The organism is Microbispora sp. NPDC004025 (assembly GCF_053604425.1).
In genome coordinates this window covers 1-57,671 of sequence record NZ_JBSGHN010000002.1, presented here as the reverse complement: position 1 = coordinate 57,671, position 57,671 = coordinate 1, and the positions used below count along the sequence as shown (strand labels likewise).

Here is a 57,671-nt window from a genome sequence, read left to right as displayed (position 1 = left end):
CATGCCCGCCTACGGCTCGTGCGCCGGCATGATCATGCTGGCCGACCGCATCCGGGGCGGCATCGAGGGCCAGGAGACGCTGGGCGGCATCGACATGGTGGTCCGCCGCAACGCCTTCGGCCGCCAGGTCGACTCGTTCGAGGCCGATCTCGACTTCGCCGGGCGCGGGGCGATGAGGGCCGTGTTCATCCGCGCGCCCTGGGTCGAGTCCGTGGGGCCCGACGTGGAGGTGCTGGGCCGCACCGAAGCTGGGGATAGGATCGTCGCGGTCCGTCAGGGACCGCTGCTCGCGACGTCCTTCCATCCGGAGCTGACCGGCGACGCGCGGGTGCACTCGTATTTTGTCGAGATGGTGAGGGAGCTCTAGGCGATGTCCGGCCACTCCAAATGGGCGACGACGAAGCACAAGAAGGCGGCGCTGGACTCCAAGCGCGGCAAGCTTTTCGCCAAGCTCATCAAGAACATCGAGGTCGCGGCCAGGACCGGCGGGCCCGACCCGGACGGCAACCCCACGCTGTTCGACGCCATCACCAAGGCCAGGAAGAACTCGGTCCCGATCGACAACATCGAGCGGGCCCGCAAGCGCGGCGGCGGCCTCGAGGCCGGCGGCGCCGACTGGCAGACGATCATGTACGAGGGCTACGCCCCGGGCGGCGTCGCGGTCCTCATCGAGTGCCTCACCGACAACCGCAACCGCGCGGCGTCCGAGGTGCGCGTGGCGCTGACCCGCAACGGCGGCTCGCTCGCCGACCCCGGCTCGGTGTCGTACATGTTCAACCGCAAGGGCGTCGTGATCGTCCCCAAGGGGTCGCTGACCGAGGACGACGTGCTCATGGCCGTCCTCGACGCGGGGGCCGAGGAGGTCAACGACCTCGGTGAGAACTTCGAGGTGGTCTGCGAGGCCTCCGACCTCATCCCGGTGCGCAAGGCGCTGCAGGACGCGGGGATCGACTACGAGTCGGCCGAGATGAGCTTCGTCCCCACGCTCAACGTCCCCCTCGACGAGGACGGCGCCCGCAAGGTCTTCAAGCTCATCGACGCGCTCGAGGACAGCGACGACGTGCAGAACGTCTGGGCGAACTTCGACGTGAGCGACGAGGTCATGGAGAAGGTCGAGGCCTGACGCCGAATCCGGGCAGAAGGGTGGAAAACCGGTGGCAGCGGCCACCGGCGCCCGCATAGCCTGACCTGCTGTGGAAATCCGTCATCTCACGAGCGACGACCTGGACGCGGTCCTCGACTCCCGCAGGCGCGCCTTCGGCCCGTTGTCCGGCGACGGCGCGGAGACGTGGCGCAAGCTCGTCTCCCCGATGCTGCCCGAGGGCCGTTACCTCGGCGCCTTCGACGGCACCCGCCTCGTCGGCACGGCCAGGATCAACCCGTACGTCCAGTGGTGGCACGGCCGCCCGCAGTCGATGGGCGGTGTGGCGGGCGTGACGGTGGCGCCGGAGGACCGCGGCAGGGGAGTGGGCCGGACGCTCATGGACGCGGTGCTCGAGCGCTGCGCGCAGCTCGGCCACGCGGTCTCCGCGCTGTACCCGGCCACCACGCCGCTGTACCGGAGCGCGGGCTACGAGCACGCCGGCGTGCTCCAGCGGATCACCCTGCCCGCGGAGGCGCTGCGTACGGTGGGCGACCCCGGCGGCGCGGTCAAGCTGCGCCGGATGGGCCCGGCCGACGCGGCCGAGCTCGTCGCCTTGATCGGCAGAGTGCACGCCGCCACGCGCGCGAGCGGGCCGCTGTCCTTCGACGAGCGGACCTGGCGCCTGTGGCTCGAGGACGACGACGACTTCTGCTACCTGGCCGAGGACGGGTTCGTCGTCTACCGGTGGAACGACGGGGACATCGAGGTCGACAACCTGCTCGCGGGGTCGGAGGCGACGGCCCGGGCCCTGTGGTCGATGGTCGGCAGCGCCTCGTCCGTCGCGAAGTCGGTGACCGCCTGCGCCGACCCGGCCGACCCGGTGCTCTGGATGCTGCGGGAGCGGTCGAAGGACGAGGTCACCCAGACCCGGTGGATGTTCCGGCTGATCGACCTGGCCGCCGCCGTCGGAGGGCGCGGCTTCCCCGCCGGGGTGTCCGTCGAGATCCCCGTCGAGGTGACCGACTCCCGGCGCCCCGGCGACGCGGGCGCGTGGCTGCTGCGGGTGGACGGCGGTTCCGGCTCCGCGACGCGCCTGGACGCCGTGCCCGGGGAGAGCACCCGGCTCACGATCGGCGGCATGTCCGCGCTGTTCGCCGGCGTGTCCACGGCCACGCTCCGCCGCGCCGGCCTGCTGACCGGCGGCTCTCCCGAGGCCGACGACGCACTGGACGCGGCCTTCGGCTGCGCCGCGTACATGATCGACTACTTCTGACGCACCCGCGCCGCCGCTGATCGCGATAGAGTGACCGGCCGAACAGGTGTTCGGCGCAGTGGCGGTGAGGTGCGGTGGCTGCGCCGGCCGGGATCAGGGAGGCGTGCCGGTGCGGTTGCCCCAGATGCGGGTGATGGGCGTGGACCCGGGGCTGACGCGGTGCGGTCTCGGCGCCGTGGAGGGCCGTCCGGGCGCGCCGCTGAGCCTGCTGTCGGTGGGGGTGGTCCGCACCCCGGCCGACGACGACATCGGGTCCCGGCTGGTCGTCATCGAAGCGGAGATCGAGCGCTGGCTCGACGAGATCAAGCCGGACGCGGTCGCCGTCGAGCGGGTCTTCGCCCAGCACAACGTCCGCACGGTCATGGGGACGGCCCAGGCGTCGGCCGTCGCGATCGTCTGCGCGGCCCGGCGGGGGCTGCCGGTCGCGCTGCACACGCCGAGCGAGGTCAAGGCCGCCATCACGGGCAACGGCAACGCCGACAAGAAGCAGGTCGGCACCATGGTCACCCGGCTGCTGCGGCTCGACGCCATGCCCAAGCCGGCGGACGCCGCCGACGCGCTCGCCCTGGCCATCTGCCACGTCTGGCGCGGCGGCGTTCAGCACCGCCTGGCCGACGCCCTGGCCAGGGCCCGTCACGGCGGTGCGAAGCCCGCGGGCTCTGGTAGGACTGGGACGCCCGGCGAAGTCGCGGCCGGGCGTTCGGACCGGGGAGGGAGCACGCGGTGATCGCATCCGTTGCGGGACAGGTGGCGGCCATCGGGGCCGACAGCGCCGTGGTCGAGGTGGGCGGCGTCGGGATGCTCGTCCACTGCACCCCCGGGACCCTGGCCGGGCTGCGCGTCGGCGAGCCCGCCCGGTTGTCCACCTCGCTCGTCGTCCGCGAGGACTCCCTCACGTTGTACGGCTTCGCCTCCGACGACGAGCGCACCGTCTTCGAACTGCTCCAGACGGCCAGCGGGGTCGGGCCGCGCCTGGCCCTGGCCATGCTCGCGGTCCACGCGCCCAACGCCCTGCGCGTCGCGGTGGCGAGCGCCGACATCAAGGCCCTGACGATGGTGCCGGGCATCGGCCAGAAGGGCGCGCAGCGCATCGTGCTCGAACTCAAGGACAAGCTCGGCACCCCGGCCGGGGCCGTCGACGCCGCGCTGAACGGCTCGGCCGCTCCGCCGGCCTGGCGCGACCAGGTCCACTCCGGGCTGGTGGGGCTGGGCTACTCGTCCCGCGACGCCGACGAGGCGGTGGCGGCGGTGACCGCGGAGGCCGAGGCGGAGGTCGCGGCCGGCCGCGCCCCGCAGGTGGCCGTGCTGCTGAAGTCCGCCCTGCGCGCGCTGAGCGTGCGGTGACCGTGTGACGGGCTGATGGTTCGATGAAATTTTCACCGGGAAGCGGACTCCCGGCAGGCCGAGCGGATGGTGTCGAGTGAGCTTCGAGCGGGATCTCGTGTCGCCCGAACCGGAGGGTGACGAGCGGGCGATCGAGGCCGCGCTGCGTCCCCGGCGTCTTGAGGAGTTCATCGGGCAGGGCCGGGTGCGCGAGCAGCTCTCGCTGGTGCTGGAGAGCGCCCTGCGCCGCAACCGCCCGCCCGACCACGTCCTGATGAGCGGGGGGCCCGGGCTCGGCAAGACGACGCTCGCCATGATCATCGCCTCCGAGCTGGGCGCGCCGCTGCGGATGACCTCGGGGCCGGCGCTGGAGCGCGCGGGCGATCTCGCCGCGATCCTGTCCACGCTGACCGAGGGCGAGGTCCTGTTCATCGACGAGATCCACCGCATGGCCCGCCCGGCGGAGGAGATGCTCTACCTGGCCATGGAGGACTTCCGGGTCGACATCGTGGTCGGCAAGGGCCCCGGCGCCACCTCGATCCCTCTCGACATCGCCCCGTTCACGCTGGTCGGGGCCACCACGCGGGCGGGGCTGCTGCCCGCGCCGCTGCGTGACAGGTTCGGCTTCACCGCGCACATGGACTTCTACGAGGTGGCCGAGCTCGAGCAGGTCCTGCGGCGCTCGGCCCGCCTGCTGTCGGTCGATCTGCCGGATGAAGGTGCCCACGAGATCGCCCGCCGGTCACGCGGCACGCCCCGGATCGCCAACCGCCTGCTGCGGCGGGTGCGCGACTTCTCCGAGGTGCGCGCCGAAGGCGTGATCACCAGGGACGTCGCGGCGGCGGCGCTCAACCTGTACGAGGTCGACGCCGAGGGGCTGGACCGCCTCGACCGGGCCGTGCTCGACGCGCTGCTGCGCAAGTTCGGCGGCGGCCCGGTGGGCCTGTCGACGCTCGCGGTGGCCGTGGGGGAGGAGCCGGAGACCGTCGAGGTCGTGGCCGAGCCCTTCCTGGTGCGGCAGGGGCTGCTGGCCCGCACCCCGCGGGGCCGCGTCGCCACCGCCGCGGCCTGGGCGCACCTCGGCATGACTCCGCCCCCCGACGCCGTGGGCGCGGTCGCCGCGCCCACGCTCTTCGACGACAAGTGAGCGCCCCTCCACCGGCGCCGGCTCGGACTCGGCGGCTGGAAGCGGAAAGCGGGGCAAAGAGGTAACAGACCGATTGCGAAGCCCATGAAACGGGAACTTTCCTGCCCGCCGGGCCGTGGGTTCGTTGCCGGGCTTCTGCAGGCTCGCATACACTGCGTGGCTTGACTGGCCGTTCTTGCGACACGAGAAGCGTCGCGGTGGCCCGCGTGTGAAGCGCACAAGACCTCCGGCGCCAGGCCGGTTCATCACGTTACGGAAGGGTGGCCCCCGTGGGTAACAACCCGCTTGGGACGTTCCTGCCACTGATCTTGCTGGTAGTGGTGTTCTACTTCCTCCTGATCCGCCCTCAGCGCAAGCGGCAGCAGGAGCAGATCCAGATGCAGAACTCCCTCACCCCGGGCGTCCGGGTCATGACCACGACAGGCCTGTTCGCGACGGTCGTCGCCCTCGAGGACGACGACGTCGTGCTGGAGCTGGCCCCCGGTGTCGAGACCCGCTGGGTCAAGGCGGCGATCGGCCGGGTGCTCACTCCCGTCGACGAGGTGACGAGCGGGGAGACCGAGGGGACCGTGACGGAAGGTTCCGACACGGGGAACGGTGACGACACGAGCACCAAGCAGTCCTGAGTAGGCTGATCACAACTTTTCGACGAAAGAACTGACCTCCAGTGGCCCCACCGACAAGTAGCCAGAGCAAGCCTGGACGCACACTCCTGCTGCTCTTTGTGCTCATCCTCGTCATGGGCGCGACGGTCGCCCTCCAGAAGGCGTTCGTCCCCAAGTTCGGCCTCGACCTCGCGGGCGGCACCACGGTGACGCTCTCGCCGGTCACGGCGAACGGGAAGGCGCCGTCGCAGGAGAGCCTCGACCGAGCCGTGACGATCATCCGGCAGCGCGTCAACGGCACCGGCATCTCCGACGCCCAGGTCGCGAAGGCGAACGCCAACATCGTGATCCAGATCCCGGGCGCGGGCCGGGACGAGGCGTTGCGACTGGTGTCGACCACCGCCGAACTGCGCATGCGGCAGGTTCTCGCGGTGGCCGCCGCCACGAACCAGCCGGCCGAGGTGCCCACGGCGGCCCCCACGCCGAGCTCGTCGGCGGCGGCGACGCCCGCGGCCACTGCGAGTGAGTCGACGCCTGCCAGGCAGAGCGCGGCTCCCAGCGGGAACGCCTCTCCGGCGGGCCGTGTCCTGTCGAAGGCGCTGACCGCGCCGTCCCCGGAGCCGACGAGCACCTCGACGAGGGACACGACCCACCGCAGGGCCGGCGCGGGAGCCGCCAGGGCCAAGGCCTCGCCCTCGCCCTCGGCCGCTGCGAGCCCGCCGACGGCCGCTCCGGATGACGCCGGCGACCCACTGGCCGGTCAGGACACCAGCGGCATCGAGCCGGCGCTGCTCGACGAGTTCCGTAAGATCGACTGCACCGCGAAGAACCGCGGCCAGGGCGCCCTCGACGACCCGAACAAGCAGATCGTCGCCTGCAGCGACGACGGTACGGCCCGGTACATCCTGGACAAGGCCGCGGTGCAGGGCACCGAGATCAGCGGCGCGCAGGCGGGCACCGACCCCACCACCGGTGAGTGGATCATCCAGGTCGACTTCAAGTCGAAGGGCGCGACGCTGTTCGCCGACATCACCCGGCGCATCACCAGCCTGCCCGCCCCGCGCAACCAGCTCGCCAACGTGCTGGACGGCGTCGTCATCGTCGCTCCGACGATCGAGGAGGCCATCCCCGGCGGCAGCGCCCGCATCTCCGGCAGCTTCACGCAGAAGACCGCGACCGAACTGGCCGACCAGCTCAAGTACGGCGCGCTGCCGCTGAAGTTCCAGCAGAGCTCGGTCGTCTCGGTCTCCTCGACCCTCGGCCAGGACCAGCTCAGGGGCGGTCTCATCGCCGGCGCGCTCGGCCTGATCGTCGTCGTGTTCTACCTGCTGCTCTACTACCGCGGCCTGGGGCTCATCGGCATGGCCAGCCTGGGCGTGGCCACCGTGTTCACGTACCTGACGGTGGACGTGCTGAGTCACAACGCCGGCTTCCGGCTCTCGCTGCCGCACATCATCGGTCTGGTGGTCTCGATCGGCATCACCGCGGACTCGTTCATCGTCTACTTCGAACGGATCCGCGACGAGATCAAGGAGGGCCGCCGCACGCTGCGTTCGGCGGTGGAGGTGGCCTGGCGGCGCGCCCGGCGGACCATCCTGGTCGCCGACGCCGTCATGTTCATCGCCGCGGTGGTGCTCTACTTCCTCGCGGTCGGCGACGTGGCCGGCTTCGCGTTCGCGATGGGCCTGACCACGCTCATCGACATCGTGGTGGTGTTCCTGTTCACCAAGCCGCTGATGTCCCTCGTGGCGCGGTTGCGGTTCTTCTCGAAGGGCCACAAGCTGTCCGGACTCGACGCGGAGCGCATGGGCCGCACCAGCCCCGCCGAGCAGACCCTGCAGGAGGCGTGATGCCGGGAGTGATCAGCCGCCTCTACCGCGGCGACATCAACATCGACTTCGTCGGCAAGCGCAAGGTCTGGTACGGCCTGTCGGTGTTCCTGCTGGCCGTCTCCATCCTGGGCCTGGTGCTCAACGGGCTGAACCTGGGCGTGGAGTTCCGCGGCGGCTCGGTCTTCGACTTCACGCGCACGCCCGGCTCCAGCATCGAGCAGGTCCGCGAGACCGTCGCGGACGCCGGAGTCCACCAGGTCATCGTGCAGCAGGCCGGCCCGAACTGGCGGGTCACCACCGAGAGCCTCAAGGGCGAGGAGGTGACCAAGGTCCAGCAGACGGTGGCCCAGAAGTACGGCATCACGGAGGACGAGGTCAGCTCGCAGGTCATCGGCGCGACCTGGGGTGGCGAGGTCTCCCAGAAGGCCTGGATCGGCCTCGCTGTCTTCATGATCGCGATCATGCTGTACCTGTCGGTGGCCTTCGAGTGGCGGATGGCCCTCGCGGCGATCGTCGCCCTCATCCACGACCTCGTGATCACCGCTGGCGTCTACGCCTGGTCGGGCTTCGAGGTCACCCCGGCGACCATGCTCGGCTTCCTCACGATCCTCGGCTACTCCTTGTACGACGCGGTCGTGGTCTTCGACATGATCAAGGAGGTCACGGGCAAGCTCGGCACGAGCGCGAAGATGACCTACACACAGGCCGCCAACAACGCGCTCAGCCACACGCTGATCCGTTCGCTGAACACCTCGCTGGTGGCGATCCTGCCGGTGGCGGCGATCCTGTTCATCGGCACCACGCTGCTCGGCGCCGGCACGCTGAAGGACCTGTCGCTGGCCCTGTTCGTCGGCATGGTCGTCGGCACGTACTCGTCCCTGTGCGTGGCGACGCCGATCCTGGTCACGCTCAAGGAGCGGGAGCCCAAGTGGCAGGCGCTGGCCCAGCGGGTGCACGCCAAGGAGGCCTCCGCCGCCAAGGCCGCCCGTACGGCGAAGGAGCCCGTCTCCGCGGGCTCGCAGAACGTCACCGTGCAGACCACGGACAAGCGCAAGAAGAGCTGACCGCGTTCGCCGCAGACGCCCCCGGAACCCGCGAGGTCCCGGGGGCGTCTTCGCGTTCTCCGAGCCCGCCGGGGGCCCGCTAGGGTGAGCGTCGTGACTGACTGGACGGCTCTCATCAGGGATGTCCCCGACTACCCCAAGCCGGGCATCCTCTTCAAGGACATCACTCCGCTCCTGGCGGACCACGGCGCCTTCACCCAGGTCGTGGGCGAACTCGGGGACGGCCTGGAGTTCGACAAGGTGGTCGGCATCGAGGCACGGGGCTTCATCCTGGCCGCGCCGGTGGCCTACCGCAGCGGCGCGGGGTTCGTCCCAGTGCGCAAAAAGGGCAAATTGCCCTCCGACACGTACGAGGCCTCCTATGATCTCGAGTACGGCTCCGCGACGATCGAGGTGCACGCCGACGCCTTCGACCCCGGCGACCGGGTCCTGATCGTGGACGACGTCCTCGCCACGGGCGGCACGGCCAGGGCGGCCGTGGAGCTGGTCAGGAGGACGGGCGCGGAGGTCGTGGCCGTCTCCTTCCTGATGGAGCTGTCCTTCCTCTCCGGCCGCGACCGCCTGCCGGGCCTGGACGTCCGGACCCTGCTCACCGTCTGAGCGGAGCCGCCGCTCGGGGGGCGGGTGGCCGAGAGTGCTGTGGCAGCACGGATACACTGTGGAATCTGGACTCGACGTGAGGAGTCTGTGTGCCCCGTGATGTGGTCGTGCCCGGCAGCGCGCGGGTCGATCGCGGAGTGATCTCCCGCGACGCCCCCGAGCCCGTCGCCGATGTGCCCCCTGACGCGGCGCGCGACCCGGCGGAGAGCCCGGAGGACAGGCCGGCTACGGCCACGCGACGAAGGCTCGCCCGGTTCGGGGGGCAGTGGGGTGCTATGAATCCGGTGTTGGAACCGCTCTTCAAGACGGTCCGTGCCACCCATCCCAAGGCCGACCTGCGGCTGATCGAGCGGGCGTACGACGTCGCCGCCTACCATCACCGCGATCAGAAGCGCAAGAGCGGCGACCCCTACATCACCCACCCGCTCGCGGTGGCGACGATCCTGGCGGAGCTGGGCACCGACGACGAGACGCTGTGCGCCGCCCTGCTGCACGACACCGTCGAGGACACCGCCTACAGCCTCGACGAGTTACGAGCCGACTTCGGCGACAACATCGCGTTGCTCGTCGACGGCGTGACCAAGCTCGACAAGGTGAAGTTCGGCGACGCGGCGCAGGCCGAGACCGTGCGCAAGATGGTCGTGGCGATGTCGCGCGACATCCGCGTACTGGTGATCAAGCTGGCCGACCGGCTGCACAACATGCGGACCATGCGCTACATGCCCGAGCACAAGCGCCAGCAGAAGTCCCGGGAGACCTTGGAGATCTTCGCGCCGCTGGCGCACCGGCTCGGCATGAACACCATCAAGTGGGAGCTGGAGGACCTCGCGTTCGCCATGCTCTACCCCAAGCGGTACGACGAGATCGCCCGGATGGTGTCGGAGCGCGCGCCCCGCCGCGACCTGTTCCTGCACGAGGTCATCGAGAAGGTCTCCGCCGACCTGCGCGAGGCGAAGATCAAGGCGACCGTGCGCGGCCGGCCCAAGCACTACTACTCGATCTACCAGAAGATGATCGCCAAGGGCGTGGCCTTCGACGACATCTACGACCTGGTGGGCATCCGCGTCCTGGTCGACACGGTCCGCGACTGCTACGCCGCGCTCGGAACGATCCACGCCCAGTGGAAGCCGGTGCCGGGGCGGTTCAAGGACTACATCGCCATGCCCAAGTTCAACATGTACCAGTCGCTCCACACGACGGTCATGGGCCCCGAGGGCAAGGCCATCGAGCTGCAGATCCGCACGCGGGCCATGCACAACCGCGCCGAGTACGGCGTGGCCGCGCACTGGAAGTACAAAGAGGAGATGACCGGGGCGGGTCCCGGCAAGGTCAAGCAGGTCAACGACATGGCCTGGCTCCGCCAGCTGCTGGACTGGCAGAAGGAGACCTCCGACCCCGGGGAGTTCCTGGAGTCGCTGCGCTTCGACCTGTCGGTGTCGGAGGTGTTCGTCTTCACCCCGCGCGGCCAGGTGATCGCCCTGCCCGAGGGCGCCACCCCGGTCGACTTCGCGTACGCCGTGCACACCGAGGTCGGCCACCGATGTATCGGCGCGCGGGTGAACGGCAGGCTGGTGCCGCTGGAGTCCCGCCTGGGCAACGGCGACACCGTCGAGATCTTCACGTCGAAGTCCCCGGACGCGGGCCCGTCGAGAGACTGGCTCAAGTTCGTGAAGAGCGGCCGGGCCCGCAACAAGATCCGCCAGTGGTTCACCAAGGAGCGCCGCGAGACCGCCATCGAGGCGGGCAAGGAGGCGATCGGGCGGGCCATGCGCAAGCAGGGCCTGCCGCTGCAGCGGCTGATGTCCGGCGAGGCGCTGCTGGCCCTGGCCAGGGACCTGCGCTACGCGGACGTGTCCGCGCTGTACGCGGCCGTCGGCGAGGGGCACATCACGGCCCAGGCGGTGGTGGACAAGCTCGTACAGGCCCTGGGCGGCGTCGAGGGGGCCGAGGAGGACATCGCCGAGGCCCAGGTCCCGACGCGGCTCAAGGGCCGTCTGAGGGCCAACTCGAACGCCGGTGTCATGGTCGCGGGCGACCCCGACGTGTGGGTCCGTCTGTCGCGTTGCTGCACCCCGGTGCCGGGGGACGAGATCGTCGGGTTCGTCACGCGGGGGCACGGCGTCTCCGTGCACCGCACCAACTGCCCCAACGTGGAGCAGCTCAGCGCCCACCCCGACCGGCTGGTGCAGGTCGCCTGGTCGCCCGGGGACGACTCGGTCTTCCTCGTCGCCATCCAGGTGGAGGCGCTCGACCGGCCCCGGCTGCTGTCGGACGTCACGCGGACCCTGTCCGACCAGCACGTGAACATCCTGTCGGCGTCGGTGACGACCAGCCGCGACCGGGTGGCGATCAGCAAGTTCACGTTCGAGATGGGCGACCCGAAGCACCTCGGCCACGTGCTCAAGGCGGTGCGCAACGTCGCGGGCGTCTACGACGTCTACCGCGTGACCAGCTGACGCCGGCCGCGGCCTGACCGGCTGGAGGGCTGCGCCCGCCCGCGCCCGCGACGGGGGACGTCCTCCCACGCGGGCGCGGACCCGCACGCGCACCGATCCCGGCGTGACGCGCGGTCACGCCGGGATCGACGGTCACATGAGGCCGGTCAGGAGAACTCGGCGAGCGTGCGCTCGGCCTCCTGGAGCCAGGAGCGGCGGGCGGACAGGGCCTCCTCCGCCTCCTTGACGTCCTTGTCCCGTCCCGCCGCCTGGGCCTTGGCCAGCCGGGTCTCCAGCTGACCGATGGACTTGAGTAGCTGGTTGACCGTGTCCTGGGCGCGGGCCCTGGCCTCGGGGTTGGAGCGCTTCCACTCGGCCTCCTCGGCCCTGCGCACCGCGTCGTCGACCTTGCGCAGCCCGCCCTCCAGGCGGTCGCGCTGGTCGCGCGGCACCGGCCCGGCGGCCTCCCAGCGCTCCAGGATGCCCCGCAGCGTCGAGCGCGCGGCACGGGCGTCGGTGACCGGCAGCAGCTTCTCGGCCTCGGCCAGCAGGGCCTCCTTCACCTCCGCGTTGGCGGCGAAGGAGGCGTCCCGCTCGGCGAAGACCGCCGAGCGGGCCTGGAAGAACTGGTCCTGGGCGGCCTTGAAGCGCGTCCACAGCTCGTCCTCGACCTCGCGGGAGGCGCGGCCCGCGGCCTTCCACTCGCGCATCAGCTCCCGGTAGGCCGCCGCGGTGGCGTTCCAATCCGTCGAGTCGGCCAGCGCCTCCGCCTCGCCCACGATGCGCTCCTTGGTACCGCGCACCGCGTCGCGCTGCTGGTCGAGCGAGGAGAAGTACGCCTTGCGCCGCTTGGCGAAGGCCGTACGCGCCGTGGAGAGCCTCTTCCACAGCGTCGCCTCGGTGGCCCGGTCGACCCGCTCGGCGGCCTTCCACTCCTCGACGAGCTGCCGCAGCCGCTCGCCGCCGGACTTCCAGTGCGTCGTCTCCTCGGCGATGCGCTCGGCCTCGGCGACGATCCGCTCCTTCACCTCGCGCGCGTGCGCCCGGGCCTGGTCACGCGCCGCCCGCAGCTCCTCGCGCCGCTTGCCGACCAGCTCGGTCAGCGCCGTCAGCCGGTCCTGCAGCGAGCCGAGGTCGCCGACCGCGTGGGCGTCGGTCACCGACTCGCGCAGCTTGGCGATGCTCGCCTCGGCCTGGGCCGGCGCGAGGTCGGTGCCGCGCACCCGCTGCTCCAGGAGCTGCACCTGGCCCGCCAGCTCGTCGAACTTCCGGCGGTAGTAGGCCAGCGCCTCCTCCGGCTCGCCGGCCTGCCAGGACCCGACGGCCCGTTCTCCCTCAGCCGTACGCACGTAGACGGTGCCGTCCTCGTCTACCCGGCCCCACGGGTCGGTGCTCACCGTGTCCTCCCGCACTTGAATCAGCCTCCAGGGCTCGATGTGCCCTTGGTTGTATTACGTCAGCTCTTGCTGGTGATTGTCACGTCTTTGATGACCACAGGCTGCTTCGGGGCACCGGTGCCGTCCCCGCCGGCACTGGCGATGACGCCCTTCTTGGCGACCTTGTCCACGATTTCGAGTCCTTTGGTCACCGTACCGAAAGGCGTGTAGTCGGGCGTCAGCCCGGTGTCCCCGAACACGATGAAGAACTGGCTCCCGTTCGTGTTCGGGCCGCTGTTCGCCATCGCGAGCACGCCCCGCGTGTACTTCGCGCCCGCCAGGTTCTCGTTGACGAACCGGTAGCCCGGCCCGCCCTGGCCGTCGGTCGGGTTCTCGCCGTCGGCCTTGGCCAGCGGGTCGCCGCACTGCAGGATCGGGAAGTCCGTCCCCATCCGGTGGCACTTCGTGTCGTCGAAGAAGTCCTTGGAAGCCAGGAACTTGAACGAGTTGACCGTGCAGGGCGCCTTCTCGCTGTCCAGCCGCGCGACGATGTCGCCGAGGTTGGTCTTGATGGTCATGGTCGCCGGGGCCGTGCTCACCTTCTCCGGCGGCATGCCGACGTTCTTGACCTGACCGCTGCCCTCGTCGGCGACGTAGCCGCAGGTGCCCTTCGCCGGGTCGTACGGCTTGGGGTCGGCCACGGCGGGCTTGATGCTCGCCGACGGCTTCGCCGACGCCGTGGCGGCGTCGTCGTGGTCGCGGCCGAGCAGGGTCGTGGCCGCCACGACTCCGCCGATCACCACCACCACGGCCGCGGTGGTGCCGATGACGGCGTTGCGCCGCACCTTCTGCTCGCGTTCCGCGCGTGCCTGCAGTTGCCGCTGGTAGTGCTCCCGGGCCAGCTGCTTCTGCCGGTCCTTGCCGGTGACCACTTCGACCTCCCGACTTGTCCTGTTTCCCATGGTCGTACGCCCGGACGCGATCTCGCCGGCGCGTGCCCGCCACGCCCGGAGGTGCTCCGGGAATGGCGGCCCGTTCTATAGCATCCGGCTCGACTGCTCCAAGAATGACTATTGAGGTGGGCGAATCGTATCGGCTGACGGGTATTGGTTCGCAGCCTGCCGACCCGCACCGGTACCCTTCGGTTACATTCGCTCGCGCAATCCTTGATTGATCCGTAGAGACGCAGAGGCCGCTTCCGTGCTCGTCGCCGGGTTTCCCGCAGGGTCGTTCCAGACCAACTGTTACGTCGTCGCTCCCGCAGCAGGCGAGGAGTGTGTGGTCATCGACCCAGGTCAGGACGCCGTGGAGGATCTCGACGCGCTGCTGCGCGAGCACCGGCTGAAGCCGGTCGCGGTGCTGCTCACCCACGGCCACATCGACCACGTGTGGTCGGTGGCGCCGGTGTGCGGCGCCCGCGACGTGCCCGCGTGGATCCATCCCGAGGACCGCGACCTGCTGTCGGACCCGGCGAAGGGGTTCCCGCCGCAGGCGGGCCAGGTGTTCGGCGGGCTGAAACTTTCCGAGCCCGACGACGTGCGGGAGCTGGCCGACGGGGCCGTGCTGTCGCTGGCCGGGCTGGAGCTCACGGTCGAGCACAGGCCGGGCCATACCTGGGGGTCGGTGACGTTCCGGACGCCCGTCGAGGACTCCGAGGTCCTGTTCGCGGGCGACCTGCTGTTCGCCGGCTCCATCGGCCGTACCGACCTGCCCGGCGGCGACTACGCCGCCATGCTGCGCAGCCTCGCCAAGACGCTGACGCTGCCGGACGAGACCACGGTCCTGCCCGGCCACGGACCGCAGACGACCATCGGCCGCGAGCGCGCGACCAACCCCTTCCTCAGGGACGTCGCGCCGCACGCAGGCCCGACCAGGGGATTGTGATGACCTTTCAGGCGCCCAAGGGCACCTTCGACTGGATGCCCCCGCGTTCGGAGTGGGCTCTCGCCGTACGGGACGCCCTGGCCGCGCCGGCCCGCCGCGCCGGCTACGGCTACGTCGAGACGCCGGCCTTCGAGGACACGGCGCTGTTCTCCCGCGGCGTCGGCGAGTCGACCGACATCGTGACCAAGGAGATGTACACGTTCACGAGCCGGGGCGGGCAGTCGCTGACGCTGCGCCCCGAGGGCACCGCGAGCGTGATGCGGGCCGTGCTCGAACACGGCCTGTACGGCGGCCCGCTGCCCATCAAGCTCTGGTACTCGGGCAGCTACTTCCGCTACGAGCGGGCCCAGGCCGGCCGCTACCGCCACTTCTCCCAGGTGGGAGCGGAGGCCCTGGGGGCCGAGGATCCCGCGCTCGACGCCGAGCTCATCGTCCTCGCGATGGACGGCTACGCCTCACTGGGCCTGCGCGGCGTCCGGCTGCTGCTGAACTCGCTCGGCTGCAAGGAGTGCCGGCCGGCCTACCGCGCCGCGCTCCAGGACTTCCTGCGCGGCCTGGACCTCGACGAGGCCACCCGCAACCGGATCGAGATCAACCCGCTGCGCGTGCTCGACGACAAGCGTCCCGAGGTGCGCGCGCAGCTGGAGGGCGCGCCGCTGGTCACCGACCACCTGTGCGGGGCCTGCAAGGCCTACCACGAGGAGGTCAGGGGCCTGCTGACGGCCGCCGGCGTGGGGTACGAGGACGACCCCCGGCTCGTGCGCGGCCTCGACTACTACACACGCACGACCTTCGAGTTCCTGCACGACGGCCTGGGCGCCCAGTCGGCGGTCGGCGGGGGAGGGCGCTACGACGGGCTGAGCGAGCAGATCGGCGGCCCGGCACTGCCCAGCGTGGGCTGGGCCCTCGGGGTGGACCGCACGGTGCTCGCGATGGAGGCCGAGGGCCTGCTCGCCGAGCGGCCCCGCGGCGTCGAGGTGTTCGCCGTACCGCTCGGCGAGGAGGCCAGGCGGCGGGTGTTCCCCCTGGTGAGCGAGCTGCGCCGGGCCGGCCTCGCCGTAGACATGGCCTTCGGCGGCCGTGGCGTCAAGGGCGCGATGAAGGCCGCCGACCGCAGCGGCGCGCGGTACGCGCTCATCCTCGGCGACCGAGATATCGAGGCGGGCGCCGTGCAAGTGAAGGACCTGACCACAGCCGACCAGACCGCGGTTCCGCTCGCGGAGGTCGTCGAGTTCTTGAAGGGGAAACTCTCGTGATCCGCACCCACGAGGCAGGCACGCTCCGCAAGGAGCACGCGGGCCAGAAGGTGACGCTCGCCGGATGGGTGGCGCGCCGGCGCGACCACGGCGGCGTGGTCTTCATCGACCTGCGCGACGCCTCCGGCTCGGCCCAGGTGGTCTTCCGCGAGGAGGACCACGCCCACGACCTGCGCGCGGAATACTGCGTGAAGGTCACAGGCGAGGTACGCCGGCGCCCGGCCGGCAACGAGAACCCCGATCTGCCCACGGGCGAGATCGAGGTCGTCGCCTCCGAGGTGGAGGTGCTTAGCGAGTCGGCCCCGCTGCCGTTCCCGATCGAGGGCAACGCGGGCGTGTCGGAGGAGGCGCGGCTGAAGTACCGCTACCTCGACATCCGCCGCCAGAAGATCGCCGACGCCCTGCGCATCCGCTCGCAGGCGACCTACCTCGCCAACGAGGTCATGCGTGAGCGCGGCTTCGTCTACGTCGAGACCCCGAACCTGACCCGTTCGACGCCCGAGGGCGCCCGCGACTTCCTGGTGCCCGTACGGCTCCAGCCGGGCAACTGGTACGCGCTGCCGCAGTCGCCGCAGCTGTTCAAGCAGCTGCTCATGGTCTCCGGCCTGGAGCGCTACTACCAGCTCGCCCGCTGCTTCCGCGACGAGGACCTGCGGGCCGACCGGCAGCCCGAGTTCACCCAGATCGACATCGAGATGTCGTTCGTGGACCAGGACGACGTCATCGAGCTGGGCGAGGCGCTCATCGGGCGGATCTGGAAGGAGACGATCGGCTACGAGCTGCCGACGCCGCTGCCCCGGATGACGTACGCCGAGGCGATGGCGCGCTACGGCTCGGACAAGCCGGACCTGCGCTTCGGCGTCGAGCTGACCGACCTCACGGACTACTTCTCCGGCACCTCGTTCCGCGTCTTCCAGGCGCCGTACGTGGGCGCGGTCGTCATGCCGGGCGGCGCCTCGCAGACCCGCAAGGAGCTCGACGCCTGGCAGGAGTGGGCCAAGTCGCGCGGCGCCCGCGGCCTGGCGTACGTGCTGGTCCAGGAGGACGGCACGCTGGGCGGCCCGGTGGCCAAGAACCTGTCGGAGACCGAGCTGGCCGGCCTCGCCGGCAAGACCGGCGCCAAGCCCGGCGACGCGATCTTCTTCGCGGCCGGCGCGCGCGCGGCCTCCCGCGACCTGCTCGGCGCGGCCCGCCTCGAGATCGGCCGCCGCTGCGACCTGATCGACGAGTCGCAGTGGTCGTTCCTGTGGATCGTCGACGCCCCCATGTTCGAGGAGGACGGCGAGGGCGGCTGGACCCCGGTCCACCACCCGTTCACCTCTCCCAAGCCGGAGTGGGCCGACAACTTCCAGGACAACCCCGGCGAGGCCCTGGCGTACGCCTACGACATGGTCTGCAACGGCATGGAGATCGGCGGCGGCTCGATCCGTATCCACCGCGCGGAGATGCAGCAGCGCGTGTTCGACGTGCTCGGCATCTCAAAGGAGGAGGCCGAGAGCAAGTTCGGCTGGCTGCTGGAGGCGTTCAAGTACGGCCCGCCGCCGCACGGGGGCATCGCCTACGGCTGGGACCGCGTCTGCATGCTGCTCGCGGGCGGCGAGTCGATCCGGGACGTGATCGCGTTCCCGAAGACGGCGTCCGGCTACGACCCGCTCAGCGGGGCGCCCACCCCGATCAGCCCGGACCAGCGCAAGGAGGCCGGCGTGGACGCCACGCCGAAGGCGGACAAGCCCGAGTCCGCGCAGTAGAACGCGAGACGGCCCCCGCGACACCGGTCGCGGGGGCCGTCCTGTGTCCGGGGCCGGTCAGACGATGGCCACGTCCTTGATGACGACCTTCTTCTTCGGGGCGTTGGAGCCCTCGCCCCGCACGTCGGCGGTGGGGTCGCCGTTGAACGGGATGATCCCGCCTCTGGCGATCTTGTCGATCACGTTCATGCCCTTGCTCACCACACCGATCATGGTGAACGCGCCGCCGGCGGCGGTCAGCTGGCTGTTCTCGTCGCTGAAGGAGATGAAGAACTGGCTGCCGTTGGAGTTGGCGTCCTCCGTGGCCTGCGCCAGTCCCACGGTTCCCCGGACGAGCGGCATGCCGCCGAGGTTCTCGTCGTCGAACAGGTAGCCGGGCCCGCCCGAGCCGTCCTCCTTGCGCTTGCCGTTACCCGTGGCCAGGGGGTCGCCGCACTGCAGCATGCCCAGGCCGACGGTCTCCACCGTCGCGAGGCGGTGGCAAACGGTGTTGTCGTAGAAGTTCTTACTCGCCAGGAACGCGAGCGAGTTCACCGCGCACGGCACGTCCTTGGTGGCCAGGTCGATGACGATCTCACCCTGGTTGGTCGTGATGATCATCTGCTTGGCCAGGATGACCCTCCTGGTCAGCTTGCTCGGCGGCATGCCCACGGACTTCGACGGGCTGCCCGAGTCGTCCTTGCGGTACGTGCAGGAGATCTGACGCAGGTCGGTGGGCCTGGCCGTCGGCGCGTCCGGCGCCAGCGTGGTCTCGGTCACGGTGGGGGCGTCCGAGGGGGACGCGGAGGAACTGGCCGAGGCTGTGGCCTTGGCCTCGTTGGCCGTGCCGTCACTGCAGGCCACCAGGCCGCCCGCCAGCGCGAGGAGCCCGAGCCCGGCACCGAGGGTGCTCCCCAGGCGGCGACGTGCAGTGGTCGCGCGCCCGGCCGTGCTCACGCGCGAAGCCGGTTGCTTCTGCCGATCAGTGTCGGTCACCGCTATGCCTTCCGTTTTCCCATTTATTACGACTGGTGCGCCACTCTATCCGTGATCCCGTCGGCTTCGTGTAAAGCACGCGTCCCTTGGGTATCACCATGGTTTGCGCCAGGTGCGCTCATCTTGCTCTCAGATCTGCCTGGGAACCTCCTGACGATCGAATCCGTATATCGGGAGCGGCCCGCGATCCGCGCCCCGGCTGCCGTCACAGGAGCGATGCACGATGTTCGACCAGGTCTTCGGACTCCCGGCCCATGCTCTGATCGTCCACGCGGCGGTGATCTTCGCGCCGCTGCTCGCGGCGCTGTCCATCGCGTACGCCGCGCTGCCCCGCCTGCGGCACAAGCTCGACTGGGCCCTGGTGGCGACCGCCGTGGTGGCGCTCGGCGCCGTGTTCGCGGCCGAGCAGAGCGGGGAGGCGCTGGAGCACCGGATGTTCCAGGGGCGGCCCTCCGCCGCGATCGAGACCCACTCCGGGCTCGCCGAGGTCCTCGTGCCGGTGACCGCGCTCCTGACCGTCGTGTCCCTGGTGATGGTGTGGCTCACCCGGGCCCGCCGCGCCCCGCGGGGCGCCGGATCGCGGGCGGGCCTCATGGTCGTGTCCGCCGCCGCCGTGATCCTCGCGGTGGTCGTCGGTTACTACGCCGTACGGACCGGGCACACGGGCGCGACCGCCGTGTGGGGCGGCTGACGGTAGTGTCGGCGACGTGGAGAGCCTGTTCGATTCGGCCGCGGAGGAGGCGCACCGGGGCCAGGAGCCGCTGGCCGTGCGCATGCGGCCGCGCTCGCTGGAGGAGGTGATCGGCCAGCGGCACCTGCTGGGACCCGGCACGCCGCTGCGCCGTCTGGTGGAGAGCGACGCCCCGATGTCGCTGTTCCTGTGGGGACCCCCGGGCACCGGAAAGACCACGCTGGCGTACGTCGTGGCGGGCGCCACCAAGCGGAGGTTCGTCGAGATCTCGGCCGTCTCCGCCGGGGTCAAGGACGTGCGCGCCGCCATCGACCAGGCACGCCGCGAGCTCGGCATGTCCGGCAGGCAGACCGTGCTGTTCGTGGACGAGGTCCACCGGTTCAACAAGGCGCAGCAGGACGCGCTGCTGCCCGCCGTGGAGAATCGCTGGGTCACCTTCATCGGCGCGACCACCGAGAATCCGTTCTTCTCGGTCATCTCCCCGCTGCTGTCCCGCTCGCTGCTGCTCACGCTCGAGCCGCTGGCCGAAGACGACGTCCGCGGCGTCCTGGAGCGCGCGGTCGCCGACCCGCGCGGCCTCGGCGGGCGCGTCACGCTGCACCCCGACGCCCTCGACCAGCTCGTACGGCTGGCCGGAGGCGACGCGCGGCGCTCGCTTACCTACCTGGAGGCGGCCGCGATGCTGACCGACGGGGCCACGGCAGAGGTCACCGTCGAGGTGGTGGAGAAGGCCGTCGACAAGGCGGCCGTGCGCTACGACCGGCAGGGCGACCAGCACTACGACGTGGTCAGCGCGTTCATCAAGAGCATGCGGGGCTCGGACGCCGACGCGGCGCTGCACTACCTCGCCCGGATGGTGGAGGCGGGGGAGGACCCGCGGTTCATCGCCCGCCGGATCGTGATCTTCGCCAGTGAGGACGTGGGCATGGCCGACCCCACGTGCCTGCAGGTCGCGGTGGCCGCCGCGCAGGCCGTGGAGTTCATCGGCCTGCCCGAGGGCCGGATCAACCTCGCCCAGGCCGTCATCCACTGCGCGCTGGCGCCCAAGTCGAACGCGGTCGTGAAGGCGATCGGCGCGGCCTCCGACGACGTGCGGCGGGGCATGGTGGGGCGCGTCCCCGGTCACCTGCGCGACGCCCACTACGCGGGCGCGAAGAAGCTCGGCCACGGCAAGGGCTACCAGTACCCCCACGACTTTGAGCACGGCCTCGTCCGCCAGGACTACGCGCCGGAGGAGCTGCGGGAGCGCCGCTACTACGAGCCGACCACGCACGGCGCGGAGGCGCGGTTCGCCGAGCGCTGGGCGAAGATCCGGAGCTTCCTGCGCGGAGGCTGACCTCCGCCTGTGGGTTATGCCGAGCGCCCCGAATGTGTGGCGCGTAGCGCTCCGTATGTGTGGCGCGCAGCGCCCCGTGTGTGTGGTGCGGAGCGCCCCGTGTGTGTGGTGCGGAACGGCGGGCAGGTCGTTCGCGATAAGGTCTTGCCATTCCAGCTCCGTTGATCTAGGGAGATCGGCACATGCTTACCGCGGGAGAGCTGGCGGGCCTCGTGGTCGCCATTTTCTGGGTGATCCTGGTCTGCTTCATGGTCGTCGTGCTGGTCAGGCTGGCCAGACTGCTGACCGAGACCCGCAAGTCGGTGGCCGAGCTGAGCGACCGCATCGCCCCGCTCCTCGACGACATGAGCCAGACCGTCTCCGAGGCCAACCGGCGGCTGGTGGCGGCCGAGGAGATCACGGACAACATGCGTGACGTCAGCGGCAACATGGTGAGGATCACCGGGGTGGCGTCCACGCTGCTCGCCGGTCCGGTGCTCAAGATCTCCGCCTTCCGCGACGGCTTCCGCCTGGCGCTGGCCAGGCGAGGCGCCCGACGGGTCCCGGCCCGCAGGGTCGCCCGCGGCGGCCCCCGGACCGGGGACAGGATCAGCGAGCGGCACGCGGCCGAGCGGGCCGCGGAGCGGCGGGCGATCGGGAGGGGACGCGGATGATCCGGCGGCTTTTCTACATGTCCCTGGGCGCGTTCGTCACGGTCTGGACGATGCGTAAGCTTCAGTCGTTGCGGCCCGACCACGTGGCCAGGCGCACCGCCGATCGCGCGGTGACCCTCGCCGACCAGCTCAGGGACTTCGCCGGCGAGGTGCGCCGCCTGTCGGCGAGCAGGGAAACCGAGTTGCGCGCCGAGTTCGGACTCGACACGGTTGCTGGAAACACCACAGGCAAGAACAGAATCTACGACGTAAAGGACGGCCGCTGAAATGGAGTCGGCAGAGATCGCGCGCCGCTTCCTGCGCTTCTTCGAGGAGCGCGGGCACACAGTCGTGCCCTCGGCCAGCCTGGTCGCCGAGGACCCGACACTGCTTCTGGTGAACGCGGGGATGGTCCCGTTCAAGCCCTTCTTCCTGGCGCAGCAGACGCCGCCGTACCGGCGGGCGACCAGCGCGCAGAAGGTCATGCGGACCCTCGACATCGACGAGGTCGGCAAGACCACCCGGCACGCCAGCTTCTTCCAGATGCTCGGCAACTTCTCCTTCGGCGACTACTTCAAGGAGCAGGCGATCCCGTTCGCCTGGGAGTTGCTGACGCGGCCCGAGTCCGAAGGCGGCTTCGGCTTCCCGGAGGACCGCCTGTGGGCGACCGTCTACCTGGACGACGACGAGGCCCAGGACATCTGGCACCGCAAGGTGGGGCTGCCGCTCGACCGCATCCAGCGCCGTGACCTGGCCGACAACTACTGGCACATGGGCGTCCCCGGGCCGGGCGGCCCCTGCTCGGAGATCTACTACGACCGCGGCCCGGAGTACGGCCGCGAGGGTGGGCCGATCGCCGACGAGAACCGCTACCTCGAGGTGTGGAACCTCGTCTTCATGCAGTTCCAGCTCAGCACGGTCCGCGCCAAGACCGACTTCGACGTCGCGGGCGAGCTGCCGGCCAAGAACATCGACACCGGCATGGGCCTGGAGCGCATGGCGGCCATCCTGCAGGGCGTCGACAACATCTACGAGATCGACACGACGTACAAGATCCTCGACACGGCGGCCGACCTCACCCGGTCGCGCTACGGGCGCGACAAGCGCGCGGACGTGTCGCTGCGGGTGATCGCCGACCACATGCGGGCGGGCGTCATGCTCGTCGGCGACGGTGTGCTCCCGTCCAACGAGGGCCGCGGCTATGTGCTGCGCCGCATGCTGCGCCGTGCGATCCGCAACCTCCGCCTGCTCGGCGCGGGCGAGGAGCGGCACATGCACGCGCTCACCGCCGTGACCATCGACGTGATGGGCCAGCAGTACCCCGAGCTCAGGGCCGACGCCGCCAACATCCACACCGTCATCGACGCCGAGGAGGCGTCGTTCCTCGGCACGCTCCGCACCGGCACGGCGATATTCGACGTCGCGGTGGAGGAGAGCAAGCGCAAGGGCGCCTCGACGCTCAGCGGCGACCAGGCGTTCCAGCTCCACGACACCTACGGCTTCCCGATCGACCTCACCCTGGAGATGGCGGCCGAGCAGGGCCTCCAGGTGGACGAGGAGGGCTTCCGCCGGCTCATGAAGGAGCAGCGGGACCGCGCCAAGGCCGACGCCGCGGCGAAGAAGACCGGCAACGCCGACATCTCGGTGTTCACCGGCATCCTCGAGAAGGCCGGGAAGATCGACTTCCTCGGCTACGACCACACCACCGCCGAGGGATCCGTCATCGGCCTCCTCGTCGACGGCGCGTCCGTCCCGGCGGCCGGCGCGGGGACCACGCTGGAGGTCGTGCTCGACCGCACCCCGTTCTACGCCGAGGGCGGTGGCCAGCTCTCCGACCAGGGCGTGATCCGCACCGGTGGCGCGGAGATCGACATCGTCGACGTCCAGTCGCCGGTGCCCGGCCTGGTCGTGCACCGCGGCAAGGTGCGCGTCGGCGAGGTGCGCGTCGGCGACCAGGCGCAGGCCGACATCGACCTGGAGCGGCGCCGCGCGATCTCCCGCAGCCACACCGCGACCCACCTCGTGCACCGCGGATTCCGCAACGCGCTCGGCGAGTCGGCGGCCCAGGCGGGCTCGGAGAACTCCCCGGGCCGCTTCCGCTTCGATTTCACCGCGGCCGGGGCCGTCTCCCCGTCGATGCTGCGCGACGTCGAGGACGAGGTGAACGCCGTCCTGATCAACGACCTCAAGGTCAACGCCTTCTACACCAGCCAGGCGCAGGCCCGTGCGATGGGCGCGCTCGCCCTGTTCGGCGAGAAGTACGGCGACGAGGTGCGGGTGGTCGAGGTCGGCGACTACTCCCGGGAGCTGTGCGGCGGCACGCACGTGGCCAGCTCCGGTCAGCTCGGCCTGGTGAAGGTGCTGGGCGAGTCGTCCATCGGCGCGGGCGTGCGCCGCGTGGAGGCGCTCGTCGGCCTCGACGCGTTCCGGTTCCTGGCCCGCGAGAGCGTGCTGGTCGCCCAGCTCAGCGAGCAGCTGAAGACCCGCCGCGAGGAGCTGCCCGAGCGTATCGAGGGCATCGTCACCCGGCTGCGGACGGCGGAGAAGGAGCTGGAGAAGCTGCGCTCGGCCCAGGTGCTCGCGGTGGCCGGCGAACTCGCCGCGCAGGCCCGCGAGATCCAGGGCGTCTCCGTGGTGACGCACCGCGCGCCTGATGGCACCACCGCCGACGACCTGCGTAAACTCGCCCTCGATGTGCGCGGCAGGTTCCCTGGCGACCGCGCCGCGGTCGTCGTCGTCTCCGGCGTCCCCTCCGACCGGCCGGTCGTCGTCGCCGCGGTCAACGAGGCGGGACGCGAGCGCGGCCTGAAGGCGGGCCGGCTCGTCGGCGTCGCCGCCAAGGCACTCGGGGGTGGCGGTGGCGGCAAGGACGACGTGGCCCAGGGCGGTGGCACGCGGCCCGAGGCGATCGGCGACGCGCTGCGCGCGGTCGAGGAGGCCATCTCCTCCGCGGTGGCGTGAGCGGCCGATGAGGCACGGCGTCAGGATCGGGGTCGACGTCGGCTCCGTCCGCATCGGCGTGGCCCGCAGCGACCCGTCGGGTCTGCTGGCCACGCCGGTGGAGACCGTACGGCGCGGCCGGGGCGACCTGGCGAGGATCGCGGAGATCGCCGCCGAGCACGAGGCGATCGAGATCGTGGTGGGCCTGCCCACGTCGTTGTCGGGCAGGGAGAGTCACGCCGCCGAGGCGGCACGGGCCTTCGCCACGCGGCTGGCCGCCCGGATGGCTCCGGTCCCGATCCGGCTGGTGGACGAACGGCTCACCACGGTCAGTGCCCAGCAGGGCCTGCGGTCCAGCGGCGTGAAGGCCCGCAACCAGCGCGACGTGATCGACCAGGCGGCGGCCGTCGTGCTGCTGCAGGCCGCGCTCGACGGCGAGCGGGCCACCGGCAATCCCCCCGGCAGACCTCTCGAACCACCGCGGCCCGGCGCCGGGCCCGGTGAGGAAGCGAGCGGCGGGACCGCACGGTGAGGCGGACCGCGGCCGTCGTGGCCGGGGCGCTCGCCCTGGTCGCGGCGGCGGTGGCGTACGGCGTGCACGAGGTCGTCGGGCAGTCGGACAAGGCCCCCGACTACTCCGGCGGCGGGTCGGGGACGGTCACGGTCGAGATCACGCCGGGCACGAGCGCCGGAGAGATCGGCAGGACGCTGGAGAGCGCCGGCGTGGTGGCCAGCGCCCAGTCGTTCATCGAGCAGGTGATCACGCGCTCCAAGGAGAGCAGCCTGCGCCCGGGCCGCTACGTCCTGCGGCGCCGGATGGCCGCCGCCGACGCCCTCGACCTGCTGCTCGCGCCCGCGAGCAAGGTCGTGCGCAAGGTCACCGTGCCCGAGGGGCTGCGCACGCGTGAGGTGCTCCGCATCCTCGCGGAGGGGACCGGCATCCCGCTGAAGGACTTCACCGAGGCCGCCGCCGACCCCGGGCGGCTGCGCCTGCCCGCGTACGCCGAGGGGACCGCCGAGGGGTTCCTGTTCCCGGCCACGTACGAGATCGAGCCGGGCGTGACCGCCGTCGACATGCTCAGGAAGATGGTGGCCCGGTTCCGGGTCGCCGCGCGGAAGGTGCGGCTGGAGGAGCTGGCGCCGCGCGTGCGGCTCACGCCCAAGCAGGCGGTGACGGTGGCGAGCATCATCCAGGCCGAGGGCGGCGTCCCCGCCGACTACCCCAAGATCGCCAGAGTGGTGTACAACCGTCTCGCGCGCGGGGCGAAGCTGGAGATGGACAGCACGGTCAACTACGCGCTGGACCGCCACACGCTCAAAGTCAGCAACGAGGACACGCGGGTCGACTCGCCGTACAACACCTACGCGCGGCCGGGACTGCCGCCGGGGCCCATCGGCAACCCGGGAGAGGCCGCGCTCGTCGCCGCGCTCCATCCCGCCGAGGGCACGTGGTACTGGTTCGTGACCACTGATCCTCGTCGTAAAATCACCAAATTCACTGACAAAGAGGCGGAGTTCAGGAAATATCGGGAGGAGCTGAACAGGTATCTCGGGACGAACTGATCGCCTCCCGGGGCATCCGCGCGGCGCCGGCCCGCGGGGGTCCGGAGCGCGCCCGGTGCGTCCGCACGGCCCCGCCGCCCCCTGGGCGGGGCTCCATATATCGGGAACGCCCCCCGCGGAACCCCCTGTCCCGAACCCCCTCGGTTTGGCACACTCGCTTGACGGGAGGCCTCTCGTACCGAGAGATTGGCCAGCGCACTATGAATGATCTGGACATGGACTTCCTGCTCGGCGCCGAGGACGACGACGGTTCTCCCCGGCGCCGGACCTCTGGCAGCCGCACCCAGCAGCGGCGCAGCCGCAGACGCCGCAAGAAGCAGCGGCGCAAGGGCAGGGTCGCGACGCTGTTCGCCGTTGTGATCATCGTCGGCGTCCTCGGCGGCCTCGGCTACTTCGGATTCACCTGGGCGCGCGGCGTGATGATCCCCAAGGACTACACCGGGGAGGGGCGCGGGGAGGTCGTCGTCGAGATCGAGGAGGGCGCGAGCGCCACCGACGTCGCCCAGATGCTGGAGGACGAGGGCGTCGTGGCCAGCGCGCGGGCGTTCATCAACGCCATCGGCGCGGCCGGGAAGAGCTCCTCGCTCCAGCCGGGCCAGTACGAGATGCGCAAGAGCATGTCCGCCGAGTCCGCCCTGGCCCTGCTCGACCCCAAGAACCGCATGCTCAACCGGCTGACCATCCGTGAGGGGCTGCGGCTGAGCAAGATCTACGAGGAGCTGTCCACCGCCACGGGCAAGCCGGTCGAGGACTTCAAGAAGGCCGCTCGCGCCGACATCGGGCTCCCCGCGTACGCCAAGGGCCGTCTGGAGGGCTACGCGTTCCCGGCCACGTACGAGATCAGCAGCAAGCTCACCCCGCAGCAGATCCTCACCAAGATGGTCGACCGGTTCAACCAGACCGCGGACCGGGTCGACCTGGAGGGTCAGGCGAAGCAGCTCGGCTTCAGCGCCAGGCAGATCATCATCATCGCCAGCATCGTGCAGGCGGAGGCCGGCAGCGCCGAGGACATGCCGAAGGTCGCCCGGGTCATCTACAACCGGCTGGCCTCCAACCCCCAGATGAAGCTGGGCATGGACAGCACGGTCATGTACGGCCTCAACAAGTACGGCATCGCGGCCTCGCACGCCGACCTGGAGAGCACCTCGCGGTACAACACCTACAAGTACTTCGGCCTGCCGCCCGGCCCGATCGCCAACCCCGGCGACCACGCGATCGAGGCCGCGCTGCACCCGGCCGACGGCAACTGGCTGTACTTCGTGACGGTCGACCCCAAGCGGGGCATCACCAAGTTCACCGACAAGGAGTCGGAGTTCTGGAAGCTGCGCGACGAGTTCAACCGGAACAACAAATGACCGGGACCGGCCAGGGGACCGGCCGCCGGGCCGCGGTCCTCGGGTCCCCGATCGCCCACTCGCTGTCCCCGGTCCTGCACCGGGCGGCGTACGCGGAGATGGGCCTGGACGACTGGCGCTACGACGCGATCGAGTGCGCCGAGGACGGGCTCGCCGGCCTGATGGCCGGTCTGGGCGCCGAATGGGCCGGGCTGTCGCTCACGATGCCGCTCAAGCGCGCCGTGCTCCCCCTGCTGGACAGCGTCTCCGACCTCGCGCTGGCCGTCGGCGGCGCCAACACGGTGGTCTTCGGCGAGGACGGCGCGCGGCACGGCGAGAACACCGACGTGTACGGCATCGTGCGGGCGCTCGCGGAGGCGGGCGTGCCCGCACGGGCCTCCGCGGTCGTCCTCGGCGGCGGCGCCACCGCGGCCTCGGCCGTCGCCGCCCTGCGGGAGACGGGGCTCGCGGAGGTCACGCTGGTCGTCCGCGACCCGGCCCGCGCGGGGGAGACCCTGCGGGTCGCCGAGCGCCTCGGCACGACGGTGACCGTGCGCTCCTTCGACGACTTCGATCCCGCGGCCGATCTGGTCGTCTCCACGTTGCCGTCCGGCGCGGCCGACGCGCTGGCCGATCGGGTCGCGGCGCGCCTGCCCGAGAAGGCGGCGCTGTTCGACGTCGTCTACGCGCCTTGGCCGACCGCGCTGGCCGCGGCCGCAGGCGCGCGCGGGCGCACCGTGCTCGGGGGCTTCCCGATGCTGCTGCACCAGGCGGTGCGGCAGGTCGAGCTGATGACCGGGCGCGCGGACGTGCCGGTGGAGACGATGCGCGCCGCCGGCGAGGCCGAGATCGCACGCCGGGCGGCCTCCTGAGCGGCGTCGCGCCGGGGCAGGAATACGTCGAGGGACATTCGGGTTTGTGGTAGCGTAGGAACTCGATCGGTCCGGCATGAGCTGGACGCGCAAGCGGAGGTCCTCCTCCCACCTGCTCCGCCGAAAGGCGGACGGGTTCAGGATCACACCGGAGTTTTCGGCAGGAGAGCTCAGTGACCCCGCATGCGTGACGTGCGGGGTTTTTGTTTTGCCCCGCACGGTCGAGACAAGCGGAAGTCTTTTGGAGGTCCCATCAGCACCGAGCCCCGCATCAACGACCGTATTCGTGTGCCCGAGGTGCGCCTCGTCGGCCCGAACGGCGAACAGGTCGGCATCGTCTCCATCGGCGACGCGCTGAAGCTGGCCCAGGAGAGCGATCTCGACCTGGTGGAGGTCGCGGCCACGGCCCGCCCGCCCGTCTGCAAGCTCATGGACTACGGCAAGTTCAAGTACGAGTCGGCCATGAAGGCGCGTGAGGCCCGCCGTAACCAGGCGCACACGATCATCAAGGAGATCAAGCTCCGGCCGAAGATCGACCCGCACGACTACGAGACCAAGAAGGGTCACGTCGTGCGCTTCCTGAAGGCGGGAGACAAGGTCAAGGTCACGATCATGTTCCGGGGCCGCGAGCAGTCCCGGCCAGAGCTGGGCTTCCGGCTCCTGCAGCGCCTCGCTGAGGACGTCACCGACCTGGGGTTCGTCGAGTCGCAGCCGAAGCAGGACGGTCGCAACATGATCATGGTGATCGGGCCGCACAAGAAGAAGGCCGAGGCGAAGGCCGAGAAGGCCGCCGCCAAGGCCCGCGGCGCCGACGTGCCGGAGGCGGAGCCCGCCGAGGAGCAGGCCGCGCAGCCGCAGTGACACCCGCCTGAACCACCAGGCGGGGCGCCGCAGACGTACACGGAAACCGAGACCGGGGCGGTCTCGCGGAGTAAGGCAGGCCGCCGGCCCGGGTCACCGGCCCGGGCCGTCGGCACGGACGAAAGAGGAGAGACGGCTGAGATGCCGAAGATGAAGACGCACAGCGGTGCGAAGAAGCGGTTCCGGCTCACCGGATCCGGCAAGGTTGTCCGCCGCCGCGCCAACCGGCAGCACCTGTTCGAGCACAAGCCGTCCACTCGCACGCGCCGTCTCGAGGGTGTCGTCGTCATGTCCGACGCCGACACCAAGAAGATCAAGAAGCTGCTCGCGAAGTAACGACCCGGGGAGATAGAACAACATGGCACGCGTGAAGCGGGCGCTCAACGCCAAGAAGAAGCGCCGGGTCGTCCTCGAGCGGGCGAGCGGTTACCGGGGGCAGCGGTCGCGCCTCTACCGCAAGGCCAAGGAGCAGATGCTCCACTCGATGACCTATGCGTACCGGGACCGCAAGGACAAGAAGGGCACGTTCCGCCGGCTGTGGATCCAGCGGATCAACGCCGCGGCCCGGGCCAACGGCATCACCTACAACCGGTTCATCCAGGGCCTGCGCCTGGCCGGCATCGAGGTGGACCGCAAGATCCTCGCGGACCTCGCGGTGAACGACGCCCAGACCTTCGCCACGCTGGTCGAGTCCGCCAAGAAGGCGCTCCCGTCCGACGTGAACGCGCCGGTCGCCTGACACACCTGCTTCGACGAGGGCCCGCCGCCTGCGGCGGGCCCTCGTCCACGTCGAGGGGGGAATGAGCGGGCATGGCGGAGCTCACCAACATCAAGTCGCCGCGGGTCAAGGCGGCCCGCAGGCTGACCAAGCGCGCGTTCCGGGATCGTGACCGGGCGTTCCTGGCCGAGGGACCGCAGGCCGTCCGCGAGGCCCTCGCGATCAAGGACGTCACGGTCGAACTGTTCACGACGGTGGAGGCGGAGACGCGGCACGCCGACATCGTGGCCGACGCCGTGGCGGCGGGCGTTCCCGTCCACCGCGCGAGCGGCGAGGTCATGTCGGAACTGACCCAGACCGTCACCCCGCAGGGTCTGCTGGCCGTGTGCCGCTTCGTGCACGTCCCGCTGGCCGAGGCGGTGCCGCGGGGGACGCGGCTGGTGGCGATCCTCGCCCACGTGCGCGACCCCGGCAACGCCGGCACGGTCCTGCGAACGGCCGACGCCGCGGGCGCCGACTCGGTGGTGTTCACCGACGCGTCGGTGGATCCGTACAACGGCAAGTGCGTGCGGGCCAGCGCGGGAAGCCTGTTCCACCTGCCGGTCGTGACCGGCACTTCCGTCGCGGACGCCGTACGGCACGCCAAGGAGGCGGGGCTGCGCGTGCTCGCGGCCGACGGCGCGGGCACCCGGACGCTCGACGAGGTCGCCCTCGACGCGCCCACCGCCTGGCTGTTCGGCAACGAGGCGTGGGGCTTGCCGCCCGAACTCCTCGCGCTGGCCGACGAGGTCGTCCGCGTCCCGATTTACGGGCGGGCGGAAAGCCTCAATCTCGCCACCGCCGCGGCGGTCTGCCTGTACGCCTCCGCACGCGTTCAGCGGCAGACCTTACATTCCGTGGAAGATCCCACTACCCCCGCGCCCTGAGGCTGCTGCCGGGCCCGGGAAACCCGCTATTGTCGGCGAAGGAGTCGCGCAGAACCCGGCGGCGCGCGCAGTTCCGGAGCTCGAGGAGGCGGTCTCGTGCGAGGTGACGACACCCCCGGCGGCGCCCTTGAGGGGGACCCCGGAGGGCGGGCGGACATCGACGCCGACGACCTCCCCGACGGCCTCGTCGCCACCGACGCCGACGGCGTGATCCTCGTGGTCAACCGGGCCGCCGAGTGGCTCACCGGCGTGACCCGCGAGGCGGCCGTGGGCAGGCTCATCGGCGACGTGCTGCCGCTGCGCGACCAGGACGGCCGCGACTGGTGGAAGTGGCTCGACCCGCAGGGCGGGCTGTCCACGCGCAGCCGCCAGCCGGAACGGCCGCTGCACCTGCCCGGCCGCCAGGAGATGCTCGTCGCCGCGCGCTTGGTCCGCACGCCGAGGCGCGGCGGGCGGGTGGAACGCGTGGTCATCACGCTGCGTGACGCCTCGGCGCGCGCCCGGATCGAGCGCAGCCGCGCCGATCTCGTCTCGACCGTGGCCCACGAGCTGCGCTCGCCGCTGACCAGCGTCAAGGGGTTCACCGCGACGCTGCTCGCCAAATGGGACCGCTTCACCGACGCCCAGAAGCGCGTGATGCTGGAGACGGTCAACGCGGACGCCGACCGGGTGACACGGCTGATCACCGAGCTGCTCGACGTCTCGCGCATCGAGTCGGGCAGGGTGGAGATCCACCGCCAGATCGTGGACGTGCCGGCCCGGGCCCGCAGGATCATCGCGGGCCGGGTGGCGGCGGGGGAGCCGGAGGACCGCTTCCGGCTGGAGGTTCTCGGCGAGCTGCCCGAGATGTGGCTCGACCAGGACAAGATTGACCAGGTTCTCGCGAACCTGGTGGAAAATGCGGTGCGCCACGGACGCGGTACGGTGACCATAGTGGTGGAGCCGGTCGAATGGGGAGTGGCGGTGTCGGTGCGGGACCAGGGTGAGGGCGTGGCGCCCGAGCTGGTCGGCCGCGTCTTCCGCCAGTTCTGGCGGGGCAACGGCCGCCGCCGCGGGGGGACCGGACTCGGCCTGTTCATCGTCAAGGGCCTCATCGAGGCCCACGGCGGCACGATCAGCGTGCAGCGCGCGCCCGGCGGCGGCGCGGAATTCCGATTTACGTTGCCCACCGGCACCCCTGACTTCGCCTGAGCCTTTTCCACAGGCTCCCCGCGCGGAGGACGGCCCGGTGGGCTGATCGGACTAGACTCGTTGCCGCTGAGCGCAGGGCGCTCGCAAGCCCCTGGATACGGAGCTCTCTCTTGTCGAACACCTATGACCCGGTCGAGGTGACGCCGCTGCACGCCGACGAGGTCGCGCGGGCGCAGGCCGACGCCCTCGCCGCCATCGCCGCGGCGCGCGACCTCGACGATCTGAAGCAGGCCAGGCTCGCGCACGCGGGCGACCGCTCGCCGATCGCGCTGGCCAACCGTGAGATCGGCGCACTGCCGCCCGCCGCGCGAGCCGAGGCGGGCAAACGGATCGGCACCGCGCGCAAGGCCATCGGTGAGGCCCTCGCGGCCCGCCAGGCCGAGCTGGAGGCCGAGCGGGACGAGCGGGTCCTCATCGAGGAGACCGTCGACGTCACGCTGCCCTGGGACCGCGCGCCGCGCGGCGCCCGGCACCCGCTGACCACCCTCCAGGAGCGCATCGCGGACGCCTTCGTCGCGATGGGCTACGAGGTGGCCGAGGGGCCCGAGCTCGAAGGCGAGTGGTTCAACTTCGACGCGCTGAACATCGCCACCGACCACCCGGCCAGGTCCGACCACGACACGTTCTTCGTGGAGAGCGTCGAGTCGGGGAAGGTGCTGCGCACGCAGACGTCCCCGGTGCAGATCAGGGCCCTGCTTTCGCGCCCGTTGCCCGTGTACGTCGTGTCGCCGGGCAAGACCTTCCGCACCGACGAGCTCGACGCCACGCACACACCGGTCTTCCACCAGGTCGAGGGCCTGGCGGTGGACAAGGGGCTGACGATGGCCCACCTGAAGGGCACGCTCGACCGGTTCGCCGAGGTGATGTTCGGCGCGGGGATCACCACCCGCTTCCGGCCGCACTACTTCCCGTTCACCGAGCCGTCCGCCGAGCTCGACCTGCGCTGCTTCGTCTGCCGCGGCTCCTCGGCGGTGCCCGGCAACCCGCCCTGCCGCACCTGCAAGTCGGAGGGCTGGATCGAGTGGGGCGGCTGCGGCATGGTCAACCCGCGCGTGCTGATCGCCTGCGGTGTCGACCCCGCCGTCTACTCGGGATTCGCCTTCGGCATGGGCGTGGAGCGGACGCTGATGTTCCGCCACAACGCCGAGGACATGCGTGACATGGTCGAGGGCGACATCCGGTTCACCCTGCCGTTCGGGATGGAGGTCTGATGAAGGTCCCGCTTTCATGGCTGCGGGAGTACGTCGATCTCCCCGCGGTCACCGCCCAGGAGGTGGCCGACCGGCTCACCGCCGCCGGCCTCAAGCTGGAGGCCATCCAGTCGCACGGCCACGAGATCAAGAACGTCGTGGTCGGCCGGGTCCTCGAGATCGAGGAGCTGACCGGGTTCAAGAAGCCGATCCGGCACTGCAAGGTCGAGGTGGGGGAGGCGACGCCGCGCGAGATCGTGTGCGGCGCGACGAACTTCTCCGAGGGCGCCGTGGTCCCGGTCGCGCTGCCCGGCGCGGTGCTCCCCGGCGGCTTCGAGATCGGCTCCCGCAAGACCTACGGGCGCCTGTCCGACGGCATGATCTGTTCGGAGGCCGAGCTCGGCATCGCCGAGTCCTCCCCGGGCATCCTGCTGCTGCCGCAGGACACCCCGATCGGCGCGGACGTGGTCGAGCTGCTCGGCCTGCGTGACGACGTGCTCGAACTCGAGGTCGCCACCGACCGCGGATACGCCCTGTCGATCCGCGGCGTCGCGCGTGAGGCGGCCGTCGCGTTCGGCGTGCCGTTCCGCGACCCCGCCGCGGTCGAGACGCCGGCGGACGGCGGCGAGTCCTGGCCGGCGGCGATCGCCGACCCGACCGCCTGCGACCGTTTCGTGCTGCGCTCGGTCACCGGGTTCGACCCGGCCGCCGTGTCCCCGCTGTGGATGCGGGTGCGGCTGGCCCGCGCCGGCATGCGCTCGGTCTCGCTGGCCGTCGACGTCACCAACTACGTGATGCTGGAGCTCGGCCAGCCGCTGCACGCCTTCGACCGGTCGCGCCTGTCCGGCACGGTCGTCGTACGGCGGGCCCGGCCGGGCGAGAAGCTCGAGACGCTCGACCACGTGGTGCGCACGCTCCACGAGGAGGACATCCTCATCACCGACGACTCGGGCCCGATCTCGATGGCGGGCACGATGGGCGGCCTGCACACGGAGATCTCCGACACCTCGACCGACATCGTCATCGAGGCGGCGCACTTCTCCGCCACCGGCATCGCCCGCGAGTCGCGGCGGCACAACCTGGTCAGCGAGGCGTCCAAGCGGTTCGAGCGCGGCGTCGACCGGGAGCTGCCGCTGGCCGCGTCGTGGCGGGCCGTCCAGCTCCTGGCCGAGCTGGGCGGGGCCGTCGCCGAGCCCGGAGTGACCCACGCCCAGACGGAGGTGTCCCCGGTTCGGATCACCATCCCGGTCGACCACCCCAGCCGCGTGGCGGGCGTGCCGTACGAGCGGGAGAGCGTGATCCGCAGGCTGGAGCAGATCGGCTGCACGGTGACCGAGGGCGCCGCGCCCGCGGCCGCCGCCGGGACCGGTGTCGCTGCCACCGGCGTGCTCGCGTCCGGCGACCTCGCCGGCCGGCTGGCCGTGCACGGCGACGACCTGATCACCGTCACGCCGCCGACGTGGCGTCCCGACCTGACCGACCCGAACGACCTCGCGGAGGAGGTCATCCGGCTGGAGGGGTACGACCGTATCCCGTCGGTCCTGCCGCCCGCTCCCGCCGGCGGCGGGCTGACGGAGGAGCAGCGGCTGCGCCGCCGGGTGGGCCGGGCCCTGGCCCACGCGGGCTTCGTGGAGGTGCTCGCCTACCCGTTCATGGGACCGCGCGACCTCGACAACCTGCTGCTGCCCGGTGAGGACCCCCGCAGGCGGGCGACCCGGCTGGTCAACCCGCTCAGCGAGGACGAGCCGTACATGCGGACCACGCTGCTGCCCGGTCTGCTGAAGATCCTGGTGCGCAACGTGGGCCGCGGATTCGCCGACGCGGCGCTGTTCGAGTCCGGGCTGGTCTACCGGCCCGAGCCGGACGCCCCCGCCACGGCGCCGGTCCTCGCGGTCGACCGCAGGCCCTCTGAGGAGGAGCTGGCGGCGATCGAGAGGGCGCTGCCGAGGCAGCCGCTCCGGGTGGCCGTGGTGCTCGCGGGAGAGTTCGAGCGCTCCGGCTGGTGGGGCCAGGGCCGGCAGGCGTCCTGGGCGGACGCCGTCGAGGCGGCCCGCACGGTCGCGCGTGCGGCGGGTGTGGAGCTCGGCGTCCGGGCCGACCAGCACGAGCCGTGGCACCCCGGGCGGTGCGCCGCGCTGACCGTGACCGACGCGGAGACCGGTGAGCAGGTCCTGGCCGGTCACGCCGGCGAGCTGCACCCCCGGGTCGTCGAGGCCTACGGGCTGCCGCCGCGCACCTGCGCGATGGAGCTGGAGCTGTCGCTGCTGGTTCCCGCCGGGCCGGTGGAGACGCCCGCGGTCTCGGCCTACCCGGTGGCGACGCAGGACGTCGCCCTGACCGTCTCCGCCTCGGTCCCGGTCGCCGAGGTCGAGGCCGCGCTCCGCGAGGGCGCGGGCGAGCTGCTCGAGTCGGTCAGGCTGTTCGACGTCTACACGGGCCCGCAGGTGGGCGAGGGGAACAAGTCCCTGGCCTACACGCTGCGGTTCCGGGCCCCCGACCGCACGCTCACGGCCGAGGAGACCACGGCGGCGCGGGACGCCGCCGTCGCCGTCGCCGCGCAGCGCACCGGAGCCCAGCTCCGCGGCGCCTGAGAAGGTTCACCTCGGCGGGTGCCGGCAGCGGTGCGAACGCGCACCGGGCCGGCACCCGCCGCCATGTCGCCCCCTGCACCCATGGGCAGTCGAGGGGCGAGCAGCGATCTCCGGAGGAGCGGTGCGTCACCTGCTGGTGTTCCCCGAGCGGGACAGCGCGGAGGAGTCGGCCGAGGCCGTGGCCGAGTTGTTCCCGGCACTGGGCGTCCCCACCGTCGTCCGTGAGCTGCTCGCCGGCGAGGACGACGCCGAGGACGCCCAGTGGGTGGTCGTGGTGGACGACCCGGATGGCGCGCTCGGCCCGGCCGGCCTCGCCCGGCTCGACGCCCTCGCCGAGGAGGGCGAGGGCTGGCGCGAGCCGGGCTGACCGTCCTATCTGCCGTACACCTCGAAGGAGTACAGCGAGTAGCCGTAGCCGGTGCCCCGCTTGACCCCCTGCATCCGCACGTGGCGCGCGCTGCCCGGCGTGAATGTGACGGTGTCCACGCCGCCGTCGCCCGTGGTCGTCTGCGCGACGGTGGTCCATGTTGAACCGTCCGCCGAGGTCTGGATCCGGTACGACGAGGCGTACGCCGCCTCCCAGCGCAGGATGACCCGGCTCACGGTCTTCGCCGAGCCGAGATCGACCTGGATGTACTGGTTGTCGCTCCACGCGCTGGCCCACCGGCTCGCGGGGTCTCCGTCGACGGCCTTGGCGGGGCCGTTGGAGCCCTGCGTGCTCGACGCGCTCGCCGTACGGCCCAGGGCGAGGTCGGTCACGTCGTCGCCGCGGTGCGCGGGGAACGAGACCACCTGCTGGTAGGTCGGCCGGTTCTGCCACGAGATCAGCGAGTGCTTGACGCCGCCGAGCGGTGACTGCCGGACGGCGTCGGCGCACCACTGGTCGCCCGCCGAGCAGGAGTCGTCACCCGGGTAGGTCGTCGCCGCCGGTTCGGCCAGCGCGGCCGCCAGGCTGTCCAGCAGGACCGTACGGCAGGCCGCCACGGTGGCCCCGCAGTACTTCGCCGGCAGGGGAGCTGCCACCGGGTCGCCCAGCACGGCCCGGATGTCCTTGTCCACGTAGCCCCACCAGCCGTACTGGAACGACGAGCCCTTGTGGGGCTGCGCCTCGTTGGCCGAGCCGGGCAGTGAGGAGACGTCGCCCTGCTGGTGCCCGGAGGGCGACTCGTTGATCTGCAGCGCGTTGACGAGCGCCTGGTAGAGCCCGTCGCCCAGTCCGGGCCGGAACTGCGCCCGGACCAGCTTCGGCCACCACGCGTCGAAGATCCGGATGGCGTCGGCGTGCGCGTACGTCTTGCTGCCCTTCGAGGTCTCCTGCCGCGTGGCGCCCGCGGCGGCCCAGGCGGACAGCTTGGCGACGGCTGAGGCCAGAGCGGGATCGGAGACGGCGGCGCTGTTCACGACGCGCAGCAGCTTGGGCAGCACCTTCCATCCGCGCAGGTCGGTCGTCGCGGCCGACGCCATGATCTTCACGACTCCGGCGCGGTCGAGGGTGCCCGAGGACAGGGCCGCTCTCACCGGCGCGTCGAGCAGGTCGCCCCGATGGACCGCGCCGAAGCTGAAGTTGCCGTCCGACGCGCCGAAGTCCTTGGCCTGCTTGTTGTTCCAGCTCACGAAGTAGTCCTGGTTGACCGCCTGCGGATGCGCCGAGGGCGGGACGTAGGACGCCGTGTTGGCCGCCGGGTCGAAGCCGCTCCACTCGTGCGCGGCGTCGCCCGCCATGGGCAGGTTCGGGTCGGACACCGCCGACCGTACGGGGACGTTGCCGGACATGAAGTACGCCGCGTCGGCGGAGTTCACGTAGAACCAGTTGAACGCGAAGCCGATGGTGGAGGCCGAGTTGCGGAACGCGGCCGCCGACCCCATCTCGGCCGGGTCGTTGAACATCTGGAACCCGATCGCGGAGTCCGCCTCGTGCTGGTAGGTCGAGCGCAGCGTGGTGAAGGCCGTCGGCACGCCGCCGACCGTGCCCCGCCAGGTCACCAGGCCGTACTTGGTGCGCTTGACGACCAGGTCGTACGACCCGGCGGCGGTGGAGTCGGCCGTGTTGGGCTTCCAGGAGTTGGTCTTCTTCAGCGTCTCCATCGCCGTGCAGGCGCCGTGGTAGAGGTAGTGGTCCGACGAGAGCGTGGGCGTGCCGCCGTTCGGGTCGCACAACGTCACCGCGTAGGTGTCGGTGATGTCCTCGGCGGCGGAGGTGGCGCTCCACGCGTAGTCGGTTCCGCGTCCGAGCAGCACGTAGAGGTTGAGCCCGGCGAAGGCCGCGCCGCGTGCCCGGATGCCGGGCCCGGACAGCTCCTCCAGCATGAGCAGTTGCGGCGCGAAGTAGCCGGTCTGCGGCCCGAACACCGCGATCGGGTGCCCGCCGGCCGCCTTGGCGGCCGAGATCACGATGGCGTTGGACATCCCGGGTTTGGAATTGTCGACCGTGAGCCCGGTCAGCGCGCTCTCGGCCTGCGTGGTCGCGGAGGTGGCGGTGCCGGTCTCGTTGGCCGTGATGTCGACCGGCGCGGTCGTGCCGGCGTCGGGCAGCACCACTCCGGTCGCGCCGGACGGGGCCGCCCCGAAGGGGAAGCTCTGCCCGTCGTGCAGGGTCAGCACGGTCTCCGGGTCGTTCTGGGCGCGGAAGGCCGTCCACATCCGGTCTCCCTCGGCGGCTCCGTACTTCGCCCGCGCGGCCACGCGGACGAGGGCGGACTGCATCTCGGCGCCGCCGCCACCGCCGAACAGGCCGCCGATCACGCCGGAGATCGCGATCAGGTCGGTCATCCGGAAGTCCTCCGGGCCGCCCTTGTTCGTGATCGCGTCGAGGTGGCCGGTCAGCACGTACTCGCCCGGGCAGTCGCGGTTGGCCATGCAGTGGTCGATGTACGCGTTGATCCCGGCGACGTAGCTCTGCACGTCCGCGTACAGCTGGGCGCCCCTGGAGCCGGCGGTCCGCAGCCGGTCGATCTGCGCTTGGAGATCGGCCTCGGTGTAGGGGGAGTTGCGCCAGACGCTCTGCTCCAGCTCCCTGTTGCCGGCCGCGCCGCCGGCGAACGGCGTCAGCTCGCCCCGGCCGACGTGACGCATGAGGTCCATCAGCCACAGGCGGTCCTGCGCGCCGGCGTATCCGGCGCCGAACATGGTGCCCTCCCGGGTGGTGCCGGTGACGTGCGGGACGCCGGTCGCCTTGTCGCGGACGATGGTGACGTCCGAGCGCGGGCTCACCGTGCTCGCGACCTGGTTCGCCGGCACGCCGAAACCGCTGTCGTTGAAGAACGCGGAGATCTGCTCGTCGGTGAGGCCGGTGTAGCCGGAGATGAGGTCGGCGTACCTGCCGAGCTGGTCCTTGCTGTGGGCGGGATACGTGCCGAGGGTCTGGTTGCCCAGGATGTCGACGAGCGTGGCGTTGCCGTTCTGGCCGGGCGGCAGGATGTCCGCGCACTGGCCCAGGCAATAGTCGTCGGGAGGGTAGTAAGGGGCGGCGGCGGCCGGTGCCGCGGGCAGGCCGACGGCGACCAGGGCCAGCGCGGCGGCAGCGGTGATCGCCCGTCGAAGGCGCGCGTGCATGGGGGATCTTCCCTTCGCGGTGTCGGGGGGGTGAAGGGACCGTGGTGGTGCTGTTCACGCGCGTGAATGTGAGCCAGGCTCAATTCCGGACGATACCCGCGGGTAACCGGAGGAGCAATGGCCACTTCGTGGTCATCGTGCGCCCGCCCCGGGCCCTGAAGGAGACCTGGACAGCGGAAAGGTACGGCGCTCCCCGGAGAGCGCCGCACCGTTCCTGGCGGTCAGTCCACACGGCAGGAGACCGACGGCCAGGTTCATACGCCAATGGGGTGGCCGGATCGTGGCCCGCAATGCGCCAAAGGTGCTCCGCATTGCGGGCCACGGGTGCGGGCTATCGGTTCCAGGTCCACTTCTGGTTGTTGCCGCCGTGGCAGGAGTACAGCTGGAGCTGGGTGCCGTTGCCGGTGCCGGCGCCGACGGCGTCGAGGCACAGCCCGGACTGGACGCCCTGGATGCTGCCGTCGGAGTTGACGCGCCACTTCTGGTTGTCGCCACCCCAGCAGCTGTAGATCTGCACCTTCGCGCCGTTGCCGGTGCCGGCCGCGTCCAGGCACTTGTTGCCGTACACCCGGATCTCACCGGACGAGGAGGAGCTCCAGGCCTGGTTGGTCTGGCCGTTGCAGTCCCACAGCTGCACCTGAGCGCCGTCCGAGGTGCTCGCGTTCGCCACGTCCACGCAGCGGCCCGAGGCGACACCCCTGATCTGCCCACTGCCACCACCGGAGGTGGGAGTCGCGCTTGGAGACTGGGGGATCGTCGGGGAGGGGGAGACGGGCCCGCTGCCGTCGGGGGCGACGGCGCGGCCGGTGGTGGGGGAGATCATGCCGGCGCACAGGTTGCGGCTGCGGAGGTTGGCGGCGATCTGCGGGATCGCCTGGACCGTCGTGGCGTACTGGTCGTGCATGAGGATGATCTGGCCGTTCTGCAGGCGGCCGGCGGCCTGGACGATGGCGGAGGTGCTGGCGCCGTTCCAGTCCTGGGAGTCGACGTCCCAGATGATCTCCCTGAGGCCGAGCTGCTGCTCGACGGACTTCAGCGTGGAGTTGGTCTCGCCGTACGGCGGGCGGAACAGCTTGGGCGCCGAGCCGGTGGCCTGCTGGATGGCCTGCTGGGTCCGCTGGAGTTCGGACTGGATCTGCGAGCTGCTCATCTGGGTGAGATGGGGGTGGGTGTAGCTGTGGTTGCCGACCCACATGCCCGCGTCCACCTGGGCGCGGACCAGGGACTGGTTGTTCTGGGCGTTCTGGCCGATGTTGAAGAACGTGGCCCGCAGGCCGTTGGCCTTCAACGTGTTCAGCAGATTCGTGGTGTTGCTCGGGTTGGGCCCGTCGTCGTACGTCAGTCCGACGTAGCCGCCGCTGCAGTCGGCCGCCTGCGCGGCCGTGGCGGACAGGGTCACGGTCGCGAGCGCCGCGGTGACGACGCCCGCGAGCGCCGTGGCGAGCATCTTGCGTAAGCCTGCACGTCTTGCGGTGGGCACGGCGCTGTCGGCCATCTCTTGCTCCTCCGATCGGGAGGGCCGGACGGCGCTGTCCACCGATAGGTGGGCGCCGCCCGGCCCAGGGGTTCGCCGGGGCATCATTCTGGAGAACGAGACTGAAACATGTCAAAGATTCACAGAAACATTTCAACAAATGAGTCGCTCATGTTCCCGTTGAGCTGCCGAAACATCGGATGAAGGTTTCATGAGGCGGCCGATTCGGGCAGTCCACGTGCCTCCGAGTAGAGCCGCACCTGGAGACGGGACGGCCGTACGGCGGGGAGGTGAGCCCTTCCCGCCGCACGGCCGGTGTCAGGCGATCGCCGTCGCGCTGTCCGTCAGGACGCGCTGCAGGTCAGTGCCGGCGTGGCGGCGGTGCCGTTGGCGACGAAGCCGAAGGTGGTGGAGGCGCTCGCGCCCAGGCTGCCGTTCCACGTTTCGTTGCGCACGCTGACGGAGGAGCCGGAGCCGGACCGCAGGCCTCCCCACAGCTGGCTGACGGACTGGGAGCCGGGCCAGCTCCAGGTCACCGTCCAGCCTCTGATGGCCGAACTGCCCGCGCGCACCGTCACGTTCGACTGGAACCCGCCACCCCAGGAGTTGACGGTCTCCATCGTCGCCGTGCAACCGCCCGGTCCCCCCGTGGGTGTGATCGTGGGGCTGGGGCTGGGGCTGGGGCTGGGGCTGGGGCTGGGGCTGGGGGATTGCGGGATCGTCGGGGAGGGGGAGACGGGCCCGCCGCCGTCGGGGGCGACGGCGCGGCCGGTGGTGGGGGAGATCATGCCGGCGCACAGGTTGCGGCTGCGGAGGTTGGCGGCGATCTGCGGGATCGCCTGGACCGTCGTGGCGTACTGGTCGTGCATCAGGATGACTTGACCGTTCTGCAGGCGGCCGGCGGCCTGGACGATGGCGGAGGTGCTGGCGCCGTTCCAGTCCTGGGAGTCGACGTCCCAGATGATCTCCTTCAGGCCGAGCTGCTGCTCCACCGACTGGAGGGTCGAGTTGGTCTCGCCGTACGGCGGGCGGAACAGCTTGGGCGCGGAGCCGGTGGCCTGCTGGATGGCCTGCTGGGTCCGCTGTAGCTCCGACTGGATCTGCGAGCTGCTCATCTGGGGCAGGTGCGGGTGGGTGTAGCTGTGGTTGCCGACCCACATGCCCGCGTCCACCTGCGCTCTGACCAGGGACGGGTTGGCGGCGGCGTTCTGGCCGATGTTGAAGAACGTGGCCCGCAGGCCGTTGGCCTTCAACGTGTTGAGCAGGTTCGTCGTGTTGCTGGGATTCGGGCCGTCGTCGTAAGTGAGTCCGACGTAGCCGCCGCTGCAGTCGGCCGCCTGCGCGGCGGTGGCGGACAGGGTCACGGTCGCGAGCGCCGCGGTGACGACGCCCGCGAGCGCCGTGGCGACCGTCTTGCGTAAGCCTGCGCGTCTTCCAATGGGCACGGCGCTGTCGGCCATGTCTGCTCCTCCTGCCGGGGCTCTGATCGGACACCGGGGCCAGGCCTGGTGGCACGTCACCCTGCGAGGGAGGCGCCGTCCGGCCCGGCGGTTCGCCGGGGGCATCATTCTGGGAAGCGCCGTTGAAACATGTCAAAGACTCGGTAGAAATATTTCAGCGGCAACCGGTCAAGCGCGGGTCGCACCGCCGGACGCCGATGAACCTTTCACGCCGTCGCGGACTCCGGCGGGCGGAGAGCGAGCGCGTGCTCGTCGGTCCTCGCGTCGTACCGGCGGAACCTGGGCAGCGCGGCCGCCATCAGCCCGACCGCGGCCACGCACAGCAGGCCGCCCGCTCCGAGGGAGAATCGGGTGCCGCCCAACTGGCCCATGAACCCGGCGCGCGCGTCGCCCAGCATCGGTCCGGCCGAGTAGGACAGCAGTTCGATGCCCGCGAGCCGTCCACGGTAGGAGTCCGGAATCGTCTGGTTCCAGATGGTGCCGCGGAACAGGCCGCTCACCATGTCGGCGCCGCCGGCGACGGCGAGGAGCAGGAACATCAGCCAGATGTCCGGCATCAGGGCCGCGAGCGCCACGGCGACGCCCCACAGGGCGGCCGAGACGATGACGGCGAGCCCGTGCCGATGGACGTGGGCCGTCCAGCCCGAGGTGAGGGAGGCGACCACCGCGCCGACGCCACCGGCCGCGTACAGGACTCCGACGGCCTTCGACGCGCCGAGGTCCTCGGCGAGGAACGGGAACAGCGCGGTGGAACTCGCGAAGGCCATCGCCGCGATGTCCACAAGATAGGTGCCCATCAGGTCGGGCCGCCGCAGCGCGTACCGCACGCCTTCCAGCAGGGAGCGCAGCGACGCGGGCGTGGGCTCCTCGGCGCGCGGGACTGCGCCGACCCTGACCAGCAGCGCGAGGGACAGCAGGAACGAGGCGACGTCGACGCCGTAGGAGGCGGCCGGCCCGAGCGAGGCCACGATGAGACCGCCCGCCGCCGGCCCCGCGATCATGGCGGCGTTGCGGACCAGGCCCTGCAGCGCGAACGCCGCGGGCATCCGGTCCAGCGGCAGCACGCGGTTGATCATCGCCTGCTCGCTGGGCGACCGTATGCTGCCGAGCCCGGCGGCCAGCGCCCCGGCGGCGTACAGCACCCAGACCTGCGGCCGGGGCAGCAGCGCGTTGACGAGCAGGAGCGCCGAGGACAGACACAGCCCGAGCTCGCTGAGTATCACGATCCTGCGCCGGTCGTGCGCGTCCGCGATCGCGCCGCCCCACAGGCCGCAGACCACCATCGGGACGAACTCGGCCATGCCGACCAGGCCCACCGCCACGTAGGAGTCGGTGAGCTGCTTCATCTGGTACGGCACGGCCACGGTCGTGACGACCGTGCCGAGCATCGTGATCAGACCGGAGCCGAGCAGCAGGCGGAAGTCGCGGAACTCCCGCAGCGGGCTGAGATCCAGTCTCAGCCGCCGGGCCAGGGACTTCACAGAACGATCAGGGCTGCCCCCCACGATGGCCCATTCCATCGATTCGCCGCGAGGGCAGGCAACTGCTTTTCCGCCGCGCCCCGGCGACACTTCGGTGGGTGGCCGCAGCCGATCACGTTCGCCTGAGAAAGGATGAGGAAAACGCGGTGATCCACGGCATGGGGCGCCAGTAGGTTCCCCCTATGAACAGCGATCTACAGAAGGCGCGGGCGCTGGCGGAAGCCGGCGACGTCTCCGGGCTCATGGGTCATCTGCGCTCCACCGTGGATCGTCTCCCGATCGCCGACAGCGCGGCCCTCGTCCGGCGGGCGGCGGAACTCATGAAGTTCGCCGACCTGGCCGAGACGGCGGCCGCCGTGTCGGCCGACCCCGGCCGGCCGCGGGCGCTCTACGCGTACGGCTACGCCTGCATAGAGCGGGGCGCCTCCTTCCTGGCGGTCCCCGCCCTGCGGGAGGCGCTGCGCCGGGAGCCGGGCTCGGCGGCGATCCTGCGGGAGCTGGTCACCGCTTTCGAGGACGAGAATCGGCACGGCGAGGCCGTTTTCGTGCTGCGCGAGCACGAGGCCGTCCTGACTCCGTGGCCCGATCGCTACCTGCTGGCCTACAACGCGCTGATGTCCGGCGATGTGGACCGTGCCGCCGCCGAGGCGGACGGGCTCCCCTTCCCGGAGGACGAGTTCTGGCTGCCGGCCCGGGGCCGTCTGTCCAGGATGCTCGCGCGGGCGCGGCAGGCGCGGGCCCTCGGCCGGCTCGACCCACGTGACCTGCGGGGCTGGCATTTCGCGCTGACCGGCGGTGTCCTGGCCACCCTGTCGCCGTTCGGCGTCGACCAGGGCATGAACGGCCGGTACGCCTACCTGAACGACGACTTCGGCGCCTGCCTGTACGGCCTGCGCCGGCTGCGCACCGTCCTGGAGGCGGCGGGCCGGACGCCGAAGACGGTGTCCCTGCTGCCCGGCCGGGGCGATCTCGCTCTCGGCCTCGCCGCGTCCCAGGTCCTGGGGCTGCCCGCCGAGCCCTTCGCCTCCGGCCGGACCGACACGGTCGTCATCGCCTACGACCTCGGGAACGCCGGTGACCTCGTCGTGGACCTGTACGAACGCGCGGCCGGCCAGATCCTCTACGAGCACGCGACATGCTGGACCGAGCCGCCTCAGGTCAGCGCCGACGTCAGCGCGCTGCTCTGCCAGATGATCGTCGCGCCCTGGGACGAGAAGATGCACTTCACGCCGGACGGTGACATGGCCAGGTCCCCGGCCGACGATCGCGGGGCGGAGGACCTGGCCGCGGACATCCTGCGTGCCACCCCCACGCCCGACGAACTGCCCTCCGACACCGACGAGGCGCTCGCCCGGTTCGTGGCCGGGATCGCCCCGATGTGGCCGGCCGACGGCACGCGCGACCGCGTCCGCTCCGCCGGGCCCGCCCCCAGTTCTCGTTTCTGAGGACGGGCTCCCGGGGGAGAGGCGGTCAGGCGGGAACCTTGTCGAGGAAGCCGTACACGCTGCGGATCCGGCCGTCCTCGTCGAGCACCATCACGTCGAAGCCGATCACGACCGGCTCGGCCGCCTCTCCGGCGCTCTGCGGGCCGAGGTGCCAGGTGAAGCGCGCGATGTCGTGGTGGCCGTCCACGGGCCCGCCGAGGGTGAACACGAACCCGGGGAACATCTCCTGCGCACCGGCGATCACCGCGGCGATGCCGTCGTGTCCGGTGACGGAGGCCAGCGGGTCGGTGTAGCCGCCGTCCTCGGCCCACAGCTCCGCCACGGCCTTCGCCCTGGCCTCGGCGTCGCGCTCGTTCCAGGCGGCGACGTAACGCTCGGCCAGGGCAGTGTGATCGGTCATTTCCACTCCTTCGGGGATGTCTTCCGTGACGACACGTGAACGGTGTCACGGACCCCCGAGGCGGGGCGATTACGTGGCAGGTAACCCTAGAGGCCCAGGGTCTCCTTGCGCAGGTGGGTCTTGAGTACCTTGCCGCCGGGGTTGCGCGGCAGTTCGGCCTCCCTGAACCAGAACCGCACCGGCACCTTGAACGCCGCGATGCGGCCGCGCAGGAACTCCTGGAGCTCCTCGCCGGTGGCGCCGGCGCCCTGCTTGAGCCGTACGACGGCGCCGACCTGCTCGCCCAGCTCGTCGTCCGGGATGCCGATCACCGCCGCGTCGTCCACCGCGGGATGCTCGAACAGGGCGGCCTCGACCTCGGCGCAGTAGACGTTCTCGCCACCCCTGATCACCATGTCCTTGGCGCGGTCGACGATGTAGACGAAGCCGTCCTCGTCGATGCGGGCCAGGTCCCCGGTGTGCAGCCAGCCGTCCACGAACGTCTCGGCCGTGGCGTCCGGGCGGTTCCAGTAGCCCATGATGACGATCGGCCCGCGCATGCACAGCTCGCCGACCTCGCCGGGCGGCAGTTCGGCGCCGAGCGGGTCGCAGACCTTGACGTCCACGACGGCGAGCGGCAGTCCGATGCTGTCGGGCTTGGCCAGGTAGTCGGCGCCGCTGTTGTAGATCGCGAGCGCGGTCGTCTCGGTCATGCCGTACCCGTTGGCGGGCGTGCGGTTGGGGAGCGTCTCGGTGAGCCGCTCCAGCAGCTTCGGCGGGGCCGGGGCGCCGCCGTACGAGATGGAGCCGAGCGAGGAGACGTCGTGCTTGTCCAGGTCGGGGTGGGACAGCAGTTGCCAGGCGTTGGTCGGCACGCCGCTCATCACGGTGACCCGCTCACGCTCGATGAGCTCCAGGGCCCGCTTGGGGTCCCACTTGTACATCAGCACGAGCCCGCCGCCGCTGAACATCGTGGTCATCAGCACGGCGAAGCACCCGGTGACGTGGAAGAGGGGCACGGTGAGCAGGGTGATCCTGCGCTTCTCGGCCGCCGCGGCCACGTCCCTGCCGGCCATGGCCACGGTGCGCATCATCGCGTACGCGACGGTCATCGGCGCCTGGCCGAGGTTGCGGTGGCTGCCGAGGGCGCCCTTGGACCTGCCGGTGGTGCCGGAGGTGTAGAAGATCGTGGCGAGGTCGTCGGGGCCGATGTCGACCTGCGGCAGCGTCACGTCGGCCCGGACCTCGCCGAGGACCTCCGCCCAGTTGGCGCCCGCGCCGCGGGTGACGATCATCGGCAGGCCGCTGCCGGCCATCCGGGCGGCGCGCTCGCCGTCGGCGATCACGACCTTGGCACCCGAGTCGTCGAGGCCGTACGCCAGTTCCTGCTCGGTCCACCAGGCGTTGAGCGGCACGGCCACCGCGCCCGCGGCGAGCACCGCGGAGAAGGAGATGATCCATTCCGGATAGTTGCGCATGGCGACGGCGACGCGGTCGCCCTTGCGCACGCCGAAGTCGTCCACGAGACGGTTGGCGAGTGTCGCGGCCAGCCGGAAGTGCTCTTCGAAGGTGATGCGCTCGTCCTCGTAGACCACGAACACCTTGTCCCCGTGGAACCGGGTGATCTCCAGGAGGGCCCGGAAGGTGGCCGGGGCATGCTTCCACGCCCGGATCTTGTGACCGCCGACCTCGACCTCGTCCATCTCGAAGAGCTGTCCGGGCGCCGTGAGCTGGGCCTGGACCTGTTCGTTCGTGATCGTCATGCTGGCGCACTCCCGGATTCGTTCGTTAACCGGAGGTTTCACGATACCGACCGGTAGGTACGGCGGCTAGATGTCCATTCCTCGGAACGCTGCTTGCATGCTCATGCTTTGCGTTGCATACTCTCTACACAAGCAAGAACATGAGGTCTGCTGCATGACCATGCAGTGATCGCGGAGAATCGGGGGCGCGGATGAGGGCGGCGATCGCCGGAGCCAGCGGCTATGCGGGAGGAGAGCTGCTCCGCCTGCTGCTCGGCCATCCCGACGTCGAGATCGGCGCGCTGACCGCGGCGTCCAGCGCGGGCACGAGACTCGGCGCCCACCAGCCCCACCTGCCGTCGCTGGCCGGTCGGGTGATCGAGCAGACCACCCCCGACGTGCTCGCCGGCCACGACGTCGTCTTCCTCGCCCTCCCGCACGGCCAGTCCGCCGCGGTCGCCGCCGAACTCGGCGACGGCACGCTCGTCGTCGACTGCGGCGCCGACTTCCGGCTGACCAGCGCGCAGGAGTGGACAGCATTCTACGGCGGCGCCCACGCCGGCACGTGGCCCTACGGCCTGCCCGAGCTGCCCGGTCAGCGTGAGGTCCTGCGCGGCGCCCGGCGCATCGCCGTCCCGGGCTGTTACCCGACCGCCGCGACACTGGCGTTGTTCCCCGCCTTCGCGGCCGGGCTGGCCGAGCCCGACGTCGTGGTCGTCGCCGCGAGCGGCGCCTCCGGGGCCGGCCGGGCACCCAAGGCCCATCTGCTCGGCAGCGAGCTCATGGGCTCGGTCAGCGCGTACGGGGTGGGCGGGGTGCACCGGCACACTCCGGAGATGGAGCAGAACCTGTCGGCGGTGGCCGGACGGCCGGTCCGCGTGTCGTTCACGCCGACCCTCGCACCGATGAGCCGGGGCATCCTCGCCACCTGCACGGCTCCCGCCGCCTCCGGCGTCACCGCCGCCACGCTCCGCGAGGCGTACGAGACGGCGGTGAAGGACGAGCCGTTCCTCCACCTGCTGCCCGAGGGGGTCTGGCCGGCGACCGCGATGACGGCCGGGGCCAACACGGCGATCCTGCAGGTCACCCTCGACGAGCGAGCCGGGCGGATCGTCGCCGTCGTCGCCATCGACAACCTCACCAAGGGCACCGCGGGCGGCGCGATCCAGAGCGCCAACCTCGCTCTCGGCCTGCCGGAAGAAGTCGGACTTCCCACCAATGGAGTCGCCCCGTGAGCAAGATTGTTTCGTTTGGAGGAGCGCGCATGAGCGAGCGAATCGATAGGCAGAGCGCGATTCGCGCGGCACTGACCTGCGCGCCTTCGGCACGACGTGACTCCGAGCTCGCAGTCGAGGGGGCGGCATGAGCGTCACCGCACCGCTGGGTTTCCGCGCCGCCGGAGTCGCCGCCGGGATCAAGAGCGGCGGCGCCCGTGACCTCGCCCTGGTCGTCAACGACGGCCCCTCGCGCGCCGCGGCCGGCGTCTTCACCCGCAACCGCTTCAAGGCCGCACCGGTCCTGTGGTCGGCCCAGGTCCTCAGTGAAGGCCGGGTCAGGGCCGTCGTCCTCAACTCCGGCGGCGCCAACGCCTGCACCGGTCCGCTGGGTTTCCAGGACACCCACGCCACCGCCGAGAAGGTCGCCGAGGTCCTGGACGACTCCGCGGCCGAGGTCGCGGTCTGCTCCACCGGCCTGATCGGCGAGCGGCTGCCGATCGACACGCTGCTCGGCGGCGTGGGGACCGCGGCCGCCCAGCTCAGCCGCGACGGTGGCCTGGCGGCGGCCGACGCGATCCGGACCACCGACACCGTCAGCAAGATCTCCTTTCGCCGCGGTGAGAACGGCTACATGGTGGGCGGCATGGCCAAGGGCGCGGGGATGCTCGCGCCGGCACTCGCCACGATGCTGTGCGTGCTCACCACCGACGCCGACCTCACCTCCGAGGAACTCGACACGGTGCTGCGCAGGGCCACCTCCGTGACGTTCGACCGGCTCGACACCGACGGATGCATGTCGACCAACGACACGGTGCTGCTGCTCGCGAGCGGCGCGTCGGGCGTTCGCCCCGACCTCGCCGAGTTCGAGAAGGTCGTCACCGCGGTCTGCGCGGACCTGGCCCGCCAGCTTCTGGTCGACGCCGAGGGCGCCACGAAGGCGATCGCCATCGAGGTCGTCGGCGCGGCGTCGGAGGAGGACGCGGTGGCGGTGGGCCGTGCGGTGGCCCGCTCGAACCTGCTCAAGTGCGCCATCCACGGCGAGGACCCCAACTGGGGCCGGGTGGTCAGCGCGGTGGGCACCACCGACGCCGTGTTCGAGGCCGAGCGGGTCAACGTGGCGGTCAACGGCATCTGGATCTGCCGCGGCGGCGCGGCGGGGGACGACCGTGCCAAGGTCGACCTGCGGCCCCGCGACGTGACCATCACCGTCGACCTGTCCGCGGGCACGCACACCGCTACCGTGCACACCACCGACCTCACGGCGGCGTACGTCCACGAGAACTCGGCGTACTCGTCATGAGCGTCAGGCGGAACGGCGCCCTGGACAAGGCGCACACCCTGATCGAGGCGCTGCCCTGGCTGGCGCGCTTCCACGGCGCGACCGTCGTCATCAAGTACGGCGGGAACGCGATGACCGAGGAGCACCTGCGGGCCAAGTTCGCGGCCGACGTGGTGTTTCTGCGTTACGCCGGCCTGCGGCCGGTGATCGTGCACGGCGGCGGCCCGCAGATCCAGTCGCACCTCGACCTGCTCGGGATCGACAGCCACTTCGTGTCCGGGTTGCGGGTGACCACCCCCGAGGCGATGCAGGTCGTCCGGATGGTCCTGGTCGGCCAGGTCAACCGCGACGTGGTCGGCCTGATCAACGGGCACGGCCCGTTCGCGGTCGGCATGTCCGGCGAGGACGCCCACCTGTTCACCGCCGAGCGCAAGCACGTCGTCGTGGACGGCGTCAAGGTCGACATCGGCCAGGTCGGGGAGATCATCAGGGTCGAGGCCGGAGCCGTGCGGGCCCTGCTCGACGACGGCCGCATCCCCGTGGTGTCCTCCGTGGCCCGAGGCGAGGACGGCGGGATCTACAACGTCAACGCCGACACCGCCGCGGCCGCCCTCGCCGTGGCGCTCCAGGCGTCGAAGCTCATCGTCCTCACCGACGTCGAAGGGCTGTACGCCGACTGGCCTCGCAGCGAGGAGGTCGTCAGCCGCATAGGGGCGTCCGAGCTCGCCGCGTTGCTGCCCTCGCTGTCCAGTGGCATGGTGCCGAAGATGGAGGCATGTCTGGCCGCCGTGCGCGGTGGCGTCCCGCAGGCGCACGTGCTCGACGGGCGGGTGCCGCACGCGCTGCTGCTGGAGGTCTTCACCGACGAGGGCATCGGGACGATGGTCGAGCCCGACGCCGCCGTCGCGGCGGCGGACGGGATCGGGGCGACGGCGGACGGCGCCGTCAACGGGGAGGTTGCCAGATGAGCACCAACGACGAACTGCGCGGACGTTTCGAAGCGGCGTTCATGCGCAACTACGGTGTGCCGCCCGTCGCCATCGCCCGCGGTGAGGGCTGCGCCGTCTGGGACGTGGACGGACGCCGCTACCTCGACCTCATCGGCGGCATCGCGGTGACCTCGCTCGGGCACAACCACCCGGCCCTGGTCGAGGCGGTGTCCCGGCAGGTGGCAACCCTCGCGCACACCTCGAACCTGTTCCTGCACGAGCCCGAGGTGCTGCTCGCCGAGAAGCTGCTCGCCCTGCTCGCGGAGCCCGCGCGGGTCTTCCTCGCCAACTCCGGCACCGAGGCCAACGAGGCGGCGGTCAAGATCGCCATCAAGTACGGCAGGACCCACGGCCGCGGCTACATGGTCGCGGCGGAGAACGGCTTCCACGGGCGTACGCTCGGCGCGCTGTCGCTCACCGGAAAGCCGTCGATCCGCGACCAGTTCGGGCCGTTCCCGCTCGACGTGCGGTTCGTCCCCTACGGTGACGCGGACGCGCTGAAGAACGCGGTGACCGAAGACTGCGCCGCGGTCTTCCTGGAGCCCACCCAGGGCGAGGCCGGGGTCGTCCCGCCGCCCGAGGGCTACTTCCGGGCCGCCAGGGAGATCTGCTCCTCGGCGGGGGCGCTGCTCGTCGCCGACGAGATCCAGTCGGCCATCGGCCGTACCGGGCACTGGTTCGCGCACCAGGCGGAAGGGGTCGTCCCGGATGTCCTGACGCTGGCCAAGGGCCTCGGCGGCGGCCTGCCGATCGGCGCCTGTGTGGGCTTCGGCGAAGCCGGCGAGGTCTTCGCCAAGGGCGACCACGGCTCGACCTTCGGCGGCAACCCGATCTCGTCCGCGGCGGCGCTCGCGGTGCTGGACACGATCGAGCGCGACGGACTGCTCGGCAACGTCGCCAAGGTGGGAGCGCTGCTGTCCGAGGGCATCTCCGCCGTGCGGCACCCGTTGCTCAAGGGGGTCAGGGGCCGAGGGCTCTGGCTGGCCGCCGTCCTCACCGCGCCCAAGTCCGCGCAGGTGCAGGCGGCGGCGCAGGAGGCAGGTTTCCTGGTCAACGCCCTTCAGCCCGACGCGGTACGGCTCGCGCCACCGCTTGTGATCACCGAGTCCGATGTGAAGACCTTCCTCGACGCACTGCCCGGCATCCTGGAGACCGCAAATGCCTGACGACGACCTCCTGACCCCCGACGACGGCCCGAGCCAGGGTGGCTACCCGGCGCGAGTCAGGCAGGGCGCGGACCCGGCGCGAGTCAGGGAGGGCGCGGACCCGGCGCGTGTCAGGCACTTCCTGCGGGACGACGACCTGTCGCCGGAGGAGCAGGCACAGGTGCTCGACCTGGCCGAGGCGATGAAGAAGGACAGGTTCGGCTACCGGCCCTTCGCGGGCCCCCGCACGGTCGCCGTGCTGTTCGACAAGCCCTCCACCCGCACCCGGGTCTCCTTCACCGTCGGCGTCGCCGAGCTGGGCGGCCAGCCACTGGTCATGGACCTCGGCACGTCGCAGATGGGACGCGGCGAGCCGGTCGAGGACACCGCGCGGGTGCTGTCCCGGCAGGTCGCGGCGATCGTGTGGCGGACGGCGGGCCAGGAGCGCATCGAGGCGATGGCGGCCCATTCGTCGGTGCCGGTGGTGAACGCGCTGACCGACGAGTTCCACCCCTGCCAGATCCTCGCCGACCTGCAGACGATCCGGGAGCACAAGGGCTCGCCGAGGGGGCTCACGCTCGCCTACCTCGGCGACGGTGCCAACAACATGGCCCACTCCTACCTGCTGGGCGGGGCCACGGCCGGCATGCACGTCCGGGTCGGGGCGCCGGCGGGCTACCTGCCCGACGCCCTGGTCATGGAGCGGGCGGCCGAGATCGCGGCGGCGACGGGCGGGTCGGTCACGGCGGTGAGCGACCCGGCGGCCGCGGTGGCCGGGGCCCATGTCGTCGCCACCGACACCTGGGTGTCCATGGGCCAGGACGGCAAGGACGAGCGGGTCGCGGCCTTCGCCTCCTACCAGGTGTCCACCGCCCTGCTCGGCCTCGCGGACCCGGACGCGATCGTCCTCCACTGTCTTCCGGCATATCGGGGGATGGAGATAGCCGCGGACGTCATCGACGGGCCGCAGAGCGTCGTGTGGGACCAGGCGGAGAACCGGCTGCATGCCCAGAAGGCGCTGCTGCACTGGCTGGCGACACGGGGCGCGGAGGGGTCGTGACCATCCCGCTCACCAAGGCCGCCCGGCACGCTCGCATAGTGGAGCTGCTGACCAGGCACAAGGTGCGCTCGCAGCCGGAGCTGGCCAAGCTCCTGGCGGAGCAGGGAGTGGAGGTCACCCAGGCCACGCTCTCCCGGGATCTCGACGAGCTGGGCGCGCTGAAGCTGCGGGCCGACGACGGCACGCTGGTCTACGCGCTGCCCGGTGAGGGCGGGGGGCGGATTCCCCTTTATCGCACCGGTGCCACGAACGGGTTGCCGGAGAACCCCGACGCGCGGCTGCGGAGGATCGCGGAGGAGCTTCTGGTGTCGGCCGAGGCGTCGGCCAACCTCGTGATCCTGCGCACGCCGCCGGGAGCGGCGCAGTTCCTCGCCTCGGCCATCGACCACGCGGGCTGGGAATCCATCCTCGGCACGGTGGCCGGCGACGACACGATCCTCGTCATCAGCCGTGATCCCGCAGGGGGGCAGGGGCTGGCGGAGTCCCTGCTCAACCTCGCCACCCGCCGCACGCCCGACGTGAGCAGGCACAAGCTCGCCGCGGAGGTCCGCGCCCACGACGGCGAAGAGCGGGAAGAGTGACGGATCGGGCAGTGCCCGCCTCCTACGGCGATGTCGCCGGGGAAGGGTCTGCCGATCGGCCTCGTCGAGAGGTCGAGGCACTCGATCGGTGAGAACGAAATCGCGGCCGCGCGGGACTCCCGCCAGGCCTGATCGACTCGGCATACGCCCCGGTTCCGGTGCAGGGACCGGGGCGTACGTCGGCTAAGGTCGCGGATTAGTCCCGCAAAGGATCCGCGTGAAGAATCGCGCCGAGTGTTCATCCGAGAAAGCCGGACCAGGCGCAAGGATCTACGTACGACGGCCCGGGCGGGAACGGTGCGCGGTCATCTTTTCGGCAGGGACTCGAATATCGGAGGGAGAAGACGGTGGCGGACAACAAGCCGATGAGGCTCTGGGGTGGCAGGTTCGAGGGGGGACCCGCGGACGCCCTCACGCGCCTGTCGGTGAGCGTGCAGTTCGACTGGCGGCTCGCGCCGTACGATCTGCTTGCCTCGCGCGCGCACGCGCGGGTGCTGCACCGCGCCGGGCTGCTGACGCAGGAGGAGCTCGACCGCATGCTGGGCGCGCTCGACGACCTCGACCGGGCCTGCCGCACGGGAGAGTTCCGCCCCACCGTGGCCGACGAGGACGTGCACACGGCACTGGAGCGTGGCCTGCTCGAACGGCTCGGCTCGCTGGGCGGCAAGCTCCGCGCCGGCCGCAGCCGCAACGACCAGGTCGCCACCGACCTGCGCCTCTACCTGCGTGACCACGTCCGCACGATCGTCTCCCGGCTCGCCGAGCTGGAGACGGCGCTGATCAGCCAGGCCGAGGAGAACGCCGACGTCGCCGCCCCCGGCATGACGCACCTGCAGCACGCCCAGCCGGTGTCGTTCGGCCACCAGCTTCTGGCTCACGTTCACGCGCTCACCAGGGACGTGGACCGCCTCCGTGACTGGGACAGGCGCGCGGCGATCTCGCCGCTCGGCTCGGGCGCGCTGGCCGGTTCCTCCCTGCCGCTCGACCCCGCCGCCGTCGCCGCCGAACTCGGGTTCGACGCTCCCGCGCCGAACTCGATGGACGCGGTCGCCGACCGCGACTTCGCGGCGGAGTTCCTGTTCTGTGCCGCGCTGATCGGCGTGCACATCTCCAGGCTCGGCGAGGAGATCGTGCTGTGGGCCTCGCAGGAGTTCCGGTGGATCGAGGTGGACGACGCCTACTCGACCGGCTCGTCGATCATGCCGCAGAAGAAGAACCCCGACGTCGCCGAGCTGGCCCGGGGCAAGAGCGGCAGGCTGATCGGTTCGCTGATGTCGCTGCTGACGACCCTCAAGGGCCTGCCGCTCACCTACAACCGGGACCTGCAGGAGGACAAGGAGCCGGTGTTCGACGCGGTCGACACCCTGCTTCTGGTGCTTCCCGCGGTGTCGGGCATGGTCTCCACGATGCGGGTGAACAAGGCCAAGCTGGAGTCCAGCGCGCCCGACGGCTTCGCCCTGGCGACCGACCTCGCCGAACTGCTCGTCCGCCGCGGGGTCCCGTTCCGTGACGCGCACGAGGCCGTCGGCCACCTCGTGGTGTGGTGCCAGGTGAACGACAAGGACCTCGGCGAGCTCACCGACGACGAGCTGGCCAAGGTCTCGCCGCACTTCGCCGTCGACGCCACGGGTGCGAGCGTGCGTGACGTGCTGAACGTGCACGGCGCGCTGGCCGCCCGCAGCGCCTTCGGCGGCACCGCGCCCGACCGGGTCCGCGACCAGATCGCGAACCTCCGGGAGACCGTCGACGGTCAGGCGGCATGGGCGAACGAGAGCTGATCGAGGACGTCGCGGGCGCGCCGCTCGGCCGCGACTTCTTCGACCGTCCTTCTGACGTGGTCGCGCCCGACCTGCTCGGCCGCGTGGTCGTGCACGGGTCGGTGGCGGTGCGGCTGAGCGAGGTCGAGGCGTACGGCGGGCCGGGGCAGGACCCGGCCTCCCACACCTACCGGGGACGCACGCCGCGCAACTCGGTCATGTTCGGGCCGCCGGGGCACCTCTACGTCTACTTCACGTACGGCATGCACTACTGCGCGAACCTCGTGTGCATGCCCGCGGGCACCGGCTCGGCCGTCCTGTTACGCGCCGGCGAGGTGATCGCGGGCGTGCACACCGCCCGCATCCGCCGTATGCCGCACGCCGACGGTCCGGAACTGGAAGGGCTGGTGCGGCGGGTCCCGGACCGTGACCTGGCGCGTGGACCGGCCCGGCTCACGGTGGCGCTCGGCCTGGTGCGGGAGCACAACGGGACGGACTGCTGCGCCGGCGGCCCGATCCGGGTGCACGAGGGCCGGGCCGTGCCGTCCGGCCAGGTCAGGACGGGCCCCCGAACCGGAGTGTCCGCGGGCGCCGACACGCCCTGGCGGTTCTGGATCGACGGGGATCCCACCGTGTCGCCGTACCGCGCCCACGTGCCCCGGCGCCGGGGTCGCACCACGAGCTGACGCGCCGGAGTGAAGTGGCGATAAGGTTTCGTGATCAGGCAGGCTTGTACGGAAGCCCGTACATCCACCATCAATAAGCGAAAGCCACGACCGTGACCGCAACTTCAGGCAATCTCGTGCCGACGTCGGAGATGGCTGACATCCTCGACGAGCTCGAGTGGCGCGACGTGATCGCGCAGACCACCGACATCGACGCGCTGCGCAAGGCGCTGGCCGACGGTCCGATCACCGTGTATGCGGGCTTCGACCCGACCGCACCGTCATTGCACGTGGGCAACCTGGCCACGCTGCTGATCCTGACCCGCTTCCAGCGCGCGGGCCATCGGCCCATCGGTTTGGTCGGCGGCGCCACCGGTCTGATCGGCGATCCGAGCGGCCGCAGCACCGAGCGGGCGTTGAACTCCAGCGACATCGTCGCCGAGTGGGTGGCGCGCATCCGCGTGCAGGTCGAGAAGTTCCTGTCGTTCGAGGAGGGGCCGACGGCGGCGACGCTGGTCAGCAACCTCGACTGGACGGCGCAGCTGTCGGCGATCGACTTCCTCCGGGACGTCGGCAAGCACTTCCCCGTCAACCGCATGCTGGCGAGGGAATCCGTCTCCGCCCGGCTGGCCGGTGAGGGGCTGAGCTACACCGAGTTCAGCTACCAGATCCTGCAGGCCAACGACTACCTGGAGTTGTACCGGCGGAACGGATGCACCCTGCAGCTCGGTGGCAGCGATCAGTGGGGCAACATCACCGCCGGAGTCGACCTGATCCGGCGGGTCGAGGGTGGGCACGTCCACGCGCTCACCGGCAAGCTGATCACCAAGGCCGACGGTACGAAGTTCGGCAAGACGGCGGGCGGTGCGATCTGGCTCGATCCCGCCCTGACCTCGCCGTACGCGTTCTACCAGTTCTGGTTGAACGCCGACGACCGGGACGTGGTGCGTTTCCTCAAGGTCTTCACCTTCCGCACCCGGGAGGAGATCGAGGAGCTGGAGAAGGCCGTGGCCGAGCGGCCGGCGGCTCGAGAGGCGCAGCGAGCCCTGGCCGAGGACCTGACGACTCTGGTGCACGGTGCCGACGAGCTGGCCCGCGTGATCGCCGCCTCGCGTGCGCTGTTCGGCCAGGGCTCCCTGGCCGAACTCGACGCCCGGACGCTGGAGTCCGCCCTCGCTGAGGTGCCCAAGGCCGTCGTGCCGGCTCTGGGTGCGCCGTACGTCGAGCTGCTCGCGGAGAGCGGGCTGGTGGAGTCGAAGTCCGCGGCGCGGCGTGCCGTCAAGGAGGGCGGCGCGTACCTGAACAACACGAAGATCACCGACGAGGAGTACGTGCCCTCGGCGGACGACCTGCTGCACGGCCGGTTCCTCGTGTTGCGCAGAGGCAAGAAGACGGTGGGCGGCGTCGAGATCGCCTGACCCTCGGAACCGAACAGCCGCCCCGGCCTGAGGCTGGGGCGGCTGTTTTATGGCCAAGAGTTGTTGTGACGAGGGTAACAATCTTGTGGCGTTCATGGCGGTCAGCGCCGGAAGTTCCCGTCTGGCCTGGGGTTTCGGCCATCTCGCCGTGATTTGACGGCCAGACCCGGGTTGCCTAATGTTTTCTTCGCCCCCGGGGAGAGCGGGACGCCGACAGGCGGCCGGACCCCGACGGGCAAGCCACTCTGACAACCACCCAGACGAGGCGCTCGCGTCAAGTCCGGGTCATCCGTGGTGCGGCCAGACCGAAGGGTTTGACGCGAAGCGGGCGAGGGTTTAAGATGGAGTGGTTGCCCCGAGAGGGGCGGTCACTCTAACAAGAGCATCGGCCGAGATCGCATGGCCCTCCAGGTCTGCGGTGCGGCGATCGCCGCAGAGTCGGCCGAACGGAAGTTATCGCCCTGGATCTCGGGACCTGTTGATCAGGTTCTGGGTGATGGTGGTCGCGTCCGTTTCTTGAGAACTCAACAGTGTGCTAAAAGCCAGTGCATGAAATCATGCATGACCCCGTCATGACGGC

Annotated in this window: 50 protein-coding genes (1 of these 50 running past the window's edge); 41 read left to right on the top strand and 9 right to left on the bottom strand. The window is 71.0% G+C overall.

The features are described from left to right. The 11 genes from pdxT to ACWEQG_RS04625 all read left to right on the top strand — a co-directional run. A protein-coding gene (gene pdxT / locus ACWEQG_RS04675; protein WP_363467989.1) for a pyridoxal 5'-phosphate synthase glutaminase subunit PdxT crosses the window boundary here: on the top strand, window positions 1–367 show its 3' portion. It extends 224 nt beyond the left edge of the window; 367 of the gene's 591 nt are visible here — the last part of the coding sequence; the start codon falls outside the window, past its left edge; the stop codon is at window positions 365–367. Window positions 368–370: 3 nt separating this feature from the next. Further along, window positions 371–1,123, top strand: a complete 753-nt coding sequence (locus tag ACWEQG_RS04670; RefSeq protein WP_357048673.1) for a YebC/PmpR family DNA-binding transcriptional regulator — start codon at window positions 371–373, stop codon at window positions 1,121–1,123. 70 nt (window positions 1,124–1,193) lie between these two features. Continuing rightward, the gene (locus ACWEQG_RS04665) at window positions 1,194–2,357 is read left to right on the top strand and encodes a GNAT family N-acetyltransferase (RefSeq protein ID WP_452281725.1); all 1,164 of its coding nucleotides are present in this window, start codon (window positions 1,194–1,196) and stop codon (window positions 2,355–2,357) included. A gap of 124 nt (window positions 2,358–2,481) precedes the next feature. Beyond that, complete coding sequence (gene ruvC, locus ACWEQG_RS04660) at window positions 2,482–3,084, top strand: crossover junction endodeoxyribonuclease RuvC (RefSeq protein WP_363468029.1); 603 nt, start codon at window positions 2,482–2,484, stop codon at window positions 3,082–3,084. Next, entirely contained in the window at window positions 3,081–3,701 is a 621-nt protein-coding gene (gene ruvA, locus ACWEQG_RS04655; RefSeq protein WP_452281723.1) for a Holliday junction branch migration protein RuvA, read from the top strand. The genes ruvC and ruvA overlap by 4 nt, the downstream gene beginning before the upstream one ends. Window positions 3,702–3,777: 76 nt before the next feature. Beyond that, window positions 3,778–4,827, top strand: a complete 1,050-nt coding sequence (ruvB, locus tag ACWEQG_RS04650; protein WP_363468980.1) for a Holliday junction branch migration DNA helicase RuvB — start codon at window positions 3,778–3,780, stop codon at window positions 4,825–4,827. A 269-nt stretch (window positions 4,828–5,096) separates the two neighbouring features. Next, window positions 5,097–5,453 carry a preprotein translocase subunit YajC gene (gene yajC, locus ACWEQG_RS04645; protein WP_452281721.1) on the top strand — a complete coding sequence of 119 codons (357 nt, stop codon included), beginning with the start codon at window positions 5,097–5,099 and terminating at the stop codon, window positions 5,451–5,453. A 98-nt stretch (window positions 5,454–5,551) separates the two neighbouring features. After that, a complete protein-coding gene (secD, locus tag ACWEQG_RS04640; RefSeq protein WP_452281719.1) occupies window positions 5,552–7,282 on the top strand; it encodes a protein translocase subunit SecD in 1,731 nt (576 codons plus the stop codon). Continuing rightward, entirely contained in the window at window positions 7,282–8,328 is a 1,047-nt protein-coding gene (gene secF / locus ACWEQG_RS04635; protein WP_452281717.1) for a protein translocase subunit SecF, read from the top strand. Before secD ends, secF begins: the two co-directional genes overlap by 1 nt. A 93-nt stretch (window positions 8,329–8,421) precedes the next feature. Next, entirely contained in the window at window positions 8,422–8,928 is a 507-nt protein-coding gene (locus ACWEQG_RS04630) for an adenine phosphoribosyltransferase (protein ID WP_363468988.1), read from the top strand. Between the two features lie 275 nt (window positions 8,929–9,203). Further along, the gene (locus ACWEQG_RS04625; RefSeq protein WP_452282854.1) at window positions 9,204–11,384 is read left to right on the top strand and encodes a RelA/SpoT family protein; all 2,181 of its coding nucleotides are present in this window, start codon (window positions 9,204–9,206) and stop codon (window positions 11,382–11,384) included. Window positions 11,385–11,530: 146 nt separating this feature from the next. Here the strand turns inward: ACWEQG_RS04625 and ACWEQG_RS04620 are convergent, their stop codons facing one another. Together ACWEQG_RS04620 and ACWEQG_RS04615 are read right to left on the bottom strand one after the other, a co-directional pair. Beyond that, window positions 11,531–12,760, bottom strand: coding sequence for a DUF349 domain-containing protein (locus ACWEQG_RS04620; RefSeq protein ID WP_452281715.1), 1,230 nt, complete (start codon window positions 12,758–12,760; stop codon window positions 11,531–11,533). Window positions 12,761–12,819: 59 nt separating this feature from the next. Then, complete coding sequence (locus ACWEQG_RS04615) at window positions 12,820–13,671, bottom strand: peptidylprolyl isomerase (protein ID WP_363468992.1); 852 nt, start codon at window positions 13,669–13,671, stop codon at window positions 12,820–12,822. 268 nt (window positions 13,672–13,939) lie between these two features. Between ACWEQG_RS04615 and ACWEQG_RS04610 the strand changes: the two genes are divergently transcribed. From ACWEQG_RS04610 to aspS, 3 genes are read left to right on the top strand one after another with little or no spacing between them, the layout of a single operon-like run. Further along, a complete protein-coding gene (locus tag ACWEQG_RS04610; protein ID WP_452282852.1) occupies window positions 13,940–14,623 on the top strand; it encodes an MBL fold metallo-hydrolase in 684 nt (227 codons plus the stop codon). Beyond that, entirely contained in the window at window positions 14,623–15,879 is a 1,257-nt protein-coding gene (hisS, locus tag ACWEQG_RS04605) for a histidine--tRNA ligase (protein WP_452281713.1), read from the top strand. The genes ACWEQG_RS04610 and hisS overlap by 1 nt, the downstream gene beginning before the upstream one ends. Further along, window positions 15,876–17,627, top strand: a complete 1,752-nt coding sequence (aspS, locus tag ACWEQG_RS04600) for an aspartate--tRNA ligase (protein ID WP_363468995.1) — start codon at window positions 15,876–15,878, stop codon at window positions 17,625–17,627. The genes hisS and aspS overlap by 4 nt, the downstream gene beginning before the upstream one ends. Window positions 17,628–17,684: 57 nt before the next feature. On the opposite strand, the gene ACWEQG_RS04595 is transcribed toward aspS, so the two are convergent. Continuing rightward, complete coding sequence (locus ACWEQG_RS04595) at window positions 17,685–18,602, bottom strand: peptidylprolyl isomerase (protein ID WP_363468997.1); 918 nt, start codon at window positions 18,600–18,602, stop codon at window positions 17,685–17,687. Window positions 18,603–18,825: 223 nt separating this feature from the next. Between ACWEQG_RS04595 and ACWEQG_RS04590 the strand changes: the two genes are divergently transcribed. From ACWEQG_RS04590 to ACWEQG_RS04510, 17 genes are all read left to right on the top strand, one after another. Then, window positions 18,826–19,293 carry a hypothetical protein gene (locus tag ACWEQG_RS04590; protein ID WP_363468999.1) on the top strand — a complete coding sequence of 156 codons (468 nt, stop codon included), beginning with the start codon at window positions 18,826–18,828 and terminating at the stop codon, window positions 19,291–19,293. Between the two features lie 16 nt (window positions 19,294–19,309). Further along, window positions 19,310–20,629: a replication-associated recombination protein A gene (locus tag ACWEQG_RS04585; protein ID WP_452281711.1), complete on the top strand. Its 1,320-nt coding sequence runs from the start codon at window positions 19,310–19,312 to the stop codon at window positions 20,627–20,629. 182 nt (window positions 20,630–20,811) lie between these two features. Further along, on the top strand, window positions 20,812–21,282 hold the full coding sequence (locus ACWEQG_RS04580; RefSeq protein WP_452281709.1) for a DUF948 domain-containing protein: 471 nt from the start codon (window positions 20,812–20,814) through the stop codon (window positions 21,280–21,282). Beyond that, window positions 21,279–21,548: a hypothetical protein gene (locus tag ACWEQG_RS04575; RefSeq protein ID WP_363469004.1), complete on the top strand. Its 270-nt coding sequence runs from the start codon at window positions 21,279–21,281 to the stop codon at window positions 21,546–21,548. The genes ACWEQG_RS04580 and ACWEQG_RS04575 overlap by 4 nt, the downstream gene beginning before the upstream one ends. Before the next feature lies 1 nt (window position 21,549). Beyond that, window positions 21,550–24,222 (top strand): alanine--tRNA ligase, encoded by a 2,673-nt coding sequence (alaS, locus tag ACWEQG_RS04570; RefSeq protein WP_452281707.1) that lies wholly within the window; start codon window positions 21,550–21,552, stop codon window positions 24,220–24,222. A 7-nt stretch (window positions 24,223–24,229) separates the two neighbouring features. Then, entirely contained in the window at window positions 24,230–24,733 is a 504-nt protein-coding gene (gene ruvX, locus ACWEQG_RS04565; RefSeq protein ID WP_452281705.1) for a Holliday junction resolvase RuvX, read from the top strand. Continuing rightward, on the top strand, window positions 24,730–25,764 hold the full coding sequence (gene mltG, locus ACWEQG_RS04560) for an endolytic transglycosylase MltG (RefSeq protein ID WP_452281703.1): 1,035 nt from the start codon (window positions 24,730–24,732) through the stop codon (window positions 25,762–25,764). The genes ruvX and mltG (ACWEQG_RS04560) overlap by 4 nt, the downstream gene beginning before the upstream one ends. Before the next feature lie 200 nt (window positions 25,765–25,964). After that, entirely contained in the window at window positions 25,965–27,119 is a 1,155-nt protein-coding gene (gene mltG / locus ACWEQG_RS04555; protein WP_452281701.1) for an endolytic transglycosylase MltG, read from the top strand. Beyond that, a complete protein-coding gene (locus ACWEQG_RS04550) occupies window positions 27,116–27,970 on the top strand; it encodes a shikimate dehydrogenase (protein WP_452281699.1) in 855 nt (284 codons plus the stop codon). The genes mltG (ACWEQG_RS04555) and ACWEQG_RS04550 overlap by 4 nt, the downstream gene beginning before the upstream one ends. 183 nt (window positions 27,971–28,153) lie before the next feature. Further along, window positions 28,154–28,831, top strand: coding sequence for a translation initiation factor IF-3 (gene infC / locus ACWEQG_RS04545; protein ID WP_452281697.1), 678 nt, complete (start codon window positions 28,154–28,156; stop codon window positions 28,829–28,831). 141 nt (window positions 28,832–28,972) lie between these two features. Then, entirely contained in the window at window positions 28,973–29,167 is a 195-nt protein-coding gene (gene rpmI / locus ACWEQG_RS04540; protein WP_030504936.1) for a 50S ribosomal protein L35, read from the top strand. Between the two features lie 22 nt (window positions 29,168–29,189). Next, on the top strand, window positions 29,190–29,570 hold the full coding sequence (rplT, locus tag ACWEQG_RS04535; RefSeq protein WP_169983106.1) for a 50S ribosomal protein L20: 381 nt from the start codon (window positions 29,190–29,192) through the stop codon (window positions 29,568–29,570). 71 nt (window positions 29,571–29,641) lie between these two features. Further along, a complete protein-coding gene (locus ACWEQG_RS04530; RefSeq protein ID WP_452281695.1) occupies window positions 29,642–30,475 on the top strand; it encodes a TrmH family RNA methyltransferase in 834 nt (277 codons plus the stop codon). Window positions 30,476–30,571: 96 nt separating this feature from the next. Beyond that, window positions 30,572–31,666, top strand: a complete 1,095-nt coding sequence (locus ACWEQG_RS04525) for a sensor histidine kinase (RefSeq protein ID WP_363474005.1) — start codon at window positions 30,572–30,574, stop codon at window positions 31,664–31,666. A 110-nt stretch (window positions 31,667–31,776) separates the two neighbouring features. Beyond that, the gene (gene pheS, locus ACWEQG_RS04520) at window positions 31,777–32,877 is read left to right on the top strand and encodes a phenylalanine--tRNA ligase subunit alpha (protein WP_452281693.1); all 1,101 of its coding nucleotides are present in this window, start codon (window positions 31,777–31,779) and stop codon (window positions 32,875–32,877) included. Continuing rightward, a complete protein-coding gene (locus ACWEQG_RS04515; RefSeq protein WP_452281691.1) occupies window positions 32,877–35,447 on the top strand; it encodes a phenylalanine--tRNA ligase subunit beta in 2,571 nt (856 codons plus the stop codon). Before pheS ends, ACWEQG_RS04515 begins: the two co-directional genes overlap by 1 nt. Before the next feature lie 121 nt (window positions 35,448–35,568). Next, window positions 35,569–35,814, top strand: a complete 246-nt coding sequence (locus ACWEQG_RS04510; RefSeq protein ID WP_169983101.1) for a hypothetical protein — start codon at window positions 35,569–35,571, stop codon at window positions 35,812–35,814. 5 nt (window positions 35,815–35,819) lie between these two features. Here ACWEQG_RS04510 and ACWEQG_RS04505 read toward each other — a convergent pair whose 3' ends face one another. The 4 genes from ACWEQG_RS04505 to ACWEQG_RS04490 all read right to left on the bottom strand — a co-directional run bounded on the left by ACWEQG_RS04505 (window position 35,820) and on the right by ACWEQG_RS04490 (window position 43,414). Beyond that, window positions 35,820–38,999, bottom strand: a complete 3,180-nt coding sequence (locus tag ACWEQG_RS04505; RefSeq protein WP_452281689.1) for a penicillin acylase family protein — start codon at window positions 38,997–38,999, stop codon at window positions 35,820–35,822. 331 nt (window positions 39,000–39,330) lie between these two features. Beyond that, window positions 39,331–40,494 carry a polysaccharide deacetylase family protein gene (locus tag ACWEQG_RS04500; RefSeq protein WP_452281687.1) on the bottom strand — a complete coding sequence of 388 codons (1,164 nt, stop codon included), beginning with the start codon at window positions 40,492–40,494 and terminating at the stop codon, window positions 39,331–39,333. A 323-nt stretch (window positions 40,495–40,817) separates the two neighbouring features. Beyond that, window positions 40,818–41,933, bottom strand: a complete 1,116-nt coding sequence (locus ACWEQG_RS04495) for a polysaccharide deacetylase family protein (RefSeq protein ID WP_452281685.1) — start codon at window positions 41,931–41,933, stop codon at window positions 40,818–40,820. Window positions 41,934–42,139: 206 nt separating this feature from the next. Further along, entirely contained in the window at window positions 42,140–43,414 is a 1,275-nt protein-coding gene (locus ACWEQG_RS04490; RefSeq protein ID WP_452281683.1) for an MFS transporter, read from the bottom strand. A 182-nt stretch (window positions 43,415–43,596) separates the two neighbouring features. Between ACWEQG_RS04490 and ACWEQG_RS04485 the strand changes: the two genes are divergently transcribed. After that, window positions 43,597–44,859 carry a hypothetical protein gene (locus tag ACWEQG_RS04485; RefSeq protein ID WP_452281681.1) on the top strand — a complete coding sequence of 421 codons (1,263 nt, stop codon included), beginning with the start codon at window positions 43,597–43,599 and terminating at the stop codon, window positions 44,857–44,859. 25 nt (window positions 44,860–44,884) lie between these two features. Here ACWEQG_RS04485 and ACWEQG_RS04480 read toward each other — a convergent pair whose 3' ends face one another. Together ACWEQG_RS04480 and ACWEQG_RS04475 are read right to left on the bottom strand one after the other, a co-directional pair. Beyond that, window positions 44,885–45,259, bottom strand: a complete 375-nt coding sequence (locus ACWEQG_RS04480) for a nuclear transport factor 2 family protein (protein WP_452281679.1) — start codon at window positions 45,257–45,259, stop codon at window positions 44,885–44,887. 86 nt (window positions 45,260–45,345) lie between these two features. Continuing rightward, on the bottom strand, window positions 45,346–47,001 hold the full coding sequence (locus ACWEQG_RS04475; RefSeq protein ID WP_452281677.1) for a class I adenylate-forming enzyme family protein: 1,656 nt from the start codon (window positions 46,999–47,001) through the stop codon (window positions 45,346–45,348). Between the two features lie 191 nt (window positions 47,002–47,192). Between ACWEQG_RS04475 and argC the strand changes: the two genes are divergently transcribed. The 9 genes from argC to tyrS all read left to right on the top strand — a co-directional run bounded on the left by argC (window position 47,193) and on the right by tyrS (window position 57,091). Then, complete coding sequence (gene argC / locus ACWEQG_RS04470; protein ID WP_452281675.1) at window positions 47,193–48,215, top strand: N-acetyl-gamma-glutamyl-phosphate reductase; 1,023 nt, start codon at window positions 47,193–47,195, stop codon at window positions 48,213–48,215. A gap of 127 nt (window positions 48,216–48,342) precedes the next feature. Further along, window positions 48,343–49,497 (top strand): bifunctional glutamate N-acetyltransferase/amino-acid acetyltransferase ArgJ, encoded by a 1,155-nt coding sequence (argJ, locus tag ACWEQG_RS04465; RefSeq protein ID WP_452281673.1) that lies wholly within the window; start codon window positions 48,343–48,345, stop codon window positions 49,495–49,497. Then, window positions 49,494–50,444 carry an acetylglutamate kinase gene (gene argB, locus ACWEQG_RS04460; protein ID WP_452281671.1) on the top strand — a complete coding sequence of 317 codons (951 nt, stop codon included), beginning with the start codon at window positions 49,494–49,496 and terminating at the stop codon, window positions 50,442–50,444. Before argJ ends, argB begins: the two co-directional genes overlap by 4 nt. Beyond that, window positions 50,441–51,631 (top strand): acetylornithine transaminase, encoded by a 1,191-nt coding sequence (locus ACWEQG_RS04455; RefSeq protein ID WP_452281669.1) that lies wholly within the window; start codon window positions 50,441–50,443, stop codon window positions 51,629–51,631. The genes argB and ACWEQG_RS04455 overlap by 4 nt, the downstream gene beginning before the upstream one ends. Continuing rightward, entirely contained in the window at window positions 51,624–52,670 is a 1,047-nt protein-coding gene (gene argF / locus ACWEQG_RS04450; RefSeq protein WP_452281667.1) for an ornithine carbamoyltransferase, read from the top strand. Before ACWEQG_RS04455 ends, argF begins: the two co-directional genes overlap by 8 nt. Next, complete coding sequence (locus ACWEQG_RS04445; protein ID WP_363468655.1) at window positions 52,667–53,251, top strand: arginine repressor; 585 nt, start codon at window positions 52,667–52,669, stop codon at window positions 53,249–53,251. The genes argF and ACWEQG_RS04445 overlap by 4 nt, the downstream gene beginning before the upstream one ends. Window positions 53,252–53,616: 365 nt before the next feature. Next, window positions 53,617–55,029, top strand: a complete 1,413-nt coding sequence (gene argH / locus ACWEQG_RS04440; protein WP_363468659.1) for an argininosuccinate lyase — start codon at window positions 53,617–53,619, stop codon at window positions 55,027–55,029. After that, window positions 55,011–55,694, top strand: a complete 684-nt coding sequence (locus ACWEQG_RS04435; RefSeq protein WP_452281665.1) for a DNA-3-methyladenine glycosylase — start codon at window positions 55,011–55,013, stop codon at window positions 55,692–55,694. The genes argH and ACWEQG_RS04435 overlap by 19 nt, the downstream gene beginning before the upstream one ends. A 131-nt stretch (window positions 55,695–55,825) precedes the next feature. Then, window positions 55,826–57,091: a tyrosine--tRNA ligase gene (tyrS, locus tag ACWEQG_RS04430; RefSeq protein ID WP_363468661.1), complete on the top strand. Its 1,266-nt coding sequence runs from the start codon at window positions 55,826–55,828 to the stop codon at window positions 57,089–57,091. Window positions 57,092–57,671 lie beyond the last annotated feature (580 nt).

Excerpts from the sequence above, each read along its gene's own strand:
- ACWEQG_RS04670 (WP_357048673.1), top strand. The coding sequence starts at position 371 with ATGTCCGGCCACTCCAAATGGGCGACGACGAAGCACAAGAAGGCGGCG.
- ruvC (WP_363468029.1), top strand. The coding sequence starts at position 2,482 with ATGCGGGTGATGGGCGTGGACCCGGGGCTGACGCGGTGCGGTCTCGGC.
- secF (WP_452281717.1), top strand. The coding sequence starts at position 7,282 with ATGCCGGGAGTGATCAGCCGCCTCTACCGCGGCGACATCAACATCGAC.
- ACWEQG_RS04625 (WP_452282854.1), top strand. The coding sequence starts at position 9,204 with ATGAATCCGGTGTTGGAACCGCTCTTCAAGACGGTCCGTGCCACCCAT.
- hisS (WP_452281713.1), top strand. The coding sequence starts at position 14,623 with ATGACCTTTCAGGCGCCCAAGGGCACCTTCGACTGGATGCCCCCGCGT.
- ACWEQG_RS04590 (WP_363468999.1), top strand. The coding sequence starts at position 18,826 with ATGTTCGACCAGGTCTTCGGACTCCCGGCCCATGCTCTGATCGTCCAC.
- ACWEQG_RS04580 (WP_452281709.1), top strand. The coding sequence starts at position 20,812 with ATGCTTACCGCGGGAGAGCTGGCGGGCCTCGTGGTCGCCATTTTCTGG.
- ACWEQG_RS04575 (WP_363469004.1), top strand. The coding sequence starts at position 21,279 with ATGATCCGGCGGCTTTTCTACATGTCCCTGGGCGCGTTCGTCACGGTC.
- alaS (WP_452281707.1), top strand. The coding sequence starts at position 21,550 with ATGGAGTCGGCAGAGATCGCGCGCCGCTTCCTGCGCTTCTTCGAGGAG.
- ruvX (WP_452281705.1), top strand. The coding sequence starts at position 24,230 with ATGAGGCACGGCGTCAGGATCGGGGTCGACGTCGGCTCCGTCCGCATC.
- mltG (WP_452281701.1), top strand. The coding sequence starts at position 25,965 with ATGAATGATCTGGACATGGACTTCCTGCTCGGCGCCGAGGACGACGAC.
- ACWEQG_RS04550 (WP_452281699.1), top strand. The coding sequence starts at position 27,116 with ATGACCGGGACCGGCCAGGGGACCGGCCGCCGGGCCGCGGTCCTCGGG.
- infC (WP_452281697.1), top strand. The coding sequence starts at position 28,154 with ATGCGTGACGTGCGGGGTTTTTGTTTTGCCCCGCACGGTCGAGACAAG.
- rpmI (WP_030504936.1), top strand. The coding sequence starts at position 28,973 with ATGCCGAAGATGAAGACGCACAGCGGTGCGAAGAAGCGGTTCCGGCTC.
- rplT (WP_169983106.1), top strand. The coding sequence starts at position 29,190 with ATGGCACGCGTGAAGCGGGCGCTCAACGCCAAGAAGAAGCGCCGGGTC.
- ACWEQG_RS04530 (WP_452281695.1), top strand. The coding sequence starts at position 29,642 with ATGGCGGAGCTCACCAACATCAAGTCGCCGCGGGTCAAGGCGGCCCGC.
- ACWEQG_RS04515 (WP_452281691.1), top strand. The coding sequence starts at position 32,877 with ATGAAGGTCCCGCTTTCATGGCTGCGGGAGTACGTCGATCTCCCCGCG.
- ACWEQG_RS04505 (WP_452281689.1), bottom strand. The coding sequence starts at position 38,999 with ATGCACGCGCGCCTTCGACGGGCGATCACCGCTGCCGCCGCGCTGGCC.
- ACWEQG_RS04500 (WP_452281687.1), bottom strand. The coding sequence starts at position 40,494 with ATGGCCGACAGCGCCGTGCCCACCGCAAGACGTGCAGGCTTACGCAAG.
- ACWEQG_RS04495 (WP_452281685.1), bottom strand. The coding sequence starts at position 41,933 with ATGGCCGACAGCGCCGTGCCCATTGGAAGACGCGCAGGCTTACGCAAG.
- ACWEQG_RS04485 (WP_452281681.1), top strand. The coding sequence starts at position 43,597 with ATGAACAGCGATCTACAGAAGGCGCGGGCGCTGGCGGAAGCCGGCGAC.
- ACWEQG_RS04480 (WP_452281679.1), bottom strand. The coding sequence starts at position 45,259 with ATGACCGATCACACTGCCCTGGCCGAGCGTTACGTCGCCGCCTGGAAC.
- ACWEQG_RS04475 (WP_452281677.1), bottom strand. The coding sequence starts at position 47,001 with ATGACGATCACGAACGAACAGGTCCAGGCCCAGCTCACGGCGCCCGGA.
- argC (WP_452281675.1), top strand. The coding sequence starts at position 47,193 with ATGAGGGCGGCGATCGCCGGAGCCAGCGGCTATGCGGGAGGAGAGCTG.
- argJ (WP_452281673.1), top strand. The coding sequence starts at position 48,343 with ATGAGCGTCACCGCACCGCTGGGTTTCCGCGCCGCCGGAGTCGCCGCC.
- argB (WP_452281671.1), top strand. The coding sequence starts at position 49,494 with ATGAGCGTCAGGCGGAACGGCGCCCTGGACAAGGCGCACACCCTGATC.
- ACWEQG_RS04455 (WP_452281669.1), top strand. The coding sequence starts at position 50,441 with ATGAGCACCAACGACGAACTGCGCGGACGTTTCGAAGCGGCGTTCATG.
- argF (WP_452281667.1), top strand. The coding sequence starts at position 51,624 with ATGCCTGACGACGACCTCCTGACCCCCGACGACGGCCCGAGCCAGGGT.
- argH (WP_363468659.1), top strand. The coding sequence starts at position 53,617 with ATGAGGCTCTGGGGTGGCAGGTTCGAGGGGGGACCCGCGGACGCCCTC.
- ACWEQG_RS04435 (WP_452281665.1), top strand. The coding sequence starts at position 55,011 with ATGGGCGAACGAGAGCTGATCGAGGACGTCGCGGGCGCGCCGCTCGGC.
- tyrS (WP_363468661.1), top strand. The coding sequence starts at position 55,826 with ATGGCTGACATCCTCGACGAGCTCGAGTGGCGCGACGTGATCGCGCAG.